Source organism: Burkholderiales bacterium, assembly GCA_036262035.1.
In the GTDB taxonomy this organism is placed as follows: domain Bacteria; phylum Pseudomonadota; class Gammaproteobacteria; order Burkholderiales; family SG8-41; genus JAQGMV01.
Window position 1 is genome coordinate 228,356 of the sequence record DATAJS010000015.1, and the last position, 57,671, is coordinate 286,026.

Annotated in this window: 52 protein-coding genes (2 of these 52 running past the window's edge); 21 read left to right on the forward strand and 31 right to left on the reverse strand. The window is 68.9% G+C overall.

The annotated features are described in order from the left end of the window. From VHP37_19695 to VHP37_19810, 24 genes are all read right to left on the reverse strand, one after another. Positions 1-1,224, reverse strand: partial view of a DUF4157 domain-containing protein gene (locus VHP37_19695; protein ID HEX2828587.1) — the 5' portion only. It extends 4,068 nt beyond the left edge of the window; only the first 1,224 of its 5,292 coding nucleotides appear in the window; it begins with the start codon at positions 1,222-1,224; its stop codon lies off the left edge, out of view. Next, positions 1,221-3,164 (reverse strand): ATP-binding protein, encoded by a 1,944-nt coding sequence (locus tag VHP37_19700; protein ID HEX2828588.1) that lies wholly within the window; start codon positions 3,162-3,164, stop codon positions 1,221-1,223. The genes VHP37_19695 and VHP37_19700 overlap by 4 nt, the downstream gene beginning before the upstream one ends. Further along, positions 3,155-4,726, reverse strand: coding sequence for a hypothetical protein (locus tag VHP37_19705; GenBank protein HEX2828589.1), 1,572 nt, complete (start codon positions 4,724-4,726; stop codon positions 3,155-3,157). Before VHP37_19705 ends, VHP37_19700 begins: the two co-directional genes overlap by 10 nt. 13 nt (positions 4,727-4,739) lie before the next feature. Then, entirely contained in the window at positions 4,740-9,170 is a 4,431-nt protein-coding gene (locus tag VHP37_19710; GenBank protein ID HEX2828590.1) for a hypothetical protein, read from the reverse strand. Positions 9,171-9,197: 27 nt separating this feature from the next. Beyond that, positions 9,198-10,709 (reverse strand): hypothetical protein, encoded by a 1,512-nt coding sequence (locus VHP37_19715; protein HEX2828591.1) that lies wholly within the window; start codon positions 10,707-10,709, stop codon positions 9,198-9,200. A 12-nt stretch (positions 10,710-10,721) separates the two neighbouring features. Then, entirely contained in the window at positions 10,722-11,618 is an 897-nt protein-coding gene (locus VHP37_19720) for a hypothetical protein (GenBank protein HEX2828592.1), read from the reverse strand. Between the two features lie 15 nt (positions 11,619-11,633). Next, positions 11,634-11,807: a hypothetical protein gene (locus VHP37_19725; protein ID HEX2828593.1), complete on the reverse strand. Its 174-nt coding sequence runs from the start codon at positions 11,805-11,807 to the stop codon at positions 11,634-11,636. A 3-nt stretch (positions 11,808-11,810) separates the two neighbouring features. Further along, on the reverse strand, positions 11,811-12,131 hold the full coding sequence (locus VHP37_19730; GenBank protein ID HEX2828594.1) for a hypothetical protein: 321 nt from the start codon (positions 12,129-12,131) through the stop codon (positions 11,811-11,813). A gap of 27 nt (positions 12,132-12,158) precedes the next feature. Beyond that, entirely contained in the window at positions 12,159-14,897 is a 2,739-nt protein-coding gene (locus tag VHP37_19735) for a phage tail protein (protein HEX2828595.1), read from the reverse strand. Further along, positions 14,897-17,179: a putative baseplate assembly protein gene (locus VHP37_19740; protein ID HEX2828596.1), complete on the reverse strand. Its 2,283-nt coding sequence runs from the start codon at positions 17,177-17,179 to the stop codon at positions 14,897-14,899. The genes VHP37_19735 and VHP37_19740 overlap by 1 nt, the downstream gene beginning before the upstream one ends. Positions 17,180-17,192: 13 nt before the next feature. Next, positions 17,193-17,582 carry a GPW/gp25 family protein gene (locus VHP37_19745; GenBank protein ID HEX2828597.1) on the reverse strand — a complete coding sequence of 130 codons (390 nt, stop codon included), beginning with the start codon at positions 17,580-17,582 and terminating at the stop codon, positions 17,193-17,195. Further along, positions 17,579-19,180 (reverse strand): hypothetical protein, encoded by a 1,602-nt coding sequence (locus VHP37_19750; protein ID HEX2828598.1) that lies wholly within the window; start codon positions 19,178-19,180, stop codon positions 17,579-17,581. The genes VHP37_19745 and VHP37_19750 overlap by 4 nt, the downstream gene beginning before the upstream one ends. Next, positions 19,177-19,860, reverse strand: coding sequence for a phage baseplate assembly protein V (locus VHP37_19755; protein ID HEX2828599.1), 684 nt, complete (start codon positions 19,858-19,860; stop codon positions 19,177-19,179). Before VHP37_19755 ends, VHP37_19750 begins: the two co-directional genes overlap by 4 nt. Next, positions 19,860-20,948 carry a hypothetical protein gene (locus VHP37_19760; protein HEX2828600.1) on the reverse strand — a complete coding sequence of 363 codons (1,089 nt, stop codon included), beginning with the start codon at positions 20,946-20,948 and terminating at the stop codon, positions 19,860-19,862. The genes VHP37_19755 and VHP37_19760 overlap by 1 nt, the downstream gene beginning before the upstream one ends. Positions 20,949-20,960: 12 nt before the next feature. After that, positions 20,961-21,134 (reverse strand): hypothetical protein, encoded by a 174-nt coding sequence (locus VHP37_19765; protein HEX2828601.1) that lies wholly within the window; start codon positions 21,132-21,134, stop codon positions 20,961-20,963. Positions 21,135-21,146: 12 nt separating this feature from the next. Beyond that, on the reverse strand, positions 21,147-22,196 hold the full coding sequence (locus VHP37_19770; GenBank protein HEX2828602.1) for a hypothetical protein: 1,050 nt from the start codon (positions 22,194-22,196) through the stop codon (positions 21,147-21,149). Beyond that, complete coding sequence (locus tag VHP37_19775; GenBank protein ID HEX2828603.1) at positions 22,193-22,678, reverse strand: phage tail protein; 486 nt, start codon at positions 22,676-22,678, stop codon at positions 22,193-22,195. The genes VHP37_19770 and VHP37_19775 overlap by 4 nt, the downstream gene beginning before the upstream one ends. Beyond that, positions 22,678-24,264, reverse strand: a complete 1,587-nt coding sequence (locus VHP37_19780; GenBank protein ID HEX2828604.1) for a phage tail protein — start codon at positions 24,262-24,264, stop codon at positions 22,678-22,680. The genes VHP37_19775 and VHP37_19780 overlap by 1 nt, the downstream gene beginning before the upstream one ends. Before the next feature lie 2 nt (positions 24,265-24,266). Beyond that, positions 24,267-24,713, reverse strand: coding sequence for a phage tail protein (locus tag VHP37_19785; protein HEX2828605.1), 447 nt, complete (start codon positions 24,711-24,713; stop codon positions 24,267-24,269). 63 nt (positions 24,714-24,776) lie between these two features. Beyond that, positions 24,777-26,552 carry a phage tail sheath subtilisin-like domain-containing protein gene (locus tag VHP37_19790; protein HEX2828606.1) on the reverse strand — a complete coding sequence of 592 codons (1,776 nt, stop codon included), beginning with the start codon at positions 26,550-26,552 and terminating at the stop codon, positions 24,777-24,779. Positions 26,553-26,569: 17 nt separating this feature from the next. After that, on the reverse strand, positions 26,570-27,388 hold the full coding sequence (locus tag VHP37_19795) for a hypothetical protein (GenBank protein HEX2828607.1): 819 nt from the start codon (positions 27,386-27,388) through the stop codon (positions 26,570-26,572). Continuing rightward, positions 27,385-27,972 carry a DUF4255 domain-containing protein gene (locus VHP37_19800; GenBank protein HEX2828608.1) on the reverse strand — a complete coding sequence of 196 codons (588 nt, stop codon included), beginning with the start codon at positions 27,970-27,972 and terminating at the stop codon, positions 27,385-27,387. Before VHP37_19800 ends, VHP37_19795 begins: the two co-directional genes overlap by 4 nt. A gap of 103 nt (positions 27,973-28,075) precedes the next feature. Further along, entirely contained in the window at positions 28,076-28,324 is a 249-nt protein-coding gene (locus VHP37_19805; protein ID HEX2828609.1) for a hypothetical protein, read from the reverse strand. Between the two features lie 296 nt (positions 28,325-28,620). Further along, the gene (locus VHP37_19810; protein HEX2828610.1) at positions 28,621-29,607 is read right to left on the reverse strand and encodes a sigma-54 dependent transcriptional regulator; all 987 of its coding nucleotides are present in this window, start codon (positions 29,605-29,607) and stop codon (positions 28,621-28,623) included. Between the two features lie 283 nt (positions 29,608-29,890). Between VHP37_19810 and VHP37_19815 the strand changes: the two genes are divergently transcribed. Genes VHP37_19815 through VHP37_19825 form a run of 3 tightly spaced genes read left to right on the forward strand, consistent with a single transcriptional unit; the run spans position 29,891 to position 33,171 of the window. Next, on the forward strand, positions 29,891-31,294 hold the full coding sequence (locus tag VHP37_19815) for an MmgE/PrpD family protein (GenBank protein ID HEX2828611.1): 1,404 nt from the start codon (positions 29,891-29,893) through the stop codon (positions 31,292-31,294). Between the two features lie 58 nt (positions 31,295-31,352). Further along, the gene (locus VHP37_19820) at positions 31,353-31,883 is read left to right on the forward strand and encodes a hypothetical protein (GenBank protein HEX2828612.1); all 531 of its coding nucleotides are present in this window, start codon (positions 31,353-31,355) and stop codon (positions 31,881-31,883) included. Positions 31,884-31,887: 4 nt separating this feature from the next. Then, a complete protein-coding gene (locus VHP37_19825; GenBank protein ID HEX2828613.1) occupies positions 31,888-33,171 on the forward strand; it encodes a hypothetical protein in 1,284 nt (427 codons plus the stop codon). 23 nt (positions 33,172-33,194) lie between these two features. Here the strand turns inward: VHP37_19825 and VHP37_19830 are convergent, their stop codons facing one another. Then, the gene (locus VHP37_19830; protein ID HEX2828614.1) at positions 33,195-34,421 is read right to left on the reverse strand and encodes a hypothetical protein; all 1,227 of its coding nucleotides are present in this window, start codon (positions 34,419-34,421) and stop codon (positions 33,195-33,197) included. 273 nt (positions 34,422-34,694) lie between these two features. Here VHP37_19830 and VHP37_19835 point away from each other — a divergent pair, with 273 nt between their 5' ends. From VHP37_19835 to VHP37_19845, 3 genes are read left to right on the forward strand one after another with little or no spacing between them, the layout of a single operon-like run. Continuing rightward, the gene (locus VHP37_19835; protein ID HEX2828615.1) at positions 34,695-37,985 is read left to right on the forward strand and encodes a patatin-like protein; all 3,291 of its coding nucleotides are present in this window, start codon (positions 34,695-34,697) and stop codon (positions 37,983-37,985) included. A 31-nt stretch (positions 37,986-38,016) separates the two neighbouring features. Further along, positions 38,017-38,427, forward strand: a complete 411-nt coding sequence (locus VHP37_19840; protein ID HEX2828616.1) for a GFA family protein — start codon at positions 38,017-38,019, stop codon at positions 38,425-38,427. 1 nt (position 38,428) lies between these two features. Next, on the forward strand, positions 38,429-39,316 hold the full coding sequence (locus VHP37_19845; protein ID HEX2828617.1) for a VOC family protein: 888 nt from the start codon (positions 38,429-38,431) through the stop codon (positions 39,314-39,316). A 134-nt stretch (positions 39,317-39,450) separates the two neighbouring features. On the opposite strand, the gene VHP37_19850 is transcribed toward VHP37_19845, so the two are convergent. Beyond that, positions 39,451-40,251, reverse strand: a complete 801-nt coding sequence (locus tag VHP37_19850; GenBank protein HEX2828618.1) for an SDR family oxidoreductase — start codon at positions 40,249-40,251, stop codon at positions 39,451-39,453. A gap of 93 nt (positions 40,252-40,344) precedes the next feature. Between VHP37_19850 and VHP37_19855 the strand changes: the two genes are divergently transcribed. The 3 genes from VHP37_19855 to VHP37_19865 are packed head-to-tail and all read left to right on the forward strand — an operon-like array spanning position 40,345 to position 44,110. After that, entirely contained in the window at positions 40,345-41,787 is a 1,443-nt protein-coding gene (locus VHP37_19855) for a bifunctional 2-methylcitrate dehydratase/aconitate hydratase (GenBank protein HEX2828619.1), read from the forward strand. Positions 41,788-41,810: 23 nt separating this feature from the next. Beyond that, the gene (locus tag VHP37_19860; protein ID HEX2828620.1) at positions 41,811-42,773 is read left to right on the forward strand and encodes a tripartite tricarboxylate transporter substrate binding protein; all 963 of its coding nucleotides are present in this window, start codon (positions 41,811-41,813) and stop codon (positions 42,771-42,773) included. Then, complete coding sequence (locus VHP37_19865) at positions 42,773-44,110, forward strand: MmgE/PrpD family protein (GenBank protein ID HEX2828621.1); 1,338 nt, start codon at positions 42,773-42,775, stop codon at positions 44,108-44,110. The genes VHP37_19860 and VHP37_19865 overlap by 1 nt, the downstream gene beginning before the upstream one ends. 15 nt (positions 44,111-44,125) lie before the next feature. Here VHP37_19865 and VHP37_19870 read toward each other — a convergent pair whose 3' ends face one another. From VHP37_19870 to VHP37_19880, 3 genes are read right to left on the reverse strand one after another with little or no spacing between them, the layout of a single operon-like run. Next, positions 44,126-45,028 (reverse strand): hypothetical protein, encoded by a 903-nt coding sequence (locus VHP37_19870; protein ID HEX2828622.1) that lies wholly within the window; start codon positions 45,026-45,028, stop codon positions 44,126-44,128. Between the two features lie 46 nt (positions 45,029-45,074). Further along, positions 45,075-46,040: a tripartite tricarboxylate transporter substrate binding protein gene (locus VHP37_19875; protein HEX2828623.1), complete on the reverse strand. Its 966-nt coding sequence runs from the start codon at positions 46,038-46,040 to the stop codon at positions 45,075-45,077. A 24-nt stretch (positions 46,041-46,064) separates the two neighbouring features. Continuing rightward, on the reverse strand, positions 46,065-46,667 hold the full coding sequence (locus VHP37_19880) for a DUF2889 domain-containing protein (protein HEX2828624.1): 603 nt from the start codon (positions 46,665-46,667) through the stop codon (positions 46,065-46,067). Positions 46,668-46,727: 60 nt separating this feature from the next. Here VHP37_19880 and VHP37_19885 point away from each other — a divergent pair, with 60 nt between their 5' ends. From VHP37_19885 to VHP37_19930, 10 genes are all read left to right on the forward strand, one after another. Further along, positions 46,728-47,498 (forward strand): SDR family oxidoreductase, encoded by a 771-nt coding sequence (locus tag VHP37_19885; GenBank protein ID HEX2828625.1) that lies wholly within the window; start codon positions 46,728-46,730, stop codon positions 47,496-47,498. 1 nt (position 47,499) lies between these two features. Then, on the forward strand, positions 47,500-48,291 hold the full coding sequence (locus VHP37_19890; protein ID HEX2828626.1) for an SDR family NAD(P)-dependent oxidoreductase: 792 nt from the start codon (positions 47,500-47,502) through the stop codon (positions 48,289-48,291). Between the two features lie 105 nt (positions 48,292-48,396). Then, positions 48,397-49,065: a GntR family transcriptional regulator gene (locus VHP37_19895; protein HEX2828627.1), complete on the forward strand. Its 669-nt coding sequence runs from the start codon at positions 48,397-48,399 to the stop codon at positions 49,063-49,065. A 29-nt stretch (positions 49,066-49,094) separates the two neighbouring features. After that, positions 49,095-50,072: a tripartite tricarboxylate transporter substrate binding protein gene (locus tag VHP37_19900; protein ID HEX2828628.1), complete on the forward strand. Its 978-nt coding sequence runs from the start codon at positions 49,095-49,097 to the stop codon at positions 50,070-50,072. A 127-nt stretch (positions 50,073-50,199) separates the two neighbouring features. Beyond that, entirely contained in the window at positions 50,200-50,484 is a 285-nt protein-coding gene (locus VHP37_19905; GenBank protein HEX2828629.1) for a hypothetical protein, read from the forward strand. A gap of 21 nt (positions 50,485-50,505) precedes the next feature. Beyond that, the gene (locus tag VHP37_19910) at positions 50,506-50,751 is read left to right on the forward strand and encodes a hypothetical protein (GenBank protein HEX2828630.1); all 246 of its coding nucleotides are present in this window, start codon (positions 50,506-50,508) and stop codon (positions 50,749-50,751) included. Continuing rightward, positions 50,751-51,842, forward strand: a complete 1,092-nt coding sequence (locus tag VHP37_19915; protein ID HEX2828631.1) for a hypothetical protein — start codon at positions 50,751-50,753, stop codon at positions 51,840-51,842. Before VHP37_19910 ends, VHP37_19915 begins: the two co-directional genes overlap by 1 nt. A 65-nt stretch (positions 51,843-51,907) precedes the next feature. Further along, the gene (locus VHP37_19920; GenBank protein ID HEX2828632.1) at positions 51,908-52,834 is read left to right on the forward strand and encodes a tripartite tricarboxylate transporter substrate binding protein; all 927 of its coding nucleotides are present in this window, start codon (positions 51,908-51,910) and stop codon (positions 52,832-52,834) included. 1 nt (position 52,835) lies between these two features. Next, a complete protein-coding gene (locus VHP37_19925; GenBank protein HEX2828633.1) occupies positions 52,836-54,023 on the forward strand; it encodes an enolase C-terminal domain-like protein in 1,188 nt (395 codons plus the stop codon). A gap of 28 nt (positions 54,024-54,051) precedes the next feature. After that, positions 54,052-55,011, forward strand: coding sequence for a tripartite tricarboxylate transporter substrate binding protein (locus tag VHP37_19930; protein ID HEX2828634.1), 960 nt, complete (start codon positions 54,052-54,054; stop codon positions 55,009-55,011). A gap of 54 nt (positions 55,012-55,065) precedes the next feature. Here the strand turns inward: VHP37_19930 and VHP37_19935 are convergent, their stop codons facing one another. Next, positions 55,066-56,040 carry a peptidyl-alpha-hydroxyglycine alpha-amidating lyase family protein gene (locus tag VHP37_19935; GenBank protein HEX2828635.1) on the reverse strand — a complete coding sequence of 325 codons (975 nt, stop codon included), beginning with the start codon at positions 56,038-56,040 and terminating at the stop codon, positions 55,066-55,068. 87 nt (positions 56,041-56,127) lie between these two features. Between VHP37_19935 and VHP37_19940 the strand changes: the two genes are divergently transcribed. Together VHP37_19940 and VHP37_19945 are read left to right on the forward strand one after the other, a co-directional pair. Continuing rightward, entirely contained in the window at positions 56,128-56,550 is a 423-nt protein-coding gene (locus VHP37_19940) for a VOC family protein (GenBank protein HEX2828636.1), read from the forward strand. 111 nt (positions 56,551-56,661) lie between these two features. Further along, positions 56,662-57,579 (forward strand): carboxymuconolactone decarboxylase family protein, encoded by a 918-nt coding sequence (locus VHP37_19945; protein ID HEX2828637.1) that lies wholly within the window; start codon positions 56,662-56,664, stop codon positions 57,577-57,579. A gap of 76 nt (positions 57,580-57,655) precedes the next feature. Here VHP37_19945 and VHP37_19950 read toward each other — a convergent pair whose 3' ends face one another. Next, positions 57,656-57,671 carry the 3' portion of a M81 family metallopeptidase gene (locus VHP37_19950; protein ID HEX2828638.1) on the reverse strand. It continues 1,514 nt past the right edge of the window, so only the last 16 of its 1,530 coding nucleotides appear in the window; the start codon falls outside the window, past its right edge — the gene reads right to left on this strand; the stop codon is at positions 57,656-57,658.

Genomic DNA, 57,671 nt, shown 5'->3' on the forward strand with positions numbered 1-57,671 from the left:
CGAGCGCACGCGCGAGCCTTCGCTGCGCATCGATTGCGCGGCCTGCGCGAGCGAGGCGACCTGCGCGTCGACGTCCGGGCTTGCCGGCAGCGGCTGGCCGCCTTTGTCGGCCGGCACGACCGGCGCGGGCGGAACCACCATGGTCACGCCGCCGCCGCCCGCGAAACCGCCACCGCCCGCCGCGGCCTCGGCAAGTCCCGCGGCCGCGCCGGCTGCGGCCGCGGCTTCGCCGCCGGCCGCGGGACCGCCGCCGCCTTTGCCTTTGCCTTCGGCGATCGGCTCGCCCGGCGTGCTCGCTTCGGCCTGGACCTCCGCTTTGGCTTCCTGCACTTTCGGCGCTTCGGCGGCGGGGCGATCGACGTCGGGGCGCGCGCCGGGCTCGACTTCGGCGCGCTTGGTCGCAAGCTCGCCGCGGTCGATCTTCGAAGTCGCGCTGCGCGCCTCGTGCTGCCGGGTCGCGCCGTCGGTCGCATCCTTCCCGTCGCCGCCGCCGCCATCGTCGCTATCGCTGTCGTCGACTTCCTTGGAGATCTTCGCCTGCATGCGCGCCGCGACGCCGCCACCGTCTTCGGGATGGCGATAGTCGGCGGGCGCGCGCTGCACGCGGTCGGGTGTGGCGCGGCCGCTCGTCTGCTGCACCACGTGCGCGACCTCGTGCGCCATCAGCGAGACGTCGTCGGCGCTTTGCTGCGGGCCGATCCAGATGTCGTTGCCGTGCGTGAACGCTTTCGCGTTGAGGCTGCGCGCGAGGCTGCGCGATCCGGGATCGCTGTGCACGCGCACGCTGGAGAGATCGAGGCCCATCGAGCTTTCGAGCCGTTCCCGCACGGGCGGCGCGAGCGGCGCGCCGTTGCCCGGGCTTGCCTGCGCGTGGTTCGATGCGCTCACGCCTTCGGCTTGCGCGGCGTCGCGCTGCACGACATCGGTTTCTTCCTCGCCCTGCTCTTCGGCGCATTCGGCGCAGAGTCGTTGCACCGCAGGCGCGCCGGCGCTCATGTAGCGCGGGCTCAGCGATTCGCCGCGCGTCACCGCCTGCGAGATCGCGTCGGCTTCGCGCTCGAACGGATCGTCGCGCGCGCCGACCGCGAGCTTCGCCTGGGCGCCGCCGAGAAAGCGCGGCAGGCCGGTTTCGCTCGTTTCGTCGGCGCAGCAGTCGCGCTTGCGCTGGACGAGCGGCTCGGCGCTCTTCGTCTTCGCTTGCGACGCGAGCGGCGCGAGGCTCACGAGCCTGTCCCCGGTTGCAGGGCGGCGGGTGCGGGCTTGCCGAGCTTGCGGTATTCGGCGACCGCGGCGACCGCGAGATCGTCGGCGCCGATCGGCCGGCCTTCGGCACGCGGCGCCACGGCCGCCGCGAGCACGATGTTGCGCACGTGGCCGCCGGCGAGCTCGCACGTCGCCGCGAGCCGGTTGAGCTCGCCGGGGGTGAGCGCGTGCGCTTGCCCCAGGTGCGCGAGCCACAGCGCGCGCCGCTCGGACGGGCCGGGCGCGGCGAACTCGATGATCGCGTCGAGCCTGCGCGTGAATGCCGAATCGAAGCGCGCGCGGCTGTTGCTCGTGAGGATGGCGAGGCCTTCGTAGGTCTCGATGCGCGAGAGCAGATAGTTGGTCTGCGCGTTGGCGAAGCGGTCGTTCGCTTCCTTCACGTCGGTGCGCTTGCCGAACAGCGAATCGGCTTCGTCGAAGAGCAGCAGCACTTCGGCGTGCTCGGCGCGCGCGAAGAGCTGCGCGAGATTCTTCTCGGTCTCGCCGATGTACTTGCTGGTGATGCTCGCGAGGTCGACGCGATAGAGCGGCAGCCCGAGCCGCGTCGCGAGCCATCCCGCGGCGAGCGTCTTGCCGGTGCCCGACGGACCGACCAGCAGCGCCCGCACGCCGGTGCGATAGCGCGCGCGCGTCGCGGGGCCGAGCGCGTCGGCGAGCGCGTCGCGCGTCACGCAGCGCCGCGCCAGCGCTTCGAGCTCGCGCCGGGTCGTCGCAGGGAGAACGAGCGCGTCGTCGGCGATCGCTTCGGGCATGAGCTCGGCGAGCGTGCCGAGATCGCCGCTCGCGCCGCTGCGCGCGGCGATCGCGATGTCGTTCGTGGTGAGGGTCCCGGCACCCGAGAGCCGCCGCTGGAACTCGCCGGCGCGCGCGAGCTCCGCGATGCGCCCGGCGGGATGGCGATGCCACGTGCCGAGCGTCTGCGCGAGGTCGGCGACGCCGGTCGAAGCGTGCCACAGCGCGATGCGCTCGGTCGCCGCGGGCACCGGCACGCGCCACGACGACAGCGCTTCGCGCGCGCGCTCGAAACCGCCGTCGGGGCCGGAGGCCACCAGCCATCGCCCGCGCCAACCCGGAAGCTCCGGGAGCTGCCGCCGTTCGCCCGGCGCGAGCTCCGCGCAATACACCGGGACGCACTGCGACAGCGCGAGCCACGGCGCGAAGCCGGGCGGCGGGTCGCTTTCGAAGAACGCCGCGCGCGCCTGAAGCGCCGCAGCGATCGCGGCGGCGACCGCGCGCGCTTCGCGCGGATGGCCGCTGCGCACGACCAGCGCGCCGTCGGCCGCGAGCGCAGCGGCGCGGCGCTGCGCGGCGTCTTTGATGCTCGCGGGCAGGGGCGGCGCGTCGGCAAGGCCGATCGTGATGCCGGGCGGCGCGATCTCGTGCGCGCTCTCGCCGAGCGCGAACACGATCGGCAGCGGCACGGTCACGCTCGCTTCGGGCAGGGTGCGCGCGTCGCCTGCGATGTGCAGCAGACCGCTGGCGTGCGCGCGGCCGCCGGCGAGTGTCGCCAGCGCCGCGGCGTCGCCGAGGTGCGAAGCGAGCAGCGCCACCAGCCCCGCGGTCGGCCGCGCGCCGCCGATCGGCGCCTGCAGCCATGCGAGCACGCGTCCCACCATCGAATCGGTCTCGGCAGCGCACGCCAGCGACACCGCGATGATCTCCGCGATCGACAGCTGCCACGCATCGGCGAACGCGCACAGCCGCGCGTCGTGCGGCGGCGGCGACGCGCGCCAGCGCTGCACGTGCGTCGCGAGGTCGGGCGCGATCGCCTGCAAGGCTTCGCGCTGCGCGCACAGCCATTCGGCTTCGGGCGAGCTCGCGTCGTCGCCGGCCGGCGCGCAGGTCGCGAGCGCGATCGCGTGCAGCGGCAGAGCGAGCTCGACGTGCGGGTTCACGTCCATCGCTCGAAATCCGCGAGGTAGTGAAACGCGACCACGCGGCCGAGCCACGGCACCCAGCCCGGATCGAGGTCGAGCCCGGCGCGCCTCACCGCCATGCTCGCGTGCCCGAGCGCGAAAGCGACGTCCGCGTGCGTGGGCGTGAGCGTGAGACGGGCGGGACGCGCGACGAGTGTGGCGATGCCGATGCGCGCGCCGCGGCGCAGGCAGCGGCGGCACGCGGTGAGCCACGATTTCGCGATCGCGTCGACGAGGCCCGGTGGAAGACCGGATTGCGCGTCGTCGTAGCGTGCGAGCAGCCACGCAGGATCGCCGGGCGGGATCGCGAGCCGCTCGCACACGCGCGCGAAGAGCCGCCGCTCGATCCCGAGGCCGCGATACGCCGGTGACTGGTCGAGCCATGCGCCGAAGCCGAGGCGATCGAGCACCGGCACGAGAAAGAGGAGGCCGCCCGCGAGCGTGGGCTCGCCGCTCGGCCATGCCGAGCGCGTTGCGGGTTCGGGCTCTGTTACGTGCGCGGGCGAGTCTTCGGCTGCCGCGACCTGACGCGTGCGCGACGCAGGGCCGCGTGTTGCCGCGGGTGCGGTGCTGTCGCTCCACTCTACCGTGCTCGCGCTATCGGGTATCGCGGTGTCCGACTGTTCAACCGGCGCGGGCGGCGGCGCAGAGCGCTCGTCGCGCCGGGCGATCGGGGCGTCGGACGGTTCACTCGAATCCGGCGCGCGCGAGCGCGCCTCGGTCCGCATCTCGGTGCGCGCGTTACGAGCGATCGGCGCCGCCTGCGCATCGCGTGCTTCACGCGTCTGCCGCACGGCGATCGAAGGCATCGACGCTTCGGCCTCGAGCGCGATCGCGGCGAGCGCGAGCACGCGCGCGTCGACGAGGGCTTCGCGCGTGAACGCGAACGGCGCAGGCGATGCGCGCGGCGCCGAGCGCTGAAGTACCGTAGCCGCGAACGGCGCGTCTTCGACGAGACGCTGCATGCGCTCGCGCGTGACCCCCGCGACCGTCGCGAGCATCGGCGCGTCCGCTTCGCGCAGCGAGTGGGCGAGCCGCTCGATCCTCCCGGACTCGCCGAGCGCACGCACGAACGCCGGCAGCGCCGCGCGCGCTTCGGGCAGGTCGCACAGCGAGAGCACCACCGCGCGCAAGCGCTCGCCACCGTACGCTTCGAACGCGCGAGGCACCGCGAGCGGCCAGAACCATTCGTCCGCGGCCTTGCGGTCGAGGAGCCGCAGCGCGAGCAGGGTGTGCGCTTCGAGCGCGTCGCGGAACCACACCGCGGGCGCCGCGGCCGCACCGGCCTCGTCCGCGTGCATGACGTAAGAAGAGAGCGCTGCGACCTGCCGCTCGATCGCGAGCGACAGCGCCTGCGGCGAGCTGTCCGCGTCGAAGCGCGGCAGCGCGAGCCGCCGCACCACGGTCACGCGCGCACGGCCGTCGGGCAGCGTGGCGGTGCGGAACGCGTCTTCGATGAGGCGCAGCGCGCGACCTCCGAGCGTCTCGTCGGGCGCGCGCAGCCGCAGCCGCTCGACGCGCCGCTCGGCGAGAGTCGTCGCGCCCATGCCGCCGCGCCCGCTACTTCACCTTCACCGCGCGCGCGGCCGGCGCGCGCTTGACGCTCACCTGCGCCGCATCGGCGAACTGCACGCGCGAGAGCACGTCGAGGCTTTCCTCGGCTTTCTGCGTGTACACCACGCGCGCCGAGATCTCGGAGCCGATGTCCTCCACGACCGCGCGCGCCACGACCTCGTCGCCGCGATACACCAGGGCGTGCATGCCGACGCGCAGCTTGCCGGCGTCGAACGCGGTGAGCGGGATGCGCGCGCCGGGCCGCGCGATCGCCGGCCGCGGCAGCCTGCCGGCGAGGATGCGGCCGATCGGCGCGTCGGCGGCGAGCAGCAGGCACATGCGCACCACGTCGTTCATCAGCGATTCGGCGCCTTTGACGCGCGCGTCGATCTGGTCGAACAGGAAATCGGCGTACGCCTGCATCTGCTTACGGTCGATGAACTCGATCTCGCTCCAGCGCGCGAGCACCGAGAGATCGCGCAGGCTGGGCGCTTCGTCGAACTGCGACAGCGATTCGGCCCAGTCCAGGCGTATCGACGGCAGCACCGCGGAGAACTCGGCGTGCAGGCAGCCCGCGATGCGCGACAGGCGATCGAAGAGCTCCGCCGCTTTCTTCGCGATCTCGCCGCGGCCGTGCTCGCCGTCGATGAGATCGCCGAGCGAGACCACCTGCTCGACCTGCGCTCGCGCACCCTGCCACGACAGCGACGCGAGCTGCGCGAGATTGACGTTGGCGACGAGCTGCCGCGTTTCGCCCACCGCCTGGCGGGTGCGGGTCTGCACGTGCGCGATCGCGTTGCGCACCGCGGTCGCCTGCTGCGTGACCGCCAAAGGCGGCGGCTTCATCGCGTACGCGGCGCTGCGCGCCTGGGCTCCCTGCATCGCGCGCACCAGGAGGTCGACGCGGTCGAGCTTCTCGATCAGTTTCGGTGCGTGCGGGAACCACGCGACCGGCGCTTCGCGCAGCTCTCCGAGCACGTCGTGCAGCTCGTCGGGCACGTCGGCGTGCTCGGCGAGGCACGCCGGCACCGGCGCGTCGATGAGTCCCGGATCGAGCGTGCGCAGCGGCACGTCGGCGAGGTTGTGCACTTCCCGCGGACGGATGTAGGCGAGGAAGCGCACTTCCTTCTTCAGCACATCGGCGCGGCGCCTGTTGATGGCGTCGAGGCGTGCGAGCTCCTCGGCGATCAGCGCGCGCGCGACCGACACGTCCTGCCGCGCCTCGGCGAGGTGCTCGTCCCACGCGGCCAGCGCGCGCCGCGCATCGTTCGTGTCCTCGCGCATCGCTTCGAGCACGCGCTCGGCCGCCGCGGCGGCGTTGCGATAGAGCTCGATACGGCCTTCCATCTGCCGCAGGAACGCGACCGTGGCGTCGGCGATGTCGGCGCTGTCCGAGAACTGCGCGGCCTCGTCGTCGGCCCAGTCGGGGACGCTCAGCATCTCGTCGATGAGCGCGGGCTTGTCGAGGAAATCCTTGAACGGCACGGTGCGCCGCTTCTCGTCGACGGCGTTGCCGACGATGGTGTGCAGGAAGAGGTCGCCTTGGATACCGTACACGTCGATGCCGAGGAACAGTCCCGGCAGCTCGTTGCCGCCGTCTTCCTGCTTGAGCTGCTGCGCGAGGCGCAGCACCGCCTGCACCGCGTCGTGGCGCGTCGCGGTCACGTAGTTCTTGGCCTCGACCGCTTTCGGCGCCTGCAGCCGCTCGGCGATCGTCGTCGTGCGTATGGTCGCTTTGCCGACGAGCGGATTGGCGGCGACCACGGTCTTCGGCGTGAAAGCGGTCGCGACCCCGATTCCGGAAAGCACTTTCTGCGTGCCGATGTTGAGGTTGACCGCTTTCTGCCGCGAGATCGGTACGTAAGGCCCGGAGGTGCCGCCGCGCACGATCGTCGTGACCGGCTTGGTGAGCGTCCTGGGCGGGATCGGTTGCGGCGCGGGCGGCGGCGTCTTGACCGCCTTGGGCTTGAGCTCTTCGAAGAACGTCGAGATGCGCTGCTGCGAGGCCGCGGCGGTGTCGGCCTGCGCGATCGTCGCGAGGGCCGGCGACACCGCGAGCCGCGTCGCGTTGGTCGTGCCCAGCATGAGCTGGCGGATGCGGTAGGTGTCGGTCTGCACCTTCACGAAGCCGTAGTCGACGATGTCGTCGGCGCGGTCGGCGCGCGAGCGCAGGAACTTGACGAAGCCTTCGAGGCCGCGATTGCCGAGCTCCGCGCGCTCGGCCGAGGTCAGCACGCCGGCCCCGTTCACGATCTGCGCTAGCAGCGGGTCTTTCATCAGCTCGTCGAGATCGCCGCTCTGGCCGAACGGCGGGTTGTTCTGGCCGATGAGGTCGAGCCCGAAGTTCGGCTCGAAGGGCATGTTGAGATCGTTCGGCGTGAGAACGGTCCATTCCTCTTCGGTGATGCTCGGGGGCGGCGCCACGGCGCCGTTCGGCAGCACGTTCGAGAACCACACCTGGTCGGCGCCGCCCGGGGCTCTGCCGGTGGCGCCATAGGCTGCGCGTCCGTCGTACAGCGTGAACGCCATGCCGTTCACGGTCTGGCCGTTGAGATTGACCTGCACGGCGGGCACGAAGAGGCGCGTCCAGGCGCCCGCGGTCGGCAGCGCAGCGATGTAACGGCGCGCCGGGGTGTTGTCGCTATCCGAGCCGCCGACGAGGTACTTGTCTTCGGCGGCACACCAATAGGCCCGGTGGTCGAACGCTGCCGGGCCGGTGCCGACACTCCACTGCAGCATGAGCACGCGCGGCGGATTGTCGGGATCGAGATACACCCACGCGTACAGCGAGTCGGCCGGCAGGACCGGGAGCGTGCCCCCCGAAGCGATGGTGAACGAGTGTTGCCGCAATCCCTGGCCGATGCCGCTCACGTGGCCACCGATCTGCGGCGGCGTCCCCCACAGCGCGGTCGATTCTTTTTCCAGCGCGCCCGGATCGTCCTCCGCCGGCGGCACCGGCAGCGCACGGCCCGTCGCGAGGCGCACGAGCTCCGAGACTTTCCTGCGCAGCCCTTCGCGCGCGGCGAGCGCACGCGCGCGCGCGAGGAGGAAGCGCTGCAGCGTCGCGTTGAACTCCGGGTCGATCACCTCTTCGATGAGGAGCCGCGGCTCGAACACCGCCTGCGGCACCGGCACCAGCACGCGCACGCGGTCGGCACCGCTCATGTCGAGCGGCGCGAGCGGCGCGGCTTCGCGCATCGCGAGGTCGAGGCTCTCCATCGGCACCGGCACCGCATCGAGCTCGAAATCGTCGGAAAAGAACTTGCTCTCGAGATCCTCGGTCACGTCGTTGAGCGGCAGCGGACCGAAATCGAGCACGTCGAGCGGCAGCAGGCCGGCGGGCGGCATGAACGCGAACAGCTTGCGCAGCTCCTCCGGCGCGGTGTTGCCGACGGACGCGAGCTCTTCCGCGAGCTGCTCGATGCGCGCCTGATAGAGCGCGGCACGCCGCGTGTCGGCGACGACCTCGCCCGCGCGGAACGCGAGCCGCGGATCGCGCGAGCGTCCGCCGTCGCGCACCACGCTCGCGCGATCGATGAAGAGCGGCGCGAGATTCGCGTCGAGCGCGATGAGCGCGACCGGCACTCCGAGCTCTTCCCACGGCAGCAGCTCGCCGGGCGCAAGCTCGCTCTCGGCGCGGAAGATCGTCCACGCGAGTCGGTTGCGGAACGCGGCGCCCGACACCGGCAGCGGCCGCCATTCGAACGGCCACGCGTACCACACCGCGCGCACGCCGTCGGCGACGCGCCAGTCCTCGAACGCAAGCTCGTCGTCGCCGGTCGCGCCGCAGGGCGCGAGCTCGCACGGATCGGTGGGATCGAACTCGCCGAGCCGGTCGGCTTCGACCGGTTGCAGCACGAGCACGCCGACGCGCGCGATGGCGTTCGGCTTGTCGTTGAACAGCGTGCCGAGATCGCGGGAGAGGATCGCGCGCGCGCGCAGGTGCTTGCCGCCCTCCACGTCGGCCGGCGGCAGCACGACCTCGCCCTTGTCGTCGACCTCGACGGTTCCGGTTTCGTCCGCCTCGTCTTTTTCGCTCGACCCCGAGCCTTCGACCGAGGGCTCGGCGTATACCGGCAGGTGCAGGAGATCGATGTGCGCGGGCTGCGCGAGCGCCACGTCCTCGCCGCTCGCCGCGATGCCGAGCCCTGCGGCGACGACCAGCCTCACGTAAGGCGCCGAGCCGTCGGCGGGCTTCACGGTCTCGTGACCGACCTCGAGCCCGTTGTCGACGCCTTGCGTGAGCGATTGCCCGCGCAGCGCCACGCGCCCGGCCTGCCAGCGCTGGCGTTTCTGCAGCGTCGGCCCAGTCAGCGCGCGGCCGGGGAAGAGGTTCGGCCGCGCGAGCCACGCGATCGCGGCCTCGGCCGCATTCTCGGGCGAGAGCGCGACGATGTGCTCGCCCGGCAGCGGATTGCGGATAGGCGTGATGCTCATGTGCGAACGCTCCGTGGGTGACGCGCTTTACATGACGTCCGGCTGGACGACGATCGGCGGGCTTTCGCCGGAGCCCGACTTGCTCGGCGTGCTCGTGCCGGTCGGCTGCGATGTGCCCGCCGGCGGCGTGGTGTCGCCCGTCGGGAACTGCATCCTCTGCGAGCTGCCGGTGATCACTGCGGCCTTGCCCGGCAGGTCGTCGCGATACGCGAGGTTGCGGCGGCGGACGAACCACAGCTCGGGCAGCTTGGCGAGCCGCGCCCATTCCTGGTCGCGCGGATCGGCCTGGTCGACCGCGATCGCGGCGAACACGGGCGTGAGCCGCTGCACGATCTGCAGCGGCTTGCGCACCGCGAGGCGGTTCGCCGCGGCGGGCAGGAGCCGACGCACGTTGCTGTCGATGCCGTTCTGCCTGAGCTTCATCACGGTCTTGCGCCAGTCCTCGCGCGGCACCGGCGCGAGGATGAGCACGCTCGTCGAATCGAGGAGCTCCGCCGGTATGGCGAGGTCGATCGGCGGCAGCGCGAGCGCTTCGTCGATCAGCGCGGGCAGCTCGTCCTGCGGGATGGGCGCGAGCTCGCAGTCGATCTCGGCGGGGAAGAAGCTCTGGGTGAAGTCGGTGGTGTCGATCATCCCCGGCGGCATCGGGCCCGCGGGCGGCAGCGCGGTGAAGCGCGAAGCGGCGGGGAAACCGGTGTTGCGGTTCGCGTCGACCGCGTCGTCGAGATGGTCCTGGTACTGCAGCAGGTGCGCGAGGCGCAACGCGCGTGCGCCGAGGCCGATGCTCGGCAGGTCGGCGCGGTCGGCGCCGAGATCGCGCCTGACCATCGGCGCGTCGATCCACGCGATGGTGTTGTTCTGCAACGCGATCATCGCGAGCGGCAGCACGTTCGCCGAGACGCCGCTCGGCCGTTGCTCGACGAATATCGCGCGTGCGGCCCGGCCGCGTCGTGCGTCCAGCGCATCGGTCGCATTGTCGTCGGTCCACGGCACGAGCACGACCGCGGTCGCTTCGATGACGTCGCCGTCCTCGACCGTGCGCTGGCCGGTGATCGAGCTCGGGTATGCGCCGACGGGGTTGGCGGTGAACTCGACCGGCCGCAGCGCGACGACGAACAGCCCGGTGCGGTTGCGCTTGGGCGGTTGCGGCCGCCGCGAGATGCCGAAGCGCGCCGAGAGCTGCTCGGCGAGCGGGATGTCGGCGAGGTGCACCGACAGCGCGCGCGGCAGCATGGTGAGCTCGCCCGCGGGTGTCACGCCGTGTCCCGCGGCGATGACGAGCTCGTCGGCGGCCTTGCCGTGCGCGACGGTCAGGCCTGCCGCGATACCGCCGCCGGTCGCCTGCGCGAGGAACGCTTCGCGCGCGAGCAGGTACTGCTGGTCGCGGATGAGGTCGCGCGCGGCGAGGAAGCGCCCGTCGAAATAGCGGGGCCGCTCGCGGCGCGCGTCCTCGATCAGCGCGCCGGATTTGCGCAGCGCGTCCACTTCGGCCGAAGCGATCGGCGTGCGAGCGCCGCCCTGGGTGAAGTCGATGGTCATGACGAGTCTCCGTTAGCCGCCGACAAACCGCGACAGCAGCTCGGCGGTCGGTATGAATCTTCGCGAGTAGTTGTCGACGATCGGTGCGTCCTTGGTGCGGCCCGGCGGTTTGGACGTGTTCACCGGGATGAGCACGCGCGCGAGGAACACCGCGGTCGGATCGAGCTCGGGCGGATGCCCGGGCGGCGGCTCGAGCTTCCCGTCGCCGGTCATCTTGGGATACGCGGCGAGCATGGCGTCCTGCAGTGCGGCGCGGCGCGCGTCGAGGTCCGCGATCGACACCAGGTCGGGTCCCTGCGAAGGCAGGCCCGAGAAATTGCCGTCGAGGCCGTCGTCGCGCGGCACGAGATGCAGCTCGTACGCGTCGCGCACGCGCGACGCCGCGACCGCGTCGAGCGCGTCGAACGGCCCCGATGCGAAGCTCGGCGTGAGACCGCGCTCGCACGCGATGAAGCGCACGAACACGTCGGCGACCACCGCGCGCGCCGGCAGGCCGCCGGCATTCTCGACACGCTCGCTCACGAAGCGGCCGAGATCGGTGAGCGTCGCGCGCTGCAGCGTGTCGCCGCCGTCGCGCTGCTTCTCGCCGTCGAACCACACCTGCAAACGCAGGCACGCGGGACGCTGCAATTCGACGAGCCGTCCCAGCCGGTCGATCGCCGCGCCCGCGGAGACTTCGATCTCTTCGGGTTTCTTGCCCTGCGCGGGGCGGTGCTTCACTTCGAGGCCGCCGAGCGTGCCGCCGCCGCCGAACAGCGCGAGCGCGCGCGCGAGGCGCCCGCGGTGATACGTCTGCTCGTCGGTGAAGTCCTGCGCGTCGAGCAGCATGCCGGTCGCGTACGACGCGCGCTCCGGCGCGGGCCGCGTGTACAGCGGATCGGCTTCGGGTCTGCGGGCGATGGCGCTCATGGTCGGCCTTTGCGGTTAACGGTCCACCCGTTCGTCTTTCGATACCTCGAGCACGAAGATCGCGGGCTCGCTCTTCGCGCCCTTGTCGTTGAGCACCTCGAGCTGGAAGCGATGCACGCCGGGCTCGAGCCCTTCGACGAGGAGCGTCGGTTTCTCCGTATCGACGGGGACGTTGGGTTCGAGCTTCATGGATCAGCGGGTGATCACCGGCCCGAGATACGTCCAGCGATAGACCTTGATGACGCCGCCGCCGGTATCGAACGACTTCTCGCCCGAGAGCTCGAAGCTCGAGCTCATGCCGACGATCTCCGGCCCGGTCAGCACCGCGGTGGGCGCTTCCTGGTCCGCGACGATGACTTCGATCTCGTCGGGCTTGGAGGTGTTGCCCGAATCGTCGACGACCACGAGCCTGAAGCGGTGGCGCCCGACCGGCAGCGGATTCCTGGGATCGATCGTGACCTCGATGGTCGGCTGCTCGGTCTCGATCTCCTTGCTGATGATGAATTCGGCCATGCTCGTGCTCCTTGCTGAAAGTGGCTGTTACGAGTCGCGCCGCCAGCGATACGTGGCGATCTCGCGTCCCGGGCCTGCGCGCGATTCGCTGCCGTCGAGGTCGAACGACTTGCCCCACGGCGTGGTCTTGTCGGTCCCTGCATCGGCGATCGGCCGCGGCGGCGGCGGTGACGGCGCGGACGCGCCGCTCATGCGCGGGTCGAGCGAAGCGAGCCCGAGCACGAAATCGCCGAGACCGATACCCGAGACCTGCACGCGCACCGGCCTGGGCGGTGTGCGCGGACCGAGATAGCTGTCGACGCCGACGAGGCTCGCTACGCCGACGAGGAACGGCCACGTCGCGGTCTGGACGCGCGTCTCGACGTGCGCGGGCGCTTCGAGCTCGACGATGCGCCGGATCAACCCGAGGTCCTGCGGCTCGACGTTCTGGTGGACGAGCACCGTGGCGCGGTGGGCGAGCCGTTCGTAGAACGCGCGCACCGCGGCGTTCTCCTGCAAGGTCGCGACGTCGGCGCGGAAGAGGGCGAGGAGCTCGACCTTCGCGGCTTCGCCGAGGATGAGCGTATCGCCGACGACCGAGTTGCCGCTCACCGTGAGTCCCGGCAGCAGCGGATCGGTCTCGTCGGCGAGATCGACGCCGAGCAGCGTCGCAAACAGGCGCCGCAACCTGAAGTCTTCGAGCACGATGATCTCGCCGCCGCGCACGCCACCGCCGGTCGCGACGTCGAGCGCGAGCTCGAGCCCGCGCTTGCTGCCGTGATACTGCGCGAGCTTGGGCGCCGCCTGCAGCCACTCGCGGCGACGGTCGACAGGCAAGGCAGGATGGAACGCGATGCCGATCCACGCGGCGAGCCAGTCGAGGTTGCCTTCGGGCACGCCCGCCGGATCGGTGAGCACGTGGGCGGCCGCGACGCGATCTTCGAGCGTGGTGAGCACGCCTTCGAACATCGCGAGATAGCGCTCGAGGAAGTCCGCGGGCGTGGCGGCGGGGCGGTAGCACGCGATCGCATGCGGCTCGCGCCGGATGCGCCAGCTGCGCCCGGTCGCCGAGTCGGCGAGCAGCCACGCAGCGCCGGGCTCTTCGACGCGGATCTGCGCCGCAGCGCCGACGGCGAAGCCCGCTTTCTGCATCTGCGCGGTCACCGTCGGCGGCGGCGCGCCGCCGGTGTCGAGCTTGGCGGCGAGCGCGGGTGCGAACGTCTCGACGCGCTCGCCGGGGATCGACGCCGACGGTCCGTACAGCGTCTCGCGATAGATGCGCGGCAGGTAATGGTCGCGATAGGAGAAGCGGCTGCCCCAGGCGCGCAGCGCCGCGATCTCGGGACCGGCGCGGCCGTCGCCGAAGAGCTCGAGCTTCACCCACAGATAACGGCCGGCGACGCTGCGCACGCGTTTCCTCGCGTCCTGGATGAGCACCGAGAAGAGCCCGCAGACGTCCTTTTCCATCGGCCACGGGCCGAGCCCCGGATGCGAAGGCAGCTCGGAAGAGAAAGGCTCCCACACCGCGTGCGGCTCGTGAGGTCCGCCGTCGAGCGGGATGTGGCTTCCGAAGCGATGCGCGCACCACGCGGTGGGCGCCTGCGGCGGCTCGGGATCGGCGCTCGCCGCGAGATACACGATGAGGCCGCTGCCCGGCGGCAGCGACGCTTCGGCGTACAGGCGGTGCCACACCGTCTGCTGGCTGCCGCTGTCGATGACGTGCATGGCGGTCGGCGTGAAGCTCGCGGCTTCGCCGTGGCGTGCGAGGTTCGACAGCGACAGCGCGTGCAGCGGCTCCGAGCCGCCGCTCGTGGTCTCGTAATGCGGCGGCGTCGACACGCCGTGCACGAACGGTCCTTCGACCGCGTCGGCGGCGAGCGGATAGATCTCGCCGAGGCACGCGCGCGTCTCGTCGTTCTCACCGTCGTCGACCGCGAAGCTCGGCGCATCGGTGCGCAGCGGGACCCTCACGACGATGCGGTCCTTGTCCAGCCACTCGACCGCATACGCGTAGCGCGCGTTCACGAGCGACAGCGCAGGGCCGAGCTTCTCGCGCGCGGTGTCGAGGAAGCGCACGTAGGCATCGCCCGCCGATCGCCACGACAGCAGCGCGACGCCGCCGTCGGCGTGCGCCGCGATCGCGACCGGTTTCTCGCCGTCGGGCCATTCGATCGCGTCGAGCAACCGTATCGCAGGCGGCCGCGGGTTCTCGGGCGAGGGCCTGAACGTGGTGTGCGCGTATTCCAGGTGCGGCCGGTCGGCGAGCGGCATGCCGGTCACGCGCGCGATGCGGCCGCTGGTGCGCTCGAGCAGCCATGCGCCGCCCGACGGCGCGGCGGCGATGCGCCAGGGTTTGAAGCTCGGAGAATGCGCGAGCACGCTCGTCCAGCGGCCGCGCAGGTCGTGCAGGACGACGCCGTTCTGCACCGCTATGTACAGCACGTCGTCGTAACCGAGGGCGATGTCGCTCGGCCGCTGCTGCAGCCGCACGCGCTCGGCCTCGGAGGGCAGGTGGGGACTCTTCGCGACGATCATGCCGACGTTGTCGTCGGCGTCGGGCTTCTCGATCCAGTGCGCGACCGCGCCGTATTCGTCGCGCGTCGCGGGGATGCGCTCGAGCGCGTTGGCGGCGGCGGTCTGCGCATCGGAAAGATTGGCGGGCGGCGGCAGGGTGCGCTCGCTCGCCAGCCTCAATACCCGGCACTGCGCGTCCCACACCGTGCGCAGCCGCGCCGGGAAGTGGCGCTCGTCGGCGAGGATCCAGAAGCGCTGGCCGTTGGCGTCCATCAGCAGACCCTGGGCACCACCGGCACCGCGACCGCGCGCGGATCGGCGTACGGGTTGGGCGAGGCGGTCATGCGCGACGGCGCGCCCGACGGATCGTCGGTGACGACGACGCCGAGCAGCTCCGGCAGCTGCCACGCGGCGATGTCGAGCTTCGCGGTCGCCACACCCGCCGGGTCGGGCACTTCGCGCCAGTCGTCGCCCGCGTTGGCGTCGCGGCGGAAGAGGCGCAGTCCCCGCACTTCGCGCACGCCCGCGACGCGCGAGACGTCGACCACGAGCTCGCCCGCGGTCACGTCGCGCCCGAGCGGCCAGCCTTCGGCGTCGATGCCGCCCGGCGCGAGCGGCCACAAGAGACGGATCAGCGCCTGCTTCACGTCGTCGAGCACCTGGTCGCGCGCGTGGCCGTCGCGGATCGCGACGCCGACCGAGATTGCGAGCGGCACGTACTCGCAGCCGATCACGTAGAGCTCGGTCGACAGCGGCGTGCGCGCCGAGAGGTGCGCGTGCAAGCGCTCGATGAACGGGCGATCGGGACGCGGATTCGGCGCGCGCGACAGCGGCGCCATCGGCAGCGCGAGCACGCTGACCACGCCCGGCACGTCGAAGCGGCGGTCGCGCGGCTTGAAGCGCGGCAGCACGTCGACGCGGCCGACGGTGATGCCGGGCGCTTCGAAGGCGAGGCTCTTGTAATCGTCGGCGGTGACCGCGCGATCGCGGTGCGCGAGATAGGACGGGATGCGCTTCTCGGCCGCCGCGAGGGTCTCGATGTCTTCGCCGCCTTCGGCGGGCAGCGGTTGCGACACCTTGATCGGGGCCACGGGCTTGCCGGTGATGTCGACCGCGGACAGCTCGGCGAGCGTTCCCGCGGGGACGTTACCGGCGCGCCCGCCGCCGAAGCGGCCCCTGGCGAGACGGATGCGCATCTCGCGCTCGGGCGCGCGTCCGCGCACGCCGTCGCCGAAGCGGATGACGCCGCCGGCGGCGTCGAGCTCGTAGGCGCCCGCGTCGCGCGCGACCTGCGGATCGGGATGGATGGCCGCGAGGTCTTCGACGCGCGACCAGCGTTGATAGCCGCGTCCCGGCTCTTCGACTTCGATCTCGAGCGTGTCCGGATCGACCGAGCGCTCGGGAAGCTGGAACGCCTGGTCGGCTGCGCCGCTCGAGACGCCGAGCACGCGCCCGCCGAGCGTCACGCGCTGGTCGACCTCGACCGCGTTGACGCCGAGCCACGCGAGCTTCAGTTGATTCACCTGCTGGCCCGGCGCGGGACGCAGGCGCAGCCACGCGACGAGGCGCGACGCTTTCTGCGCGTCGTCGAGCCGCGGCGGCACGTCGCCGACGCCCGCGGCGGGGTTGTCCTGCACGTCGTTCGACGGCGCCCAGATCAGCGATTCGTCCGGCAGCGGCAGGCGCAGCGTGCCGGGCCGCGCGAGACCGGCGGTGGTGTCGTTGCCGGCGAGCGGCTCGAGCGTGAGGTAATCGGTCGCGTTCGCGGTCCGGCCGCGCGTCGTGATCTCCCACACCACCGGCACGCGCGCGCGCGCTCCGATCTCTTCGAAGAGCGCGGGCGTCTTCACCGCGGGCACGATGCCGACCGAGAGCAGCGACGCCGCGCCGCTGTCGCCGCCGCCGAGCGCTTTCAGCGCGGCCTCGTTGGCCGCGGGCTGGTCCTGTTCCTTGGGTGCGGCGGGTGCGAGCAGCGCGAGCCACAGCGCGCGGTCGGCGGTGCCGCCGAAGACGTCGACGCCGGCCGGCACCGCGCGTCCCCCGTCGAACACCGGGGTCGTCTCGTACGGACGCGCGGCGGTGCGGATGCGATGCACGCGCGTGAGGCCGTCGATGACGTCGGCGAGCTTCGCGCTCTCGCGGTCGTTGAGCGCGCGCTTCACGTACGCCTCGGCGGTGATCGGCAGCACCGTGGTCTCGGTCAGCGTCTCGAACAGCTGCGCGCCGGCGATGCGGCGGCCGGCCGCGAGCGTTGCGGCCGACAGCTCGGTGGGCTGCGCCCACGCGAGGCTCACGATCGTGCGCGCGGGCTGCGCGCTCTTCAGCGGCAGGCCGAGGAGCTTGAGAAAGACCAGGCGCTGGCGCTCCGGCACGAGGTTCGCCCGATACAGCAGGGCGTCGCCGAGCCACGCGAAGAGCTCGATCAGCGTGCGGCCCGGATCGCCGAGCCGCGGGTGGGTCCACTCCGGCGTGTGCGCGGGGATCCGCCGCAGCATGTCCTCGACGAGATCGTCGAAGGTCCGGTCGGCAAGACTGGGGGGCTGGAAAGAGATCACTGTACTTCTCCGCTCAGTTTTCCAGCTGCATGGTCAGCGCGACGACGCCGGGCGCGCCGGTCCTCGCGAGGCGATACGCGATCTCGACGCGCACGTGGGTGGGCTCGCCCTCGACGTCCCACACTTCGACGCGGTCGAGGAGGATGCGCTTCTCCCAGCGCTCGAGCGCGGACTGCACGCGGTCGCGGATCTCGCGCCGCGTCGCGAGCGTGTTGGGCTCGTGCAGCAGGAGGTCGAGGCCGGCGCCGAAATCGGGGCGCATGAGCTGCTCGCGCGGACGCGTCGAGAGGATGACGCGGATCAGCTCGCGCACGCTCTGCTCGAGGTCGGGATACGACAGGCGGCCCTGCGCGTCGGGCAACGGCAGCAGCGGCCAGCCGATCAGCGGGACGGTCGCGCTCATGGATTGTCACCTCCGCCGATCTTCGGGAACGGGATGCAGATCTTGATGAAGAGCAGCCAGCGGAAAATCAGATCGAACAGCATGAGGAAGATCATCAGCACGATGAAGGCGCAGATGGTGATGATCGGGATCGAGAAGCCGCAGATCCATTGCAGCGCAGGCGACGCCGACGGTTCCTGGCCTTCGCCGCCCGCGAGCTTCTTCGCGTCCTGCGAGAAGAGGTTGTTGAGCGACGCCGGGACGACGAACGCGACGTTGGGCTTGAGACTCTTGAGCAGGGCGCGGTCGGACGGATCGGGCAGCGGCACCTGGACCGCGGGCGCGCCCGCGCCTTCGTACCACGGCGCGATGGTGAAAGGCCGGGTGTACGCGCTCCACTCGGTGCGCTCGGGACAGCCGCATTCGGGCTTGATGCGCACGAAGGCGCGCAGCACGTAGCGCGCGCCCGCGCGGTCGAAGCGGCCCGAGCTCGCCTGCACCGACTTGTAGCGCTCGTTCATCGCGGCCGAGAGTTTTTGTGCGAGCTGCCCGACGTCGCGCGAGCCGCGCGACGGCCACGACCGCGGCATCTCGGGCGCGGTTGCCTTCCCGTCTCGCTCCAGCAGCGGCGCCACGCACGCCTTGAGGAACGTGCCGGCTTTGACGGGGCTGCGCCGGCGCCCGCCTCGGTCGACGAGCGGCAGCTCGATGCGCTGCAGCTCGTTGAAGAGCGCGGTGGACGCGGGCGACGTGCCGAACGCGTCGAACTCGATCGCGAGCTGTTGCAGCATGCGCACCAGCATGGTGAGGCTGGCGACGTGTCCCGATGCCCCGGCGGGGATGTCGGCGGTGGTGCGCATCGCCGGCGACACCGTCTCGCCCGCCTGGTCGAAGGTCATCGCATCGCCGTTCAGCATGCCGACGAGGTGATCGCGAAAGGCTTTGGTGTCCGGTCCGAAGTTGCGCGGGCCTTCGGAAGGCGCTTCGGCGCGCTCGTTGCTCGACGTGGGCACGATCCCGTAATAGAGCGTGCGTCCCGCGGCCTCGCAGACGTCGGGCGGCGCGACGAACAGCGGAATGACGTGCTCTTCGGACAGCGCGCCGCGCTGCTGCGACGCGTGCGCGACGAGCTCGCGGGCGAGCGAAACCGGGCCGATCGCTTTCAGCGCGAGCCGGCGCGCGGGCGCCGGATCGTGACGCGCGTCGGCTTCGGCGGCGGCATCGATCGTTTCCCAGCCCATGAGCTTGCCGCCCGCGCGCATCCAGCCTTCGTAGCCGCCGCGCTCGCCGACGCGGCGCAGCACCATGCCCGCCGATTCGATGCGCTTCGGATCGACGCGCGGCTCGCCCGGCGTGTCGCAGTACGCTTCGACGATCGCGAGATGGAACTGGCGCTGCACCGGCTGGAACAGCTTCAGCGTGCCGCGCTCGGACGCCGACGCGATGTCTTTGGCGAGCGCGGCGCGCGCGCTCTGCGTGCGCAGGCTCTCCAGCGTCGCTTCGATGAAATCCTCGTCGCCGCGCTGGAGGATCGCGGGCGCGCCGGACTGGCCCGGCACGACGCGCACGCCGCCTTGCAGCTCGCGGGGCGCACGCAACAGCACTGGATGCGGTTTCACCATACGTTCCCCGCGCCCGGCGTGTAGCTCGACGACACCACCGCGTTGGTGAGCAGCGTCTCGCACTTCACCACGCCCGAGAATTTGGCCATGCCGGCGTCGACGTTCACCATGCCGGCGCTCATCGAGATCTGCGAGGCGTTCACCGTCACTTTCGCGCTCGCGGTGATGGTGATGCCGCTCGGCTCGAGCTTGATCGAGTTGCCGTTGGAATCCTCGATCGTCACCGAGCCCGGGCCGTCCTTGAGCGTGAGCTTCTGTCCGCCCGGCGTCTCGAGCTGCAGCGTCTCCTGGCCCTGGGTGTCGTCGAGCGTGATCTGGATCGCGTTCTTCGACTTGATGATCTTCTTGACGTTGCCCGAGCCGATCGAGTCGGGCGCCTGGTTGGCGCCGCTCCACAGGCCGCCGAGCACGAGCGGATACGACGGATCGCCGTTGACGAAGATCACCAGCACTTCGTCGCCGACGTCGGGCATGAAGAACGTGCCGCGGTCGTCGCCCGCGAACGGCGCGACCACGCGCGCCCACAGCGGCATGTCCTGCCCGTCGGCGCCGTCGTACGCGTACAGGCGCACCTGCACGCGGTTCATGCTGCTCGGGTCGGAGAGCGAGACCACTTTTGCGAGATGTCCCGCGGCGAGCCAGCCGGGCATGCGTTCGAAGATCGCGGCGCGGTCCATCAGTCGTTCCCCAGGTACGCGCACTCGGCGCCGAACTCGGTGCGATAGCCTTCGGCGAGATCGAAGCGATGGCAGGTGCGCGTCACGTAATAAGTGTTCTCGAAGCGCTTCTGCACGCCGGTGATGCGGCAGTGCGCGCCGACGCGCAGTTGCGCGTTGCCTTCGGCGACGCCTTCGAGCCTCACGAACCTGCGCCCGCGCAGGTCGAACGCCGCTTCGGCGACCGCGCGCGCTTCGTCGTCGGTGCCGACCGCGAGGTGCCCGATGTGCTCGCTGCGCTCGGCCAGCGCGTCCTTGAGCAGCGAGGCGCCGGTGCGGCCCGCGCCGGGGCCGCCATGCGTGAGCGACGAAGCGCTGCCCGACACCGCGCGGCCGTCGCTTGCGTTCCATCCGCCCGCGGTGACCTTGGTGACCTGGTCGGCGAGGTCGCACGTGATGCGCGCGCTCGCGAGCTGTCCGTAGAGCTCCAGCTCGAGCGAGCCGCGCCGCACGTCGCCGCGGCCCGAGACGTGCAACTCGGCTTCGACGACCTGCACGTCGCCGTCGAAGCGGCCGACGAGCCGGCGCAGGAACGACAGGTCGCTTTCGTTGAGCTGCGCCCACGTCGCGGTCGGCGAGGAGAGGCCGTCGATCACCGGCGTGAGCCCGAGATCGGAGGCGATCGCGCGGGCTACATCTGCGGGGGATCTGTCGGTGTGCACGCGGCTCTTGCGCGCGAGCCGCCCGCGCTGGAGCCTGTCTTCGGCGAGCACGACGATCTGCGGCGCCGCGCCGGTGTAGTACCGGCCCTCGAGCGCGCTGATGACGCCTTTGAAGATCTCGCGCGGCTCGGTCTCGTCGCCGGAATAGACGCCGATCTCGGCGCCGAGCTTCAATTTGCCGCCTTCGCCGAAGGCGTATTCCGCGCCGCCCGACGCGATGCTGGCCCAGTCGGAAAACCTGAGCTCGAGCGAGGAGAGCCCGCCTTCTTCCTCGTGCATCGTCATCTCGAGCAGCAGCTCCTTGACGCGATCGTCCTCGGCGCCGTTGACCCGTAACGTGGGTCTCGCGCTGTAGACGGCGGCGGCGCTGACTGAGCTTTCGGCCATCGACGGATCCCGTTAGTCGGCCTGGATGCGCGCTTTGCGCTCTTCGGCGATCGCGAGCTCGCGCATCACTTTGCGCAAGCCCTCCGAGGACTCGCCGCCGGTGTCCTGCGGTTCCTGCGCGCGCTGCGATCCGCTGCCGCGCTCGCCGCTGATCTCTGTCTCGACCGTCTCGAAAACGATGGGCATCGCTTATCCTCGTCAGGAGAACGAAAGCTTCGCGGCGAGATCGGCATCGGCGCCGACGTCGGCGGAGAGGCTCGCGCCCGCCGGCGGCGACAATGCGCGGCCGCCGGGACCGAACTGCACCCCGGGGCCGATCGAGACCGCGCTGCGCGCTTCGACGAGCGGCCGCGGGTCGGGCACCGAGATCGTTCTGGCCTCCACGCGCAAGCCGCCGAACGCGCCGCCGGCCGCCGCGCCGATACCGATGCCGCCGCCGATGCCGATACCGCCGCCGACCCCGATACCACCGCCGATCGAAAGACCCGCGCCGCCGCCCGCGGAGAACGCCGCGGCGGGCGCGAGCGTCACGCTGCCGCCGACCGAGAGACCGGCTTCGGCGCTCACGCCGAACGAAGCGCCGGCGGAGATCGACGCGCCCGCTTCGATCGAAAGCCCGGCCGCGCCGCCGAAGCGCAGGCTGTCTTCCCCGTTGAGCGCGGCGATCGCGCGCGCCGCGCCGGGGGCGCCGAGATCGTTCGCGACGCTGGAGGCGCTCGGCGGATTACCTTGGTCGTTCGGCGGCACCGTCACCGCCTGCGCCTTGAGATCGCCGTCGACGCTCGCCGGCTTGTTGTGCTTGCTTTCGAACGTGACGTCCTGGCTCGTCATCGTGATGTTGATGGTCGAGCGCAGCGGCGCGCCGCTCGGCGAGAAGAAGTCGAGCGTCTCCTTGTACTGGTCGATGAGACCCTGGAAGACGTAGAGGCCCCAGCCGAACTTGACCGTGCGCGGCGCCTTGCTCTGCGGCTCGGGCTTCATGAGCTGCGCCATCTTGTCGGTCGTCTTGCGCACGTCCGCGCCGGTGTCGGTGGTGTCGAAGACGAGGTCCATCGTGAGCTTGGCGGTGCTCTGGCTCACGTGCTGTTTCTTCTTCGCGCCCGAGCCTTCCTCCTTCATCGTGTTCTGGATCGTGTATTGCAGCGACGCCGGATTGAAGTGCACGTCGACCTTGATCGCAGGCGAACCGTTCACCGATTCGAACGTCGCGAGCGCGAGCTTGGGCGTCCTGGGTGTCGGCTCGCTCACCTGGCGCCCCTCACCAGCGTGAGCCCTTCGTGCGCGAGGTGCAGCTCCTCGATGCCGACCTCGGTGCCTTTGGCGTTGAGGTCCGCCGCCTTGAACTTGACCGGCAGCGCGCGCGCGAGCCCCCACACCAGCGCGGTGTTGCCCGCGGTGTCCTGCATCGCGATCTCGGCGGACAGCCGATACGAATACGCGCCGCCCGCGACGAGCTGGAACCACTGCCACAGGTCGCGCGTCGTGGTCATGCCGCGCTTGAGGATCACCGTCGCGAACGAGACCTGGCCCACGCGCTGGGCGGGACCGTAGTTGAGCCCGCCGGCCTTGATCACCTTGGGCTCCATGGTCGCCTCGAGCCCGGTGCATTCGGCGAACGCGCCGCTGCACAGCGCGACCGCGTCGTTGCTTGCGCTGCCCGACAGCGCGTCGCGGCGGAAGGTCACCGAGAACCGGAAGACGTGCAGGGGGGCGAGCGCGTTCTCGCTCATCACGCCACCGCTCTCAACTGGACCGAGGCCGCGTTGCCCGCCTCGACCGCCAGCACGATCACGATGCGCTCGATCGACGCCGCGGGCGCGAGCGTCACTTCGGCGACGAGCCGGCCCGCGTCGATATCGTTCTGCGTCATCGTCGAACGGTTGCAGCGCACCTCGAAGGCGTCGCTGCTGGTCTCGCCGCGCAATCCGCCTTCGCGCCAGTAATCGGTGAGCAGCTCTTCCATCGCGCGCTCCAGGCGCGTCCACAGCAGCGGGCCGTTCGCTTCGAACACGAGGCTCTCGCCGAGGCGCCGCGCGGCGCGCAGCACGCTCGCGACCAGGCGGCTGACGCCGCCGGGACGCCACGCCGCGTCGGGGCTCGTCGTCACGTCGGAGACCAGCGTCCAGCCGTCGGGCTCGCGCGCGATGAGGCACACGCGCTCGGCCAGCTTCGCGGTGGGGCTGTCCGCGCCGAGCCCCCAGTCCGGAAACGGCGTCGCGCCGACCACGTCCTGGAGCGGCGTGCCGGCGACGGCGCGAAACGTGCCGCGCGCGAGCGCGCTCTGCGCGATGACGCCGGCGAGCAGCCCGTCGGCGGGCTCGAGGCGTTCGGGCAGGTCGCTCGAGCGCCGTGTCGCGATCCACGGCCACGCGAGCTGGATGAACGCGCTGGCGGCGGTGGACACCGGCGCGACGTGCACGCCTTCGTCCTCGAGCACGCCGACGCGTCGGAGATACGGCACGAGGTCGCTCTCGGCGTACACCGGCCCGTCGTCGGCGGGCCGGCGGTTGTCGCGGTCGGGCAGCGGCAGCGCGCCGACGAAGTAGCAGTCGCGGCGATGGCGCACGAGAAACTGGCGCACGTCGGCCGCGGCGAGGCGCCATGCCGCATAGCCCACGCTGTCGGCGCGCGGCGCGGCGACGCGCGTGAGTCCCAGGTCCGGCTCGGGCGCGGGCTCGTCTTCGCTGCACTCGACGAAACCTTCGGGCGGAATCGGCGGCACCTTGGTCGTCAGCGGCGGCACCGGCATCGCCGCGCACGCGTCGGCGAGGTCGGGCAGCACGACGATCGTCGCGTCGGGAAGGCCGTACAGGTGATAGAGCCCGCGCCAGGTGTTCGGCGTGAACGGATCGAAAGGCGCCGCTGCGACATCGGCGAAATCGGGCACGATCGCGCGGATGCGGTCGCGGCGCAGGTCGGCGCGTCGCTTCGCGGTCTCGATGTACGGCCAGGGATCGCCTGCGCGCACGATCACCGCGCGCCGTCCGCCGTTGGCGAAGAAGCTGCGCACCGCGGCGCCGAGATACGTCGCGCAGCGCGCGCCGCCGCTGGCCCGCAGCGGCCGCGCTTCCCACGCGAACAGCGCGTCGAAAGCGTCCCAGCTCTCCACCGTGATCGGAAGCTGCAGCGCGGACTGCAGCACGGTCTCGCTGCGTCCCCACGGACCGTGCCGCCAGCCTTGCGCTTCGAGCTCGTCGAGCACTGCCTCCGGCAGCGGCACACCGCGCCGCCGCGCGACATAACCCGCGAAGAACGCGATGTCGGTGCGGTTCGGCGCGGGCGCGACCGCCGGCGCGACGGTGGAGAAGACGAGCATGGTTACGCGGCCTCGATCTCGATCGCTTCGGCCGACAGCACCACTTCTTCCATCGCGACGTCGCCGCCGCCTTTGCCGGCGAGCGTGGGGCCGGTGTACTTCATCGGGATCACGCCGCGCAGCACCCACGACTGCACCGGCTTGTGCGCTTCGTCGAGGAGCTGGATGGTGACCGTCTTCTGCGCGGCCGGTCCCTTGGTGCGCGCGTCGCGGATCCACGCCCACAACGTCTGCGAGTTGACGATCCCCCTCTTGAGCGTGGTGTCGGCGACGGTGTGGATGCCGGGCACCTTGCGCACGTGGTTCTCTTTCTCGTCGCCGTTGCGGTACTCGGCCATCTTGATCTCCGAGCCGATGCCCGACACGTCGGAGAAGCCGCCGAACGGCGTGCCGCCGTCGAAGCTCACCAGGTAATTGAAGGCGCCGTAAGGCGCGTTGCGCTCAGCCATGGTTCATCTCCCGAAAAAATCAGCCGCGTATCGACTGTTTTGTGGTCGATGCGCGGTCAAAAATCAGCCGCGCGAATCGGCCGTCTTCTGGCCGATGCGGAAGATCACGAATTCGGCGGGCCTGATGATCGCGACGCCGATCAGGCAGACGAGCCGGCCGTTGTCGAGATCGTTCTGGGTCATCGTGCTGCGGTCGCAGCGCACGAAGAACGCTTCTTCCTGCGATGCTCCGAGCAGCGCGCCGTTGCGCCACTCGTTGTAGAGGAAGTCCGCGATCGTCTGGCGCACGTTGGCCCACAGGCGCTCGCCGTTGGGCTCGAACACCGCCCACTGCGTGCCGCGGTCGATCGACGCTTCGAGATAGTTGAAGTAGCGCCGGTCGCTCACGTATTTCCACTCGGGGTCGCTCGAGATGAGCCGCGCGCCCCACACGCGGTAGCCGCGTCCCGACAGCAGCCGCAGGCAGTTCACGCCGATGGGGTTGAGCCCTTCCTGCTGGCCGAAGTTGACGTCGACCTCGAAGCGCAGCGCGCTGCGCACGACCTCATTCGCGGGCGCCTTGTGCACGCCGCGCTGGATGTCGTTGCGCGCGTAGATGCCGGACACGAAACCGGAAGGCGGCAGCGCGATCTCGCGCGGGATGTCTTCGCGGCCCGGCCTGAACAGCGGGTTCGAGACGACGACCCACGGGTAATAGAGCGCGGCGTAGCGCGAATCCATGAGGCCGCGCAGCGTGCGCACCTGTCCGGGCGTCTGCTGCGGCGGCGTGTCGAGCACCGCGATGCGATACGCGCGGCGGCCTTCGGCGTGCGCGATCAGCGCGCCGTTGATCGCCTGCGCATCGGCGTACGCGGCCGAGCCGGGCGCCGCCACGATCGAGATGTCTTCCATGCCCGCGAGGAGCTCGAGCGCGGAGGCATAGGCCGCGCTGCCGGGCGGATCGCCGTCGGCGCCGCCGTCGAGCAGGAGGGTGCGCGTGGTGACGGCCTTCGCGTCGACGGTGAAGAGCGCCGACTGCAGCTCGCTCGGTGCGACGTCCTTGCCGACGCTGATGAAGTAGGCGTTCTGGAGCTGCTCGGCGCGGCTGTCGGGCGTCTGCTTGAGCACCGTGCCGATGTAGCGCGGATGCGAGGGATGCAGGCCGAGGTCTTCGTACGAGAGCACGTTGCCCTGCGCGCGGTCGCCGGTGCGCGGCTCGCCCGGCGGCATGTCGTCGATCGTGGTGACGATCAGCGTGATGACCCGAGGCGTGGCGCCCGCGAGCTCCGATGTGACCGCGGCAGCGCCGGCGGGATTCGCCGCGGGGTGCCACGTGCTGCCCATCTTCACGTGATGCACCGGCGTGTCGGCGGGACCGGTGCGCAGGAAGGTCCCGGGCGGCGCGTTTTCCATCACGCGGTCCGACGCCGGCGTCGAGATCTCGGTGATGTCGATGCGGCCGTTGCCGGCGCTGCCGGGGAAGCGCGCGGTGAACGCGATCGCTTCGTCCCCGGTCGCGGCGCTCGCCGCGGCGGTCGCGGCCGTCGCGTTCGAGCCCACCACCCGGCACACGTAGAGCCGCGCTCCGCCTTCGTTGAAGAACGCGCGCGCCGCGTGCGCGAGATAGTTGGTCCTGCGCACGCCGGTGTAGCCGAAGTCGCTGTACGTGCCGTAGAGGCGCTCGAAGTCGCCGTAGCTCGTGAGCATCTCGGGCTGGGTGAGGTCGTTGCTGTTCGCGCGGAAAGGACCTTTGCGCGCCGGCCCGACGAAAGCGGTCGTGCTCGTGCCCACGCCTTCGATCGATTTGGCCCGGAAGCTCGTCTCTTCGACGTATACGCCAGGGGCGAGGTATTCAGGCATGGCTTATCTCCTTGGTGTCATGCGGTGAGGTCGAGTTGCAGGGCGAGCGGGAGCTCGGCGCCGGCGGTGAGATGCACCGGCGCGGTGGTCTTCACGGCATCGGGATCGCTTTCGATGGATTCGGGATCGGGTGCCGGCAGCGCCGACGGCGCGCGGCCGAAAGCCGCGTCGGCGGCGCTGGTGCGCGCGCTGCCGTGGGCTTCGCTGTAGATCGCTTCGAACGTCGCGTCGATGCCGGTGGCGATCACGGTGTCGTCGTCGTTCTCCGACCATGTCATGACGGCGACGCCGACGACCGTCACCAGCGCTTCGCCGCGCCAGTCGGTGATGCCGCGTGCGAGCACGTCGCCGTTGGAGAGGACGCGCAGGAGCACGCCGCCGAGCGCATCGCCGCTGTCTTCGTCCGAGAGCGAGACCCGCAGCGCGGTCCAGTTGACGCCGCGCGCCGCCGACGGCGAGCGGTACATCGGGACGTCGAAGGCGCGGAAGAGCGAATTGGCGTTGGCGGCGTTACCCGGATCCGCGTCGCGCGGCAGCGCGACCGTCGCACGGCGCGCGAGATAGAAACCCGACGGATCGTCGACCGTGAGGCTGGCTTCGACGCTGCCGAGCGCCGGCGTGGCCGGCGCTTCGAAGTACGACTCGGCGTGCGCGGCGAGATCGGGATGGCGGCGGATGACGGTGAGCCCGCTGCGGTTGCGCGTGAGCTCGACGCCGGCCTCGCCGGTGACGCGCAGCGGCGTCTCGATCGCAAGGCCGGTCGCGGCATCGACGAAGCGCACCGCACCGAGCACGCGCGCTTCGACGCGCTCGACTTCGCGCACGTGAACGATCATGCGTCGGCCTCCACGCCGTAGCGCAGGCGCGTCGCGACGACCGGCCGGTACTCGGCGGTCTCGTCGGGATCGATGCGCACCAGGCGCGCGATATAGCTTGCCGACAGCCGGTAGCCCGGATCGAGCGCGTCCCAGATGCGCATCAGGTCTTCCAGCTCGAGCTCGTGCGGCACGATCTGCACCGCTTCGTCGCGCGCCCAGCCGGCTTCGGGCGAGAGCGTGGACGCATCGAGCAGCGGATGCTCGTGGAGCTGGCGCAGCGCCCACGCGAAGATGACCTGCTCGTCGGCGGCGGTGCCGCCCCACGCGGTGAGCAGGTAATGCAGGTCGACCGTGAGCGGCGAGATGCCCGCTTTGGACGTGTGCGGCTGCATCTGGCGCGTGTGCTCGTTGGCGGTCGCGCGATAGAGGAGCAGCGTGATGCGCGTGGGCTCCTCGTCGATGTCGCCCGCGAGCGAGCCGCACGAGATCGCTTCGAACGTGCACGACGGCATCGTCCGACCCGCGATCTGCGCGGGGTAGGTATTGCGCAGATAAGTCGCGATCGAGTTTCCGACCGAATGGATCGCGAAGACGTTTGCCATGTAGCTTTTTCGTCGCCCTTTCCAGCTGAATCGTCGGGCTTCGCCCGCGATTCAGTTCTCGTTATGCATTTGCGGCGCAAAGTAGGTTTCCACTTTGCGCCGGTTAATTTCCGATCGCGCTGTTCGCGCGGTAGATCACGCGGCCGTCGGGCAGCGTCTCGCGCTCGACCAGGCGGTTGCGATGCAGGCTGCGCAGCGCTTCCGCGACCGCCGGAGCGTTCGTGCCGATGCCCATCTCCGGCATCCACCATTCGGCGATGCCTTCTTCGCTGTCGGCCGCATCGGGATGCAGCGCGAGATAGCGCAGGATCGCGTCGGCTACCGCAACGCCCGCGTCGGGCGGCTCGCCCACGTGCGCCTCCTGTCAGCGTGCGACGGGCTGCGCTTTACGCGAGCTTCGTGCCAGCTTCGTGCATTGCCGCTAACTCCGCGCGCCACAAGGACAAAGCGATGCGGTGTGCGTTTGTGCGTGCGTTCGTGCGGGTCGCGCCTGCCGTCGGAGATCGTCCGACAAACTCGATGCGATGTTCTTGAGAATCAGAAGGCAAGTGCCGCTGGGGCGCAGCGGACCCGTGGCGGGGCGGTTTGGACCCGGTGGTGTGTACGAAAGAGTGACGGATGAAGCGGTGACGGGTGAAGCAGTGACGATTACGCCGAATACATCTCGCGATCGATGCCGTACTTCTTGAGCAGCTTGCCGAAGCTTCGGCGCTCCTTGCCGCACTGGCGCGCGGCGAGCGTGACGTTGCCTTCGGCGGCGCAAAGCGCCTGCTGGAGATAGCTCTTCTCGAAGCGCGCGATCGCGTCGGCTTTGGCTTTCGCGAACGAGCGCGCGGCATTGGCGGGCTCGGCTGCGATCGACGGCGATGCGTCGGGCCCGAAGACGTGCTGCGGGTCGATCGACAGCGTCGGTCCTTCGCACAGCAGGAGCTCGCGGTGGATCAGGTTCTCGAGCTCGCGCACGTTGCCCGGCCAGCGGTGCTCGGAGAGCACTCTGAGCGATTGGACGTCGAGCGTGGGCGCCGGCTTGCCGTATTGCGCGGCGAGCTTGCGCAACATGTGCAGCGCGAGCAGCTCGACGTCGCCGGCGCGGTCGCGCAACGCGGGCATCGCGACGGTGAGTATCGCGAGACGATAGAGGAGGTCGTGGCGGAACGCGCCCGAGCGCACGAGATCGGGCAGCGCGACGTTGGTGGCGGCGACGATGCGCACGTCGGCGCGCACCGCGGCGCGCGCGCCGAGCGGCCGGTACAGCCCGTCCTGGAGGAAGCGCAGCAGCACGACCTGTCCCTTGGCCGAGATCGCCTCGATCTCGTCGAGGAAGAGCGTGCCGCCTTCGGCGCGCGCGACGAGCCCGGTCTGCGCTTCGCGCGCGTCGGTGTACGCGCCGCGCGCGTGGCCGAAGAGCTCGTTCTCGATGAGCGAATCGGGAAGCGCACCGCAATTGACGGGGATGAACGGCTGGCTCGCGCGATCGCCGAGATAGTGGATCGCGCGCGCCGCAAGCTCCTTGCCGGTGCCGGTCTCGCCCTGGATGAGCACGGTCGCGCTACATGCCGCGAACTTCCGGATGAGGGCGACCGAGGCGGCGAAAGCCTGCGACTGCCCGACGAGGTGGAAATCGCTCTTGTCCATGCGCTTACATCCCGCGAGCCGAGCTCCAGCAGCGTCTGGGCGCCGGTGCGATCCGCAAATGAGACACGAACAGCAACTTATATACCTCGCATGATGCTATTTCAATGACACCCGAGGGCATAAGCCGCGATGTTTCGCATCGTGCACGCATGCGGCGACATGCGGACGACATGCGCGAGATATCACGACACGTAATTGAACAAGTTGACGCGGCTGCTCAAACGTTGAGCAGCGCGGCCGAAGCTACAATCGATCGTCCGATACCCCTGAAGGAAATGTAGAGATGAGCACTGACAAGTCGCCGCTGCTCGCTCACGCGACGCGCGATCTCGCGCGCTTCGGCGCGAGCCTCCAGTACACCGGGATCCCCGCCGACGCGGTCGAGCGCATCAAGCTCTCGATCCTCGACAGCATCGGCTGCTGTCTGTACGGCGCGACGCTGCCGTGGACCCGCAAGGTCGCGGACCTCGCCGATCTCGAGCGCGCGCAAGGCGTGGCGTCCTATATCGGCTTCGGACGCAAGAGCTCGGCTTCGCTGGCGTGCCTCGTCAACGGCACCTCGGGCCACGCGTTCGAGCTCGACGACATCCACAAGGAATCGATCATCCACGCCGGATCGATCGCCACGCCGGTCGCGCTCGCGCTCGCCGAGATGCAGGGCAACGCGTCCGGCAAAGACCTGATCACCGCCATGGTCGCGGGCTACGAGATCGGCCACCGCGTCGGCTCGGCGGCCACGATGAGCCTCTTCTTCCGTGGCTTCCACCCGCAGGGCACGTCGGGCGCGTTCGTCGCGGCGGCGACCGCGGCGCGTGCGCTCGGGCTGGACGCCGACCGGTTCCAGCACGCGCTCGGCATCGTCGGGTCGCAGGGCGGCGGACTCATGGCGGCGCAGGAAGGCGCGATGGTGAAGCGGTTCCACAGCGGACGCGCGGCGCAGAGCGGCGTGTATTCGGCGCTGCTCGCGCGCGACGGCTTCACGGGGATACCGGACGTGCTCGAAGCGCCGTACGGCGGCTATCTGACGACGCACTCGGACGAGCCGAACCCGCCGCGCCTCACCGAAGGCCTGGGCACCAAGTGGGAGACGCTGCAGGTGGGCTACAAGCCGCACGCGAGCGTCACCAGCATCCACACCGCGCTCGACGGCCTCGGCGACATCATGAACGAGCACAAGCTCGTTGCCGAAGACATCGCCCGACTGGAGACCGGACTCTCGCCGATGACCCACGTGCACTGCGCGTGGGAATACAAGGCGCAGGGCGTGACCGCGGCGCAGATGAACCTTTATTACGGGCTGGCGGTGATCGCGATCGACGGCGTCGCGTTCACCGAGCAGTACCACGAGTCGCGCCTGCGCGATCCGCGCATCCTCGACTTCGTGACGCGCGTGACCGCGTACGTCGATCCCGAGATCGAGAAGATGGGCGCGAAATACCGCCACGCGGCGCGCGTGAAGCTGACGACGCGCGACGGGCGCGTGTTCGAGAAGCTCTTGCTGGACCGCCGCGGCAGCCCCGAGAACCCGCTGTCGCGCGAGGACATCGAGCGCAAGTTCAAACACGTGGTCGCGCCGTGCGTCGATGCTGCGCGGGCGCAGCGTATCGTCGAGACCGTGGCACGGCTCGAGCGGCTCCAGTCAATCGGCCAGCTGATCGATCTCATCGGGCCTGCCACGGTGACATGATCGCACGCGCAGCGGCTCCGACGGCAAGACGACCTCCGCCCGGTTGCAGTACGCCGACATGAACGACCCGCGAAAGAGCTACGAGGCATTCTGCGAGCGTGCGCTGCCTCGGCTGCGGCGATATCTGCTGCGTCATTTTCGCCCGCTGAGTGCGGATCACGAAGACATATTGCAGGACGCGCTCGCCGACCTGTTCGCATTCGTGCAGCGCCGGAACGACGTGCTGTCGCAGGATGACGAGCTGATGGCGCTCGCCTACGCGATAACGAAGCGGCGTGCCGCGGACCGGTACCGCGGGGCAGTGAGGCGCGCGGCAAGCGAGCTCAACGCGGCGTCCACCATCGCAGAGGTCGAGGAGCACGACGTTCGCTTCCGCTATCGCGAGCTATTGTCGGCGGTGCTGCTGTTGCTGACGGACCTGTCGGAGTCCGATCAGCAGTTATTGCTGCGCGAGCAGCTCTCCTCAGGCGACAAACTGGAGGCGCTCACGCCGGCGGAGCGCAAACGGCTCAGCAGGTTGCGGCAGATGTTGCGGGAGCGTCTGCGCGCCCGGTTTGGTTCGGATCCCTACGAGTACCTCGGAGGATAGGTCCATGGCGAATACCGTTGCCAGGCTGGCCCAGGTGATCCACGTCACGGATCTGCACATGTGTCGCGACTACAAGGACCGGCGCGCGCTCGAAGCGGAGTGCCGGAACGGCCGGCTTGCATTCGCGCGCGCGCGCTTGGCGGTGCGCGACGCGGTCGACAGGTTGGATCTCTATGGCTGGCGCGAAGGCACACTCGACGAAGATGTCGGAGCGGAAGATGCATTCGGCAGGTATTTGACGGAACTTCCCGGCAGCGCGCCGGAGTGGTTCGGCGGAGGCGGAGAGGCCGTGCCGGCTACGTGGCTCGTGGATACCGGCGACCTGACCACCTACGGGGACGCCGTCTCGATGACGCGCGGGCGCACCCAGCTCGAGGGATGGTCGACCGCACTGCCCGGCTGCCGGTTGCGCTCGATCTTCGGGAACCACGATGCGTGGCCGGGCACGCAGCCGGCATTTCTCGCGGGCGGTTCAGCGTGGGTCGAGATCGAAGAAGCCCAGCGTCGACGGGTGCGCGAATGGCAGGAGTGGCAGAGCGAACGGTGGCTGACGCCACTCGTCAGCCCCCAGGTCGAGGATCCATGGCGCCCCGGCGACAAGATACGGGTGGAGCTCTATGCCGTGGATTCGGTGCGTTTCGACTGGTGGGCCAATTCGCGTGCGATCGGGAGCGTCGGGAAAGAGGCGCGCGACACGCTCGTGCGCGAGATCGAGTCGCAGTCCGGGCGATCCTGCGGCCGCGCGTTACGAGTACTGGCGATCCACCACCCGATCGCCTTTCCGTTCCAGCTCGGTGAGCGGCGTATCAGATCGCTGCTGTTTACGCTGCAGCAAATGTGTCTCGACGGCGGCGATGGATTCGCGCGCGAGCTACAGCAACCGCTGCACGCGTCGCACGGCGACAGTCCGCGGATCCACGTGGTGCTCAGCGGGCACACACACGCCGCTTTCCCCGGGACCGGTCTGCCCGACAACGTCAAGGAGATCTACCAGGGCGATCTCGGCGCGAAGCAGCTTCAGCTCGTCGGCGGGCCGCTCATGCTGGTGCGATCGAGCAAGGCGGTCCGGAGCGGCGCGGGCGACGATCCGGAGCCGCGAGACCGGAAGAAGTATCCGGCGGCGACGATATTTCCGCACAGCCGCCAGTTCCAGCAGTTGCGGTTCGAGATCGACCCGCGCTACCGCGATTCGGTGCGTTTGAATCGGGTGGTGCTCGCCTATCACGCGGGCATCGCGGAATACGCGGAGCTGGACGACCTCGGCTCGACGACGACGCTGCCCTTATAGCGCTTGCCCGCAACCCGCGGCCTTCACAAGTGCAGGTAGTGGCTCGCGAGATTGCCGAACGCGTCGTAGGCGAGCTTCTTCGATTTTTCGCCGCTGACGCTGAACGTCGTGTCGAGCACGACCTGCATGTTGTAGTCCGCTCGCACGTGCTTCTCGAATTTGAGCGGCGGCATGATCCGCGCCGCGACCGCGTGGCTATAGAGGTCAACACCGACCTGCCTCGATACCCCTGCGTCCACACAGTAGTCGTGGAGGTTTTCGAGTATTTTCGTGCGCTGCTCGCCGATTCTGCGCTTGCGCTCGGCGGCGTCCAGTCCGACCCAGCTGCCGTATCGGTCCGCGCCCTCTTCCACCATGTTCATGAAGCGCAGGTCGGCCATTCTCACCGGGTCGACTTTGCTGTTGGAGAAGTGCTTCCATGTTCCGTCGGGATTTTGGTAGATCAGCAGGACCGCTCCCAGCAAATCGTCCCTGACTTTGGTGGCTGGATTGGGTATCAGCCAGCCCCGCACCTCCTGCAGGATGCCGCGGTAGCGCTGTCGCAGCTCCGCCATCAGGGCGTCGGTGTCCGCCTTTTGGCGCCGCTCGTGTTCGGCGCGCGCGAGCTCCGCGGCACGCGCGGGGTCGCTCACCAGCAGGTATGGATACTCTGCGCCAGTGCGTAACGGGACGATGAAAAGCCGAGTGGCGAGGGCGATCGGCGCGGGAGCCGCAGCCTCGTAAAAGTGGGCCTCCAGCGAATCCTTGAAGCGCCGGAACGCGCCCATGACGATCCCGTCATCGACGCCATAGACCCCGAAATCGACGCTCTTGCAGAGATCCTGCAACGCGACCAAACCCGGGAGCATGCTTTCATTCAACGGCGACTCCGCACGCTCTCGCGCTTCGCGGGCGAGGCGGTCCAGCCAGCGCCCTACGACGACCTGGGAGAGCACGTCGGACGCCGAGTCAACCTCCTGCTGGAGCGCAGCCGCGTCCAGCCGTCCGTTCGCAGCAGCGATCTCGACGCGCAATTGCTCGAGAAGCCGGCGCTCCTCGGTTTCGGTTTCGGCAGACGTTACCGCGGTCCCGATCAAGCCTTCGAGCGTCCCTTTCGCAGATTGCAGCCACTGCTCGGCGACTGCCTTCTCGAAGTCGTTCCTGAAGGCGTCCGCCATGTCGGGACGGAGCTCCGTGGCGAATTTGCCGACGAGCGCTTCGAAAAGCCGGCTGAGCTCATTGAACTCCCCGGCCGCATATTTCCTGGCCACCAATCCCCCTTTCCGTGCCGTGGGCACGACAATCCGGGTTACTCAGAGCTATATCGCGCCGGCACCCGAATCGTGACACGCTCATCGCCCCATGGCTCGCCGGCGTCGCCCCGGGACGACGGATCGAGCCGCCAGAGCGACTCGATGGACTCGACCTGCAACGCGCGGTTCCCGATAGTAGATAACATTTGCGTGCCTGCCGAGGCACTGATCCCGGGCCTGTTTTTCATTGCCGCTGCGCCCGTCAAACTCGTAAGGTGGTAAGGGAGGACGATGGCTCCGCTCGACGTCGTTCAGGAAGTGCGCTTCGCGGTCGTCATGTACGGCGGCGTGTCGCTCGCGATCTACATCAACGGCGTCGCGCAGGAGCTGCTCAACCTCGTCCGGGCGACGGGCTATGCCGACGGCGATCCCTCGCGCAGCGCCGGTGCGCTGCCCGCGGCGGACCTGAAGAGCACCGAAAGAATCTACCGCAAGCTCGCGTACCTCGCGGGCAGCCGCGCGCTTCGCGAGGATTACCGGCAGTGGCTCGCGGACGCCGGCAACCCCGCCCGCAAAGCCGCGCCCGAAGTCGATCGCTGCGTCGACACCGACGCCACGATCGGCACGCGCTTCGTCATCGACATCCTGTCGGGCACGTCCGCGGGCGGCATCAACGCGATCTTCCTCGCCAAGGCGATGGCGAAGGACAAGTCGATCGCGGGCCTGAAGAACCTGTGGGTGAAGGAAGGCGACCTCGGCAGCCTCATCAACGACAAGAAATCGCTGGCCGGCATGACGAACGTCGAGCTCGTCGACCCGCCGCGCTCGCTGCTCAACAGCCGGCGCATGTATTACAAGCTGCTCGGCGCTTTTCGCGACGTCGACAAGTCGCGCGCCGATCTTCCGGCCGCGGCGGTGTCGCCGTACGTCGACGAGCTCGATCTCTACGTCACGACCACCGACCTCTACGGCGTCGCGCTGCCGATCCGCCTCGCCGACCGCGTGGTGTACGAGAAGCGCCACCGCAACGTCTTCCACTTCCGCTACGGCGCCGGCGGCCTCACGCCGGAGGCCGACGATTTCACCGCGGGCCACAATCCGTTCCTCGCGTTCGCCGCGCGCTGCACCTCGTCGTTCCCGTTCGCGTTCGAGCCGATGTGCCTCGAGGACGTCGACGCGGTGTGCAAGACGTCGGCCGGCTTCGGACCCGGGCCGGTGGCGCCGGACCCGAAGTGGCGGCGCTATTTCACCGAGAGCTTCGGCTCGGCCGCGAACTACGACGACCTCGATTTCCTGCACCGGCCGTTCGGCGACGGCGGCTATCTCGACAACAAGCCGTTCACCTACGTGACCGAGACGCTCGCGCGGCGCTACAGCAACTATCCGGTCGACCGCAAGCTGCTCTATATCGAGCCTTCGCCGGAGCATCCGGAGGAAGGCGCGGACCTGCTGTCGCGGCCCAACGCGCTGCGCAACGTGTACGGGGCGCTGATGGACCTGCCGCGGCAGGAGACGATACGCGAGGACCTGCAGCGCCTGCTCGACCGCAATCGCCTGATCGAGCGCGCGGACCGCACGCTCAACCAGGTCCGCAACGACATCTTCAAGGCCGATCGCGAAGCGCCGGGCGTCGAGCGCACCGACTGGCGCGACAAGTACCTGCCCGACACGATCGATACCTACGGCATCGCGTACATCCCGTACCGCCGCATGCGCATCGCCGACGCCACCGACACGCTGGCGCGCTGCTTCACCAGGGCGGCGCGGTTCGACACGACCTCGGACGAGTTCCTCGCGGTGCGCGCGATCATGCACGTGTGGCGCGTCGCCCATTACTCGGACTACCGCGAGGAAGGGCGTCCCAGCGTCAACGCGTTCCTCGACGATTTCGACCTGGGCTTTCGCGTGAGGCGTATGACCTTCGTGCGCCGCCAGATCGACCTGTTGCACCGCGTGAGCGATTCCACGCGCGAGGCGCTCGAAGACCCCGACGCGAGCGGCGAGCTGCAGAACGCGTATCGCCATCTCAAGCGTTACGGCTACGACTACGACACGACCCACAAGCGGATCTTCAAGCAGGCGTTGACCGCGCTCAAACAGACGCTCAACACGGTCGAGCACCAGCTGCAGCGCGCGCGCGTGGCGATCGAGGAAGGCGCGCAGCAGTCCGGCGGCGCGGGCGGCGCGCTTCCGGCGCTGCCGGCGGCGGTGCAGACGCTGGGCATCGCCAGGCTGCATCTGAAGTTCATCCTGGGGCTGCAATGGGATCCGGCGTGGTCCGCCAGGCTGCCCGACGTCGCGCACATGGCGGCGATCGTCGCCTCGGCAGCGTACTCGCAGGCGGTGACGAACGAGGAGCGCGAGGCCCGCGTGCGCGAGCTCCTCGCCGATCCGGCCGCTTACGGCCTGCCGGCTTCGTTCGCGCTCGACCTCGAGTCGACCGCCGAAGGGCTCAAAGCCTATCTCTACGACGTGTTCGACCAGGCGTTCAACGGCGTGAAGAGCGTGCTCGATCCCGCGACCGCGGCGCCGGACCGCGATCCGGTGGAAGCGGCGGTCGGCAGCTACCTCTGGAACGAGTTTCTCAACTTCGAGGACTACGACCAGGTCACGTTCCCCATCCTCTACGGCACCGACGTCGGCGAGGCCGAGCCGGTGCGCATCTACCGCATCAGCCCCGAGGATGCGACGCGCATCGTCAACGAGCGCGAGCAGCGGCGGCACAAGCTCGCGGGGACGTCGCTCTTCAACTTCGGCGGCTTCCTCGACGAGGCGTGGCGCGAGAACGACATCATGTGGGGACGGCTCGACGGCGTGGAAAGGCTCGTCACCGCGGTGCTGCCCGATCTCGCGGACGAGCCGCTGCGTGCGCACCTCATCGAGGAGGCGCACGTGGCGATCCTCGACGAGGTCGCGCAATCGGCGCGGCGCAGGGACATCGGCGGCGCCATCGCCAAAAGCCTCTTCAGGACGCCGTCCCCCGACGCCGACATCCTGCGCGCGGAAGAGCACGCGCGCCGGCAAAGGGAGCGCGACGTCGAGCGCGTGGTGAACGGCATGCTGACCGGGCGCCAGCTGTTGAGGGTGATGCGCGAGGACTACGCGGTGGACCGCCGGCTCGATCCCAAGCCGGTGCTCGAATGGGTGTCGCGCTCGACGCAGGTCGTGGGCAAGATGTTCGAGGACATCGCGCGCCAGGCGCGCTCGGGCGAGCAATCGAAGCACCTCGCGTGGGTGGCGCGCTTCGGCGGCGTGTTCTGGGGACTGGTCCAGCTCGCGGTGCCGGGGTCGCTCAAGAACCTGCTCTTCTATCACTGGTTCAAGGTGCTCGTCGCGTTCGAGGCGCTGATCCTCGCCGGCGGGCTCGTGCTGAACCATGACGCCGCCGCTCACTTCGGCTGGCTGTCGCTGTCGCTCACGCTGCTCGTCGGGCTCACCGTCACCGTGCTCGGCGACCTCATGCGCTTGAAGCGCGGTTGGCTGTACGCTTCGCTGGGACTCGTCGTGCTGGCGGTGCTCGGCTTCGCGGTGCTCGGCATCGACCGCGTCTTCGACCTCGAGTGGTTCCGGCTTTGGTCTTAAACTGCGGTCGTCACCACAACGGAGAAGAGCGATGGGTGAGCACGTCGGGGGAAGCTGTCTGTGCGGCACCGTGAAGTTCACGGTCGCCGGTCCTTACACCGCATTCCGCTACTGTCATTGCAGCCGCTGCCGCAAGGCGTCGGGCAGCGCGCATGCGGCGAACCTGGTGGTGCCGAAGTCGCAGTTCGAATGGCTCGCCGGCGAGTCGTCGATCAAGCGCTACGACCTGCCGGGCGCGCAGCGCTTCTCGGTGTGGACGTGCACCGAGTGCGGGACGCGCGTTCCGCATGCGATCCGCACGCGTGACGACATGCTGGTGCCGGCGGGCACGCTCGACGGCGATCCGGGCCTGCGGCCCGAGCACAGCATCTTCTGGGATTCCAGGGCGCCGTGGTACGTCGAATGCGGCGACATGCCCCACTTCACCGAATACGCGGGCTGACATGTTCACGCGCATCGACCACCTCATGATCTGCGTGCCCGACCTCGCGCGCGCGATCGGGCAGTACCGCAAGCTCGGCTTCAACATGTACGAAGGCGGCGTGCATCCGGGCAAAGGCACGCACAACGCGATCGCTTACAACGACGCCGATTACGTCGAACTCCTCGGCATACGTGACGAGGCCGAGGCGCAGGCCGCACGGTCGTGGAGCCCGAGCGGCACGCCGCTGCCGGACTTCATCGCCGCGGGCGGCGGCATCCGCTACGTCGTGATCCAGAGCGACGATCTCGCCGCCGACGTCGCGGCGATGCGCACGCGCGGGGTCGACGTGAGCGATGCGATGGAAGGCTCGCGGCGCACGCCCGCGGGTGCGGCGTTGAGCTGGAAGCTCGCGGTGCCGGGACCTGCCAATCCGCTGCCGCTCTTCTTCATCGAGCACGTGACCGCGCTGGAGGAGCGCCGGCGCACGGTGCCCGTCGCGGGCGGGCATCCCAACGGCGTGTACACGCTCGAGCGCGCTTACGTCGCGGTGAACGATGCTGAAAGCGCGGCGGCGGTGTATGCGAAAGTACTCGGCATTCCCCAGCCGCCGCTGCAAAAAGGCACGGTCATCATGTCGAACATGGCGGTGTTCCAGATCGGCCCGAACGGGCTCGGCATCGCGCAGCCTTACGCGGACGGTCCGGCGTCGGAGTGGCTGAAGCAGCGCGGTCCCGGCCCTTTCCAGGCGCTCTATCGCACGACGAGCATGGGCGCGGCGGCGAAGTGGATGGCGGAGCAGGGTCTGCCGCCGCTCGCCCGCGGCGTGCGCAACACCGGCGAGCACGCGATGCTCGCGACGCCGGACGTGGCGTGCGGCGCGTATATAGGCTTCGTCGGGCCGGAGTGAGCATCGTCGTCCCCGCGCAGGCGGGGACCCATTTCGACTTTAAGATTCTGAGAATGGATCCTGGCTTTCGCCAGGACGACGCTGCGCGTCGAATGGATTCCCGACAGTCCCGCTCCCGCGGTTCGGGAATGACGCTACTCCGCAAGCACCCTCAGATACGACGACCTCCCCCCGTCCGCCGCGATGGTGGTCCCGTTGACCATGCGCGACTCGTCCGACGCGAGGAAGACGCCGATCGCGGCGATGTGCTCGGGCTCGCCGATGGAGAACGGATAGAGCTTCGTCTTCGCCTGTCGCTCGCGCATCGACCTGGTCGGTGTCTCGGCGAGCATCATGTCCTTGTTCTCCCAGCGCTTGATCGAGCGCTCGGTGCGCACGATCGCCGGCGCGATCGCGTTGGCGCGGATGCCGTGATCGGCGTATTGCGCCGCGAGCGTCTTGGTGAACGACACGATGCCGCCTTTCGCGGCGGCGTAGGCGGGCTTCTCCGAGCCGATCATCCCCAGGTGCGACGCGAAGTTGATGATGGACCCGCCGCCCGCTTTCATCATGTGCGGGATGCCGTGACGGCAGGCGAGGAACGGGTGCAAGAGGTTGAGCGCGATGGTCTTCTGCCAGATCTCCAGCGACATCTCGTGAGTCCGCACGTCTTCCTGCAACGACCCGCCCGCGCAGTTGAAGAGCACGTCGAGGCGGCCGAAGCGCTCGACGGTCTGTCGAATCGCGCGCGCGACCGCTTCGTCGCTCGTCACGTCGGTGTGGATGAAGAGCGCGTGCTCCTCTCCGATCTCGCGCTGCGCGCGCTCGCCGGCTTCGCGGTCGATCTCCGCGAGCGCGACCTTCGCGCCTTCGCGCACGTACGCCTTCGCGGTCGCTTTCGCGATGCCCGCGCCGCCGCCGGTGAGGAATGCCACTTTGCCGTCGAGTCTGCCCAAGTTCTTCTCCGTAACTGAACGATTGCCTAAGTTAGTATACCCACCCCCGTGCATCGGCTCCGCATGCACACGCGGCATGGTGAAAGAACCGAAGTGAATACTGAAACCGATCTCAACATCCGCCCGCTGCCCGACGCGGTGCTGGACGACATCGCCGATTACGTGTGCGATCACGACGTCGCGAGCGAGACCGCCTATCGCACCGCGCGCTATTCGTTCAACGACGCGCTCGGCTGCGCGTTCGAAGCGCTCGACTATCCGGAGTGCCTCCGCTTCCTCGGTCCCGTCGTGCCGGGCGTTTCCATCGAGCGCGGCGCGCGCGTGCCCGGCACGCGCTTCGAGCTGGATCCGGTGAGCGCGGCGTTCAACTTCGGCACGATGATCCGCTGGCTCGATTCGAACGACTGTTTCCTCGCGGCCGAGCGCGGGCATCCGTCGGACAACCTCGGCGCGATCCTCACCACCGCCGATTTCCTGTCGCGCCGGCATCGGCATGAAGGCAAGCCGCCGCTGACGATGCGCGACGTGCTGACCGCGCAGATCAAGGCATACGAGATCCAGGGCGGCATCGCCATCCGCAACAGCTTCACGTTCATCGGCTGCGATCACGCGGCGCTCATTCGCGTCGCCTCCGCGGCGGTGATCACGCGCATGCTCGGGGGGACGCGCGACCACGTGATCAGCGCGGTGTCGAACGCGTGGGCTGACGGCATCACGCTCAAAGCGTATCGGCAGGCGCCCAACGTCGGGACCCGCAAGAACTGGGCGGCCGGCGACGCGACGAGCCGCGGCGTCCAGCTCGCGCTGCTCGCGCTGCGCGGCGCGATGGCTATCCCTTCGGTGCTGACCGCGAAAAAGCATGGTTTCTACGAGGCGCTGTTCCACGGCAGGACGTTCGAGTTCGAGCGGCCTTTCGGCAGCTACGTGATTGAGAACATCCTCTACAAGTTCGCGCCGGCCGACATGCTCACCCAGACCGCGGTCGAGTGCGCGCTGAAGCTGCGGCCGCAGGTGCAGGACCGTATCGACGACATCGAGTCGATCACCATCCGCAGCCAGGAAGCGATGATCGGCATCAACGACAAGCGCGGGCCGCTGCACAACGCCGAAGACCGCGATCACTGCGCGCAGTACGTCGTCGCGGTCGCGCTGCTCTTCGGCCGCCTGACCTCGCCCGACCTTCAGGACGACTTCGCCGCCGATCCCGCGATCGATCGTCTGCGCGAGAAGATCCGCATCGTCGAGGATGCGGGTTACACGCGCGACTTCTACGATCCCGACAAGCGCTCGTCCGCGAACGCGCTCGAGATCGTCTTCAGGGACGGCACCCGGATCGGGCCGATCGGGATCGAGTATCCCTTGGGGCACCCGCGGCGGCGTGACGAGGGCTTTCCCATGATCGAAGCGAAGTTCCGGCGCAACGTGACCCGCCGCTTCGGCGCATCCGCGGACACGCTGATCGAGCTGTGTGCCGACCAGGCGCGGTTCGAGGCGACGCCTGTCGACGCGTTCGTCGACGGGCTCGTCGAGCGATAACAAGAGATATCGAGGAGTAGCGAGTGAAACCTGTCGTACTGTTGAGCGCCGCGGCGCTGTCTTGCGCCGCCGGCGTCCTGCATGCCCAGACGTATCCGACCAAGCCGGTGCGCATGGTCGTCCCGTTCGCCCCGTCGGGCCCCACCGATCTCCTCGCGCGCTTGCTCGGACAGAAGCTCACCGCGCTGCTCGGGCAGCAGGTCATCGTCGACAACCGGGGCGGCGCGGGTGGAACGATCGGCAGCGAAGCGGTCGCCCGCTCCGCGCCCGACGGCTACACCATGCTGCTGGGACACATCGGCATCTTCGCGGTGAACCCGACGCTGTATCCGGCGCTCAAGTACGACGTGGTGAAGGACTTCGCGCCGGTCTCGCTCGTCGCCGACATTCCGTACGCCATGGTCGTGCATCCGGCGCTGCCGGCGCGCAACGTCGCGGAGCTGGTCGCGCTCGCGAAAGCGCGTCCGAAACAGCTGCTCTACGGGTCCGGCGGTACGGGCGGCGCGTCCCATCTCGCCGGCGCGTATTTCGGATTGCTCGCCAAGGTCGACATCACGCATGTCGCGTACAAGGGAGCCGGACCGGCGCTGGTCGATCTCCTCGCCGGACAGACTTCGATGATGATCACCGGGCTGACGCCGCTCGTGCCGCACATCAACGCCGGCAAGCTGCGCGTGCTCGCGGTCGGCAGCGCCAAACGCCTTGCGATCATGCCGGACGTACCGACGGTCGGTGAGACCGTCAAGGGTTTCCAGGCGACGCAGTGGTACGGCGTGGCGGTTCCCGCACAGACGCCGCGCGAGACCGTGGCCGCGCTCAACTCGGCGCTGCACAAGGCGCTGAGCGGCGCCGACGTGAAGGAGCGCCTCGCCGCCGGCGGGGCCGATCCGCTGACCAGCACGCCCGAAGCATTCGGCGCTTACATCAGGAGCGAGATCGCACGCTGGGCGCCGGTCGTGAAGGCGGTAGGCGCGCAGGCCCAGTGATGTCGCCGACGCTCGAGCTGGCGCGCTTCGTCAAGGAGACGCGCGACGACGAGATTCCGGCGGATGTGCTCGGCCACGCCAAGCACTGCGTGCTCAACCTGCTCGGCGTCGCGCTGCACGCGACGCGCGACGATGCGGCGCGCATCGTGCTCGATCTCATCGAGGAAGAAGGCGGTCATCCCCAGGCGTCGGTGCTCGGCTTCGGCGCGAAGACGACGGTCCAGAACGCCGCGCTCGCCAACGGCTTGCTCGCGCACCTCGACGATTTCGACGACACCTTCCTGCCGACGGTGTTCCATCCGTCCGCGCCGACGATCCCGGCCGCGCTCGCGCTCGCCGAGCAGCGCCGTGCGAGCGGCCGCGATTTTCTCGTCGCGTGCACCCTCGGGCTCGAGGTCGCGTGCCGCATCGCGCATCTGGTGCAGGCGGTGCGTCACGGCGCGGTGTGGCACATGACGGGCATGGTCGGTCCTTTCGGCGCAGCGGCCGCCTCGGCGCGCCTGCTCGGCCTCGACGGCGATGCGACCGCACGCGCGTTCGGCCTCGCGGGCACGCAAGGCTCTGGCTTGCGCGAGACCTTCGGCACGATGACCAAAGCCTTTCACCCGGGACGCGCCGCGCAGTCGGGGCTGCTCGCGGCGCGCATGGCGGCGCGAGGCTTCACGTCGTCGACGTCGATCCTCGAAGGCGAGCACGGCTTCGTCAAAGCGCTCGCGCCGGGTGCGGCGCTCGACGCTGCGACCGAGGGTCTGAAGGATCGCTGGTTCCTGCTCGACAACGCGTTCAAGCCGTACGCGTGCGGCATCCTCGCGCACGCGATGGTCGACGCGATGAGGGCATTGAGACAAAAGCCCGGCGTCAGCGCGGACCGCATCTCGAGCGTGACCGGCCGCGTCAATCCGCTCGCGATCACGCTGGAGAGCAGGCCCGATCCGGATTCGGGCCTGGAAAGCCGGCTCTCGTTCCAGCACGCGATGGCGGCGGCGCTGATCGACGGCGCCGCGTATCCCGAGCAGTTCACCGATGCGCGCGCGAGCGACGCGCAGGTCGCGCGCTTGCGCTCGAAGATCGCGGTGACCGGCGACGCGGGCATCGCGCAGGATGCCTGCGAGATCACGGTCACGCTCGACGACGGCCGCAGCTACACCGAGCGCGTCGCCCACGCGACCGGCACGCTGGAGAACCCGATGCGCGGGCCCCGGCTCGAGGAGAAGTTTCGCGCGCTCACCGCCGGCGTGCTGCCGCCGGCCCGGGCCGGCGAGGTGATCGACGCGGTCGCGCGCCTGGAAACGCTGTACGAGGCCGGCACGCTGGCCGCGCTGTGCACTACGAAATGAAGCCGCCGCCGAAGGTCAGTAATACGCCTTGCTCTTCAGCGGATCGGTGATCTTCAGATAGACCTCCCCCGATTTGTAGATCGTCCTGCACACGTCGACCGAGCTCTTCAGCTTGAAGATGCCGTAGGACGAGTTCCCGCTCTGGAAGTCCACGAAGATGGGGCCGTTCCTGCTCATCCCGCCGGCCGTGGTGTTGGACGCTGCGGCGTAGCCTCCGCCGAGGGACACGCCCCAGTGGCAGATCGCCGGCGTGACCGAGTCGTGGATGTTGAAGACCATGCCTTCCGGGATGTCGTCGATGTCGTCATCCGCCACGACGTCGCCGTCGCCGATGATCTGATTGCAGGTATAGGCGTTGAGCTGCTCCCCTTCCGTCAGCATCCACTGCAGCGAGCACAAGCCGGACTTGAACAGCCAGATCTTCACCGCGCCGTAACAGTTCGTGGTGCCGCCCCAGTTTCCGGTTTCGGCTCGCGTTATCGAGCGTAACTGGAAATCGCCGGCCATGTCCTTGATGTCGCGGGCGGTCTGCGCGAACTGCCCCAGCGAGACGTCGGGCAGGCGCGTATAGCTGCGGATGGCTTCCCGGATGTCGGTCTCGGCCTTGTTCTTGAAATACTCGATCGTGTTCTTGCATTTCTTGCCGAGCATGTTGGTGGCGGTCTTGTCTTTCACCGGGTACTCGTATTTCTTGATGTCGAGATAGGCGTTCTGGCACAACAGCAGGCCGCGCAGGGCCATGTGCTGGGATTTGGTCCCGACCTTGTCGAAGCCGTACCAGGCCAGCGAGAGCAGGCCGCCGTACTTCGCTTTCTGTCCGCCCGTCTTGAGAAGGATGTCGTTCGCGAGGGCGTCCGACACGTGTGTTCTGATATAGGCCAGCGCCTGATCGTAGCGTTCGGTATCCGTTCGAGCCATGAAGTTTCCTTTCCCTGGAATCTATCGAGGTTGTTCTGAGCGACGCTTACTCCGGCCTGATGCCGGCAGCTTTCACCACCTTCGCCCATTTCACGATCTCGCGGCTGACGAGCGCCGCGAACTCTTCGGGGGACCCGGGCAGCGGGTCGAGGCCGCTCGCGGCGAAGCGCGCGCGGGTGTCGGCCTCCTCGAGCACCTGGCGCAGCGCGCCGTTGAGCGCGGCGATGCTCGCGCGCGGCGTGCGCGCGGGCGCGAGCATGCCGTACCAGCCGTTCACCTCGACGGCCGGCAGGCCCGATTCGGCGAACGTCGGCACGTCGGGCATCGCGTTCGAGCGCGCGAGCGTCGTCACGGCGATCGCGCGCAGCTTGCCGCTCTGCAACGACGCCCTCGTCGTCGAGATCGAGCCGAAGAACATCGACACGCGCCCCGCGAGGAGGTCGGGCATCACCGCGCCGCCGCCTTTGTACGGCACGTGCTGCAGGTCGAGACCGGCCGCGATGCGCAGCAGCTCGGCCGCGAGATGCGGCGGACTGCCGATACCGGTCGATGCGTAGTTCACGCCGCCGGGCTTCGATTTCACCCAGGCGGCGAGCTCGCCGACGGTCTTCGCCGGCACCGACGGATGCACCACCAGGATGTACGGCCCGCCGGCGACGGTGCCGATGGTCGCGAAATCGCGCTGCGTGTCGAACGGCAGCTTGCGCACGATGCTCGGATTCACCGCAAACCCCGCGGCGACGATGACGAGGGTGTGACCGTCCGGCGCCGCGCGCGCGACGATCTCCGAGCCGATGACGCTGTTCGCGCCCGCGCGGTTGTCGACGACGAACGGCTGGCCGAGCTTCGCGGACAGGCGGTCGGCGACGATGCGCCCGATGACGTCGTTGGTGCCGCCCGGCGCGAAAGGCACGATGAAACGCACCGGACGCTCGGGATAGCCTGCCGCCGAAGCGGCGAGCGCCGCGGAGAGCAGGAGACCTGACAAGGTGCTGCACATTGCGTGACGCATCGGACAGCACCTCCTCGGTGTCGTCTATTTGTTTTCGGTCCAGCCCGCGAACTGCGGCTTGTTGCGCGCGACCTGCGGGCCGTTGAAGTCCCACGCCAGGCACTTCCCCATGTGCGGGGGCGGCCGTTTCAGTACCGGGTCGGGCAGGCCCGCGAGCTTGCGCAGCCGCTGACGATACAACGGGATCGTCTGGTACGCAGCCGTCGCCATGTTGAAGAGCAATTCGCGCAGGTGGGTGCAGCCGCGGATGCCGCCCATCGCCTCTTCGATCGTCTTGCGCCAGCCGCGGCCGAGCGTACGACCGACGAGCGCCTGCAGCGGCTCCCTGGACGGCTGGCATTCGGGAAACGGCGTCGACGGCATCGTCACCGCGACCTGCTCGATCTTCATCCTGTCGTCGACGGTGAGACGGATCGCCATGCCGTGCACGTGATCGCCGGGCTGGAGCAGCCCGCGGTCGGACGTGTCGTGCGCGTAAGACTTGGTGTCGGTCATCTCGCCTTCGATGTCCCACAGGCCGTCCTCGCGGTGGTAGCCGCGGAAGACGACGGTGCGCGTGTGCACCGGGGTGCGCGCGGCGGCGCGGGGCAGGCCGGTCGAAGGCGCTGCGTTGGTTTGTCGTTCCATGATCGTCCGGATTCTTCGGTTGCCTGACTGCTGACGGCCGAGTGTAGCTGATCGGATGCTATGCTCGCGCTCACCATGGACTTCGAATTCGACCGTCACACCGCGCTCGTCACGGGCGCTTCTCAGGGCATCGGGCGCGCGATCGCCAGGGGCCTCGCGGCGCAGGGCGTGCGCGTGGCGATGGCGGCGCGCCGCGTCGGCATCCTGCGCGAGGTCGCCGCGGAGATTCGCGCCGCAGGCGGCGCCGAGCCCGTCGTCATCGAGGCGGACCTCTATCCGGAGGGCGCGGCCGAAGCGCTCGCGGGGAAAGCGCTCGACGCGCTCGGCCACGTCGACATCCTGATCAATTCCGCGGGGGGCAGCCGCCCGCTCGGCGACGCGGGCACCAAAGAGCAGTGGATGGAAGCGCTCACGCTCAACTTCCTGCGCCTGCGCGAGCTCACGCACGCGGTGCTGCCGCAGATGCAGGCGCGCCGCTGGGGCCGCGTCGTCAATCTCACCGGCACGTCCGAGCCGAGGATGATGAACGCCGCGTTCTCGGCGAAAGCGGCGGTCCACGCCTGGGCCAAGGGCCTGTCGCGCGAGGTCGCGAAGGACAACGTGACGATCCACTGCATACAGCCCGGCCGCATCCGCAGCGAGCAGATCTCGAAACGCTATCCGACGCTCGAAGCCGAGCTCGAGTTCGCGCGCGAGGAGATCCCGATGGGCCGTTTCGGCGAGCCCGAAGAGCTCGCCAATCTCGCGATCTTTCTCGCCTCGCCGCTGGCGAGCTACGTCACCGGGACGGTGATTCCCGTCGACGGCGGGATGTATCGCTTCGCGTTCTGACGTGAGACTCAAGGACAAAGTCGCGATCGTCACCGGCGCCGCCCCCCAGGCCGAAGGCGTCGGCAACGGCAGCGCGGCCGCGATCCTCTACGCGCGCGAAGGCGCGAAAGTCGTCCTGGTCAACCGCTCCGAGGCGCGCGCGCACAAGCTCAAGCGCGAGATCGACGCGGCAGGCGGCGAGTGCATCGTGTGCGTCGCGGACGTCGCGCAAGAAGACGACGTGAAGCGCATGGTCGCGACGACCGTCGAGCGCCATGGCCGCATCGACGTGCTGCACAACAACGTCGGCGGCAACAAGGGCGGCGGGCGCGTGACCGAGCTCGACGAGAGCCTGTGGGACGCGACCATGAAGCTCAACCTGAACAGCGCGATGCTCTGCTGCAAGCACGTGATCCCGCACATGATCGCGCAGGGCGGCGGCTCCATCGTCAACGTCTCCTCGCTCGCCGGCATGATCGGGCTCTTCGACCGCAAGACGAGCCTCGTCGCGTATTCGACCGCCAAAGCCGGCCTCTCCGGCTTCACGCGCGCGCTCGCCGCCGACCACGCGGCCGACGGCATCCGCGTGAACTGCATCGTCGTCGGCATGGTGGAGACGCCGCTCATCGTCGCGCTGCAGGGGCCGGACGTGCTGGAGAAGCGCCGCGCCGCGATCCCGCTCAGGACCGCCGGCACCGCGTGGGACGTGGCGCACGCGGCGGTCTATCTCGCGAGCGACGAGTCGCGCTGGGTCACCGGCATCGACCTGCCGATCGACGGCGGGCAGATGCGATTGTTCGAGCGGCCGAGATGACGTAGGAATAACGCGCCTCGTTTGACGCGGGCAGCCATTCCGTATACCTTTCGGTGAATCTGTCGACAGTTTTGTATGATTGTCGGCTGTTCCGGAAAACCTGCCGTGCCCGACACTGTCCCCCGGCCATCCCTCGCTGAAGAGGCGTATCGCGAGATCCGCGACGCGCTGCTTTCGGGCGCGCTCGAGCCGGGCCAGAAGCTGTCGGAGCCGGAGCTCGCGCTGCGCTTCGACACCAGCCGCAGCCCGGTGCGCGAAGCGCTGGTGCGCCTCGAGCACGAAGGCTTCATCGAGCGCTTGCCGAGCGGCCGCCTGAGAGTCGCGGCGCTCGACATCGCTTATCTCGAGCAGCTCTATGTGGTCCGCGCCGACCTCGAAGGGCTTGCCGCGCGACTCGCGACGCCGCTGCTGCGTACCGTCGACCTCGACGCCATGACCCGGAGCGTCGAAGCGATGGACGCGGCGGTGAAGAGCGGCAGCGCGCGCGGCGCGATCGCGACCGGCCAGCAGTTCCACGACGTCATCATGCGCGAGTGCGGCAACGCCCCGCTGGTCTCGCTGCTCGCGGGTCTCAACGCACGCATCGCGCGCTTTCGGGCGGTCGTCGCTGCGCTCGGCGACTACGACCCCGATCGGGTGCTCGAGCACCGGCGCATCCTGAAGGCGCTCTACGAGCGCGACGCCGATGCCGCGCGCGCCGCGATGATGGAACACGTGCAGCGGTCTGCCGCGGTGCTCATCCGCCGCTTGCGGGAGCGCGACACCGCTGCCTGAATCACCACGATAACGAGGAGGAAACCAGAATGAATCTGCGCTACACCTGCGCGCGGCTGAGCGCCGCGGCCGTTTGCGCGCTCGCGAGCGTCGGCGCGCACGCGCAACAGTATCCGACCAAGCCGATCCGGATGATCTGTCCGTTCCCGCCCGGCGGGACGACCGACGTGGTCGCGCGCATCGTCGCACAGGGTCTTTCCGAAGCGTGGGGCCAGCAGGTCATCGTCGACAACCGTCCCGGCGCGGGCGCGGTGATCGGCACCGAGATGGCCGCGAAGTCTCCGCCCGACGGCTATACCGTGCTGCTCGGCTCGATCACGACGCACGCGGTGAACCCCGCGCTCCACAAGCACCTCAACTTCGACGCGGTGAAGGATTTTGCGCCCGTGTCGCTCGTCGTCTCGTCGCCCCAACTGCTGGCGGTCAATCCGTCGGTGGCGGCGAAGAGCGTGAAAGAGCTGATCGCGCTGGCGAAGGCGAAGCCGGGCCAGCTCAACTACGCCTCCGCCGGACCGGGCAGCTCGCCGCATCTCACGTTCGAGCTCTTCAAGAGCGCGACCGGCATCGACATCCGCCACGTGCCCTACAAAGGCACCGGGCCCGCGATCACCGAGCTCGTCGGCGGACAGGTGCAGGCGATGATCACCGGCGTGGTCGCGCTCATGCCGCACGTGAAGTCGAATCGCCTGCGCGCCATCGCGGTGACGAGCAAGGGCCGGGTGGGCGTGCTGCCCGACGTGCCGACGGTCATGGAATCGGGCGTCCCCAATTTCGACGTGAGCTCGTGGTTCGGCGTGTTCCTGCCCGCGGGAACGCCGAAAGCGATCGTCACGAAGATGAACGCGGAGGTGCGCAAGATCGTCGCCGCGCCCGACGTCAAGAAGCGACTCATCGATCTCGGCGCCGATCCCGAGACCAATACACCGGAGCAGTTCGCGGCTTACGTGCGCTCCGAAAGAACGCGGTGGGCGAAGGTCGTGCAGGACACCGGCGCCCGGGTGGAATGAAAACCTAGACTGTCATTGCGAGGAGCGGTGCGACGAAGCAATCCCGAGACGCTCGGTAACGTGCGCCACGAGATCGCCACGTCGCTTCGCTCCTCGCGATGACTACTGTTACTTCAGGAGGTCGATCATGGTACTGAGAGTGCTGGACCCGCTCGCGGACATCAACAAGCCCGCGGAAAGAAAACCGCTGAAAGGCGTCGAATCGTTGCATGGCAAGCGCGTGGGCCTGTTGTGGGGCCGTCACGCGGCGTCGGTGAAGTTCTGGCCGGTGTTCGAGGAAGTGGTGCTCAAGAAGTTCTCCGGCGATCCGGTGCGGCTCTACAAGAACAGCAGCTGGAATCCCGCGCCCGCGAAGGACATCGAAGACTTCGCCGGGAAAGTGGATTATGCGTTCGTGGGGGTAGGCGCCTGAGGGTCGTGCACATCAGCTACCGTGCGTGACACGGTCAATATGGTGCAGCAGGGCATTCCCGCGGTCGGTCTGGTTCACAAGCCTTTCGAAAAGCTCGCGCGCATGCAGGCGGTGCAGCTCGGCATGCCCGACGCGCCGCTCCTCATCTACGATCAGGACCTCCCGGCCAAAGATCCGGCGGACTTCGTGCAGAAGAAAGCCGAGAACGTCACCGAACAGGTGACCGAGATACTCATCGAGCAATGCGGCGCGAAAGGAGAATCGTGATGGGCGCAGCGGACAAGAAGCTCCAGATCGCGTCCAGGGCTTTCGACTTCGACGACATCGACGCGTTCACCGAGCACGCGTACGCGAACGGCTGGACCGACGGTCTGCCGGTGCTGCCGCCGACCGAGAAGAAGGTCACCGCGATGCTCGACTACCTCAAGCGCGATCCGCAGGAGGTGCTCGGCGTGGTGCCGCCGGGGGAAGGGGTGGCGACGATCGAGAAGATCGCGATCAACGCCGCCATGGCGGGCTGCCTGCCGGAGTACCTGCCGGTGGTGATCACCGCGGTCGAAGCGATGCTCGACCCGGTGTTCGAGCTGATGCGCGTGCAGTGCACGACCGGCGGGCCGTGCCCGCTCGTCATCGTCAGCGGCCCCGTGGTGAAGAAGCTCGGCTTCAACTTCGGCGAAGGCGCGTTCGTCGGCACCGGTAACCGCGTGAACTCGTCGATCGGCCGTGCAGTGCGCCTGATCCTGTGGAACATCGGCCTCGGCCGTCCCGGCCAGATGTCGCACGCGACCATGGGCCATCCCGGACGTTACTGCTATCTCGTCGCCGAGCGTCCGCCCGAGGAAGACAATCCGTGGGAGCCGATCCATGTGACCAACGGCCTGAAGCCCGAGGACAGCGCGGTCTCGATGTATCCGTCGGGCACGCACGTCCAGTTCAACTTCGGCACCGGCGCGAACACGATCGAGAACAACCTCTACGTCGCCAAGGAGGTGCTGACCAACCTCGGCCAGTTCCAGGCGGCGATGCAGCGGCTGCTCGTCATCAACCCGCAGGCGGCTTCGGTGTTCGCGGCCGCGGGTTACGACAAGACCAGGTTCCGCGACACGCTGCTCGAGATGAGCAAGCGTCCGGTGCGCGATCTGAAGCGCACCGGCGGCCAGTCGGCTACCGCGACGTGGCACTGGACCAAGATCGCCGACGTCGACAACGACGATCAGATGGTCCCGTGCATGATCGACGAGCACCACCTGCAGATCATGGTCGCCGGAGGCTGGGCGCCGCCGATCAGCCAGTGCGTCATGGTCAACTCGATGCACGGCGAGATGACGACCAAGAAGATCGACTGGACGTGGGAATGATCCCACTACTCTGTTCCCTCCCCCTCAGGGGGAGGGTTAGGGTGGGGGTAGGTTTGATAGCGGCTATGGCGACGCTTTCCGCTTCAGCTCAAAACTACCCCGATCGTCCGATCCGCCTCATCATCCCCGTGCAGGCGGGGCTGTCCACCAACGACACGATCCCGCGCGCCGTAGGACAGAAGCTCGCCGCCGCGCTCGGACAGCCGGTCGTCATGGACAACCGCGTCGGAGCGAGCGGCCAGATCGGAACGCGAGCGGCCGCGACTTCGGCGCCTGACGGCTATACGCTGGCAGTCGGTTACACGACCACCATGGCGGTGGCGCCCGCATTGGGCAACACCGGCTTCGACGCGGCTGCGACGCTCACCGGCGTCGCGCGCGTCTTCACTTCGCCGTCGCTGATCGTCGTCGGCGCGAGCGTGCCGGCGAAGGACCTGAAAGAGCTGATCGCGCTGGCTAAGCGCGCACCGGGTGAGCTCAACTTCGCATCGGCGGGCACCGGCAGCACGCCTCACCTCTGCGGCGAGCTTTTTCAATCGCTGGCAGGAATCGAGCTCGCGCACGTACCTTACAAGTCCGCCGGCGCAGCGATCACCGCGCTCGCGGTCGGCGAAGCGCAGGTCGTCTGCCAGGCCGCGGGCTCGGTGATGCCGCTCGTCAAGTCGGGCAAGCTGCGGCCGCTCGTCGTCGCGAGTCCGCACCGCGTGGCGTCGCTGCCCGACGTGCCGACTGCGAAGGAAGCCGGACTGCCCGGGTTCGAAGTCGAATCGTGGTCCGGCATCGTCGCACCGGTGCGCACGCCGCCGCAGATCGTCAAGCGCCTCTACGACGAGATCGCGAAGGCGCTCGACATGCCCGACGTGCAGAACTTCATCCGCGCGCAGGGCGCCGAGCCCGCGCTCATGACGCCCGCGGCTTTCAACGCTTACATGCGCACCGAGCGCGCGAAGTGGGCGAAGGTCATCAAGTCGCGCAACATCAAGATCGACTGACATGAAGATCGAAGCGATCGAAGTGGTCGGCCTCGACATCGTGCCGTCGCACCGGCGGCGCATGTCGACGGGCGCGTACGTCTACAGCGACAAGGGCGGCTGGGGCGGACGCCCTGTGATGGTCGGCATACGCGCCGGCGGGCTCGTCGGCTGGGGCGAGGCGCGGCCGATCAATCCATTCGTCCCCGAGACCGCGGCGGGGATGTTCACCAACATCCGCGACTACTACGCGCCGGCGCTGATCGGCCGCGACGCGATGCAGATCGAGGCGAACCTGCGCGCGTGCGAAGCGCGCCTGCCGCCGAACCCCGCGACGCTCGCCACGATCGACATGGCCCTGCACGACCTCGTCGGACGCGCGCTCGGCGTGCCGGTGCACACGCTCCTCGGCGGCGCGTGCCGTGACGAGATCCCGCTCGAATGGTCGGTCAGTCTCGACGACGAGAAGGTGATGGTCTCCGAAGCGCTGCGCGCGGTCGAGAAGCACAGCGTCGAGTACGTCTGCATCAAGATCGGGCCGCTGGAGCGCAAGGAGCTCGACATCCGCGTCGCCGCAGCGATCCAGAAGGAGCTGGGGACGAAGGTGCGCCTCGGCGTCGACGCCAACACCTGTTACGACGTGCCGAACGCCGTTCGTTTCGCCAACCGCTTCGACGACATCGGGCTTGCGTACTTCGAGCAGCCGGTGCCGCGCGGCTCGCTCGCCGACATGCGCAGCATTCGCGACCGCGTCACGGTCCCGATCATGGCGGACGAATCGGTGTGGACGCTCGATGACGCGATGCGCGTGGTTCAGCACGGCGCCGCCGACGTCCTCGCGGTGAAGTGGTACAAGTGCGGCGGTTTGAGGCGCTGCCGCGAGGTCGCGGTGATCGCAGAGGCCGCAGGTCTCCAGGCGAACTGCGCCGGCACCGCGAACGGCAGTTACATCGAGGCGATCGCGGCGGCGCACCTGTGCGTCACGATCCCCAACCACGCGTTCGGCGCCGAGTTCATCCTCGGCCTGCCGTCGGTCAACGAGCATCCCATCATCAGCAACCGCCCCATCGATGCGCAGAACGGCCGCTGCAACCTGCCGCCGGGGCCGGGCTTCGGCTTCGAGGTCGACCGCAAGGCGATCGCGAAGTACGCGCTCGAGCACCTGGTCATCGATGCGAGCGGCAGCCGTCGCGTGACCGACGGCGGATAAGATCTACAGGCCTCCGAGGAGAGTTGCCGTGCTGAAGCAAACCATCGCGGCGGTGCTCGCCGCCGCCGTCGCGCCCGCGGTCGCGCAGGAGTTTCCCGTCAAGCCGATCCGCATGATCGTGCCGTTCGCGCCGGGCGGACCGAACGACGTGCTCGGCCGCATCGTCGCGCAGAAACTGTCGGAGCAGATCGGCCAGCAGGTCGTCGTCGACAATCGCAGCGGCGCGGGCGGCAGCACCGGCACGGCGCTCGCCGCGTCGGCCCCGCCGGACGGCTATACGCTGCTCTTCTCGGGGACGTCTTCGCTCGCGATCAACCCGAGCCTCTACGCGAAGCTGCCCTATGACGCGTCGCGCGATTTCGCGCCGGTGAGCCTCGCCGGCACGGCGCCCAGCCTGCTTGCGGTGCATCCGTCGGTGCCGGCGCGCACCGTCAAAGAGCTGGTGGCGATCGCGAAAGCGAGCCCGGGCAAGCTGAACTACGCGTCGGGCGGTGTCGGCGGCACGCCGCATCTGGCCGGCGAGCTCTTCAAGAGCCTCGGGCACGTCGACGTCGTGCACGTGCCGTATCGAGGCGCCGGTCCCGCGCTGGTCGCGCTCGCGTCCGGACAGGTCGACATGTACATCGGGGGTATCTCGTCGGTGCTGACGATGGTGCGCGATAAAAGGATCCGGCCGATCGCGGTGACGAGCGCCAAGCGCACGCCGCTCATGCCCGAGATGCCGACGTTCATCGAGTCGGGCATGCCGGGCTACGAGGTGGTGAACTGGTATGCGGTGTTCGCGCCCGCGGCGACGCCGAAAGCGGTCGTGACGAAGCTCAACGCCGAGACCGTGAAAGCGCTCGCGTCACCCGACGTGAAGAAGCGCTTTGCGGATCTCGGCACCGACGCCGCGAGCAGCACGCCCGACGCCCTCGCGGCGTATCACCGCGAGGACCTCGCGCGTTGGGCGAAAGTCATCAAAGCCGCCAAAATCCAACCCGAATGAAAATCCGGGTCAGAGTCACATTAGTCGATCGAAATCTGACTCTGACCCGGATTTCTAGGCGTTGAGGGAGAACTTCTGGAAGGTGTGGCAATCTTCCGGCGCGCGGCCGCGGCTGACCGCGAAGGTCCACGTCACCTCGCTCACGTAGAGGTCGTTCTTCGAATCGAGCGCAAGCCCGTGCGGCGCGGCGAAGCTGCCGGGCTCGGTCATGTCGGGATTGCCCCAGCGCGCGAGCACCTTGCCGTTCCTGTCGTAAATGCTCATGCGCGCCTGGCGATATTTCCTGATCTTCTCGCCTTCCCGATAGTTGTGGTCGCCTTCGTGCCATGCAAGCTCGGTGACGTAGGCATTGCCCTTCGAATCGAAGCACAGATGGGTCGGGCGCTGCGTGTCGGTCCACTCGCTCAAGAACTCGCCTTCGGGGCTGAAGATCTGGATGCGGTCGGCTTCGCGGTCGCAGACGTACACCTTGCCTTCGGCGTCGACGGCGATGCCGTGCGGCAGGTGGAACTGGCCCGGACCGCTGCCGGGCTCGCCCCATGAGCGCACCAGCTCGCCCTTGGGCGAGAAGATGTGCACGCGCGCGTTGCCGTAGCCGTCGGTGATGTAGATCTGGCCCTTGGCGCCGATCGCGACGTTGGTCGGCCGGTTGAACGGAGGACCGCCGTGCGTGATCGTGTCGAGGTTCTTGCCGTCGTAGCCGGTGTTCGACGGCGTGTTCCTGGTGCCCATCGTCATGAGGAGCTTGCCGTCGGGCGAGAACTGGCGGACGGTGTGCTGGCCGTCGTCGGTGCAGAAGATGGTGCCGTTGGGCGCCACGTAGATGCCGTGGGTGCGATAGGAGAAATCGCCTTCGCCCCACGAGCCTTTGAAGTTGCCTTCCTTGTCGTACATGATCACCGGGTGGTCCCCGCGGCACATGAGGTAGACGCGGTCTTCCTGGTCGACCGCCACGCCCGCGACGTCGCGATGCGCGAACCCCTTGGGCAATTGCTCCCAGCCTTCGACGACGGAATACGAGATGGCCATGGCTCCCCCTCCGATGAAGTGTTGAGTGTTTAGTGTTAAGTGTTTAGTGTTTCGTGGCAAGCACACAACGGAGCGAGCGAGGGGACGGTGAAGATCAAACGCATCGAGCATGTCGGCGTCGTAGTCCGCAATCTGGAAGCGAGCCGCAATTTGTGGGAGAACGTCCTCGGCATCAAGCTCGATGCCTATGAGCACACGCCGGGGCGGCCGCATCGGTTGGCGCTCTATCCCGTCGGCGAATCGATGGTCGAGCTGCTCGCCGGCATCGAGCCCGACAGCAAGTTCGCGAAGATGTGCGACGACGGCAAGGCGGGCATCAACCACATCTGCTTCGAGGTCGAAGACATCGACGAAGCGCTGGAAGAGCTCAAGGCCAAGGGCGTGCCGCTGATCGACCAGACGCCGCGCATCGGCCACGCCGGCTGTCGTATCGCGTATCTCGATCCCAAGGGCACCGAAGGCTGTCTGATCGAGCTCGCCGAGTTGCCGAAGACGCCGGCACACGCGTGACTTTGACGGACGTTCCGGGATTGCTTCGTCGCTATCGCTCCTCGTAATGACGTCATCGCGAGGAGCCGAAGGCGACGAAGCGATCTCGTGGCGCACGAAAACAGGACTCGAATGACTACGACAGACGGGCGCATCGCGAAGCTCAAGCAGAAATACGATCCCGCCGCGATCGACAGAGGCCTCGAGCTCCGGCCCGACGACTTCGTCGAAGAGCTCGAATGGCGCGACCGCGTCGACCAGCACTACGCGCGCTCGTGGCTCGAGTTCACTTACGGGGGCCTCTTCACGCGCAAAGGTCTCGACGAGCGCACGCGGCTCCTCGTGTCGGTCGCGCAGTTCCTCGCGATGGGCGAGATGGAGGAATTCGAGCGCCAGATCCCCGGCGCGCTCGCTGCGGGCGCGACGCCGCGCGAAGTGCTCGAGATCATCCTGCAGTCGACCGTCTACATCGGTTACGTGAAAGCGGGGCGCGGCGCGAAGCTCTGCGTGCAAGTGATCGAAAAGCTCGGACGATTGAGCGAGCTCACCGAGACACAGCTGCCGCTGGAAGGGCGTCTGCCCGAGCGCTCTCTGGAAGCCGAGCGCAAGCAGTGGCCGGCGGCGAAATCGGCGGACGAGACCGCGTGGCGCGAGCGCATCCTGGAGAAGTACGGCTGGAAAGGCGTGAGCACGCGCATCCGCACCCAGAACCACCAGAGCAACGACACCATCAACAACTACGACCGCATCGACCCGCACTACCTCCAGCTCTGGTTCGACTTCATCTACGGCGAGATGTACCCGCGGCAGATCGTCGACGACCGCACGCGGCTGCTGATGATGGTCGGCATCTGCCTCGCGCTCAACGAGCCGGTGCAGCTCGAGAACCACATCCGCGGCGCGATGCTGCTCGGCGCGGCGCCGCGTGAAGTGCTCGAAGTGTGCGTGCAGTCGACCGCGTACTGCGGCATGCCGACGACGGTGCAGGTGGTGCGCGTCGTCGAACGCGTGGCGAAGGAGCTTGGGCGCGCCGGTGAGCTGGCGGGCTGAAGGTCAAAAGCGATTGACCGCAAAGGACGCAAAGGACGCAAAGGAAAGGCAAAGACTTGTCGGGTGGTTGATCCGGTTACAGCGCTTCGAGC

Excerpts from the sequence above, each read along its gene's own strand:
- VHP37_19700 (HEX2828588.1), bottom strand. The coding sequence starts at position 3,164 with ATGGACGTGAACCCGCACGTCGAGCTCGCTCTGCCGCTGCACGCGATC.
- VHP37_19705 (HEX2828589.1), bottom strand. The coding sequence starts at position 4,726 with ATGGGCGCGACGACTCTCGCCGAGCGGCGCGTCGAGCGGCTGCGGCTG.
- VHP37_19710 (HEX2828590.1), bottom strand. The coding sequence starts at position 9,170 with ATGAGCATCACGCCTATCCGCAATCCGCTGCCGGGCGAGCACATCGTC.
- VHP37_19715 (HEX2828591.1), bottom strand. The coding sequence starts at position 10,709 with ATGACCATCGACTTCACCCAGGGCGGCGCTCGCACGCCGATCGCTTCG.
- VHP37_19720 (HEX2828592.1), bottom strand. The coding sequence starts at position 11,618 with ATGAGCGCCATCGCCCGCAGACCCGAAGCCGATCCGCTGTACACGCGG.
- VHP37_19725 (HEX2828593.1), bottom strand. The coding sequence starts at position 11,807 with ATGAAGCTCGAACCCAACGTCCCCGTCGATACGGAGAAACCGACGCTC.
- VHP37_19730 (HEX2828594.1), bottom strand. The coding sequence starts at position 12,131 with ATGGCCGAATTCATCATCAGCAAGGAGATCGAGACCGAGCAGCCGACC.
- VHP37_19735 (HEX2828595.1), bottom strand. The coding sequence starts at position 14,897 with ATGGACGCCAACGGCCAGCGCTTCTGGATCCTCGCCGACGAGCGCCAC.
- VHP37_19745 (HEX2828597.1), bottom strand. The coding sequence starts at position 17,582 with ATGAGCGCGACCGTCCCGCTGATCGGCTGGCCGCTGCTGCCGTTGCCC.
- VHP37_19755 (HEX2828599.1), bottom strand. The coding sequence starts at position 19,860 with ATGGACCGCGCCGCGATCTTCGAACGCATGCCCGGCTGGCTCGCCGCG.
- VHP37_19760 (HEX2828600.1), bottom strand. The coding sequence starts at position 20,948 with ATGGCCGAAAGCTCAGTCAGCGCCGCCGCCGTCTACAGCGCGAGACCC.
- VHP37_19765 (HEX2828601.1), bottom strand. The coding sequence starts at position 21,134 with ATGCCCATCGTTTTCGAGACGGTCGAGACAGAGATCAGCGGCGAGCGC.
- VHP37_19775 (HEX2828603.1), bottom strand. The coding sequence starts at position 22,678 with ATGAGCGAGAACGCGCTCGCCCCCCTGCACGTCTTCCGGTTCTCGGTG.
- VHP37_19780 (HEX2828604.1), bottom strand. The coding sequence starts at position 24,264 with ATGCTCGTCTTCTCCACCGTCGCGCCGGCGGTCGCGCCCGCGCCGAAC.
- VHP37_19785 (HEX2828605.1), bottom strand. The coding sequence starts at position 24,713 with ATGGCTGAGCGCAACGCGCCTTACGGCGCCTTCAATTACCTGGTGAGC.
- VHP37_19790 (HEX2828606.1), bottom strand. The coding sequence starts at position 26,552 with ATGCCTGAATACCTCGCCCCTGGCGTATACGTCGAAGAGACGAGCTTC.
- VHP37_19795 (HEX2828607.1), bottom strand. The coding sequence starts at position 27,388 with ATGATCGTTCACGTGCGCGAAGTCGAGCGCGTCGAAGCGCGCGTGCTC.
- VHP37_19800 (HEX2828608.1), bottom strand. The coding sequence starts at position 27,972 with ATGGCAAACGTCTTCGCGATCCATTCGGTCGGAAACTCGATCGCGACT.
- VHP37_19810 (HEX2828610.1), bottom strand. The coding sequence starts at position 29,607 with ATGGACAAGAGCGATTTCCACCTCGTCGGGCAGTCGCAGGCTTTCGCC.
- VHP37_19815 (HEX2828611.1), top strand. The coding sequence starts at position 29,891 with ATGAGCACTGACAAGTCGCCGCTGCTCGCTCACGCGACGCGCGATCTC.
- VHP37_19820 (HEX2828612.1), top strand. The coding sequence starts at position 31,353 with ATGAACGACCCGCGAAAGAGCTACGAGGCATTCTGCGAGCGTGCGCTG.
- VHP37_19825 (HEX2828613.1), top strand. The coding sequence starts at position 31,888 with ATGGCGAATACCGTTGCCAGGCTGGCCCAGGTGATCCACGTCACGGAT.
- VHP37_19835 (HEX2828615.1), top strand. The coding sequence starts at position 34,695 with ATGGCTCCGCTCGACGTCGTTCAGGAAGTGCGCTTCGCGGTCGTCATG.
- VHP37_19840 (HEX2828616.1), top strand. The coding sequence starts at position 38,017 with ATGGGTGAGCACGTCGGGGGAAGCTGTCTGTGCGGCACCGTGAAGTTC.
- VHP37_19845 (HEX2828617.1), top strand. The coding sequence starts at position 38,429 with ATGTTCACGCGCATCGACCACCTCATGATCTGCGTGCCCGACCTCGCG.
- VHP37_19865 (HEX2828621.1), top strand. The coding sequence starts at position 42,773 with ATGTCGCCGACGCTCGAGCTGGCGCGCTTCGTCAAGGAGACGCGCGAC.
- VHP37_19870 (HEX2828622.1), bottom strand. The coding sequence starts at position 45,028 with ATGGCTCGAACGGATACCGAACGCTACGATCAGGCGCTGGCCTATATC.
- VHP37_19875 (HEX2828623.1), bottom strand. The coding sequence starts at position 46,040 with ATGCGTCACGCAATGTGCAGCACCTTGTCAGGTCTCCTGCTCTCCGCG.
- VHP37_19880 (HEX2828624.1), bottom strand. The coding sequence starts at position 46,667 with ATGGAACGACAAACCAACGCAGCGCCTTCGACCGGCCTGCCCCGCGCC.
- VHP37_19885 (HEX2828625.1), top strand. The coding sequence starts at position 46,728 with ATGCTCGCGCTCACCATGGACTTCGAATTCGACCGTCACACCGCGCTC.
- VHP37_19900 (HEX2828628.1), top strand. The coding sequence starts at position 49,095 with ATGAATCTGCGCTACACCTGCGCGCGGCTGAGCGCCGCGGCCGTTTGC.
- VHP37_19905 (HEX2828629.1), top strand. The coding sequence starts at position 50,200 with ATGGTACTGAGAGTGCTGGACCCGCTCGCGGACATCAACAAGCCCGCG.
- VHP37_19915 (HEX2828631.1), top strand. The coding sequence starts at position 50,751 with ATGGGCGCAGCGGACAAGAAGCTCCAGATCGCGTCCAGGGCTTTCGAC.
- VHP37_19920 (HEX2828632.1), top strand. The coding sequence starts at position 51,908 with ATGGCGACGCTTTCCGCTTCAGCTCAAAACTACCCCGATCGTCCGATC.
- VHP37_19925 (HEX2828633.1), top strand. The coding sequence starts at position 52,836 with ATGAAGATCGAAGCGATCGAAGTGGTCGGCCTCGACATCGTGCCGTCG.
- VHP37_19935 (HEX2828635.1), bottom strand. The coding sequence starts at position 56,040 with ATGGCCATCTCGTATTCCGTCGTCGAAGGCTGGGAGCAATTGCCCAAG.
- VHP37_19945 (HEX2828637.1), top strand. The coding sequence starts at position 56,662 with ATGACTACGACAGACGGGCGCATCGCGAAGCTCAAGCAGAAATACGAT.